This window comes from Vibrio rhizosphaerae (genome assembly GCF_024347095.1).
In the GTDB taxonomy this organism is placed as follows: domain Bacteria; phylum Pseudomonadota; class Gammaproteobacteria; order Enterobacterales; family Vibrionaceae; genus Vibrio; species Vibrio rhizosphaerae.
Genome location: NZ_AP024903.1, coordinates 1730147 through 1787817, shown reverse-complemented (window position 1 = coordinate 1787817; position 57671 = coordinate 1730147). Strand labels below are relative to the sequence as shown.

At 46.4% G+C, this 57671-nt stretch carries 49 protein-coding genes and 1 riboswitch (1 of these 50 cut by a window edge); of the genes, 23 read left to right on the top strand and 26 right to left on the bottom strand.

The features are described 5' to 3' along the window. Window positions 1-120: 120 nt before the first annotated feature. Window positions 121-1107, top strand: coding sequence for a zinc dependent phospholipase C family protein (locus OCV37_RS07620; protein ID WP_051680401.1), 987 nt, complete (start codon window positions 121-123; stop codon window positions 1105-1107). Between the two features lie 46 nt (window positions 1108-1153). On the opposite strand, the gene OCV37_RS07615 is transcribed toward OCV37_RS07620, so the two are convergent. Beyond that, window positions 1154-2521, bottom strand: a complete 1368-nt coding sequence (locus tag OCV37_RS07615) for an alanine/glycine:cation symporter family protein (RefSeq protein WP_038179282.1) — start codon at window positions 2519-2521, stop codon at window positions 1154-1156. 109 nt (window positions 2522-2630) lie between these two features. Continuing rightward, a riboswitch (glycine riboswitch) is annotated at window positions 2631-2724 on the bottom strand. Between the two features lie 477 nt (window positions 2725-3201). On the opposite strand from OCV37_RS07615, the gene OCV37_RS07610 reads away from it, so the two are divergent. Next, on the top strand, window positions 3202-3948 hold the full coding sequence (locus tag OCV37_RS07610; protein WP_038179286.1) for a hypothetical protein: 747 nt from the start codon (window positions 3202-3204) through the stop codon (window positions 3946-3948). A 455-nt stretch (window positions 3949-4403) separates the two neighbouring features. Here OCV37_RS07610 and OCV37_RS07605 read toward each other — a convergent pair whose 3' ends face one another. Further along, window positions 4404-5078, bottom strand: a complete 675-nt coding sequence (locus tag OCV37_RS07605) for a hypothetical protein (RefSeq protein ID WP_157634900.1) — start codon at window positions 5076-5078, stop codon at window positions 4404-4406. A 621-nt stretch (window positions 5079-5699) separates the two neighbouring features. After that, a complete protein-coding gene (locus tag OCV37_RS07600) occupies window positions 5700-6434 on the bottom strand; it encodes a glycerophosphodiester phosphodiesterase family protein (RefSeq protein WP_038179290.1) in 735 nt (244 codons plus the stop codon). Between the two features lie 168 nt (window positions 6435-6602). On the opposite strand from OCV37_RS07600, the gene OCV37_RS07595 reads away from it, so the two are divergent. The 7 genes from OCV37_RS07595 to OCV37_RS07565 all read left to right on the top strand — a co-directional run bounded on the left by OCV37_RS07595 (window position 6603) and on the right by OCV37_RS07565 (window position 12498). Then, window positions 6603-7370 carry a DUF3450 domain-containing protein gene (locus tag OCV37_RS07595; RefSeq protein WP_038179292.1) on the top strand — a complete coding sequence of 256 codons (768 nt, stop codon included), beginning with the start codon at window positions 6603-6605 and terminating at the stop codon, window positions 7368-7370. Window position 7371: 1 nt separating this feature from the next. Further along, window positions 7372-8733, top strand: coding sequence for a MotA/TolQ/ExbB proton channel family protein (locus OCV37_RS07590; protein WP_038179295.1), 1362 nt, complete (start codon window positions 7372-7374; stop codon window positions 8731-8733). Then, window positions 8733-9272, top strand: coding sequence for a MotA/TolQ/ExbB proton channel family protein (locus OCV37_RS07585; protein ID WP_038179297.1), 540 nt, complete (start codon window positions 8733-8735; stop codon window positions 9270-9272). The genes OCV37_RS07590 and OCV37_RS07585 overlap by 1 nt, the downstream gene beginning before the upstream one ends. Continuing rightward, a complete protein-coding gene (locus OCV37_RS07580; RefSeq protein WP_038179299.1) occupies window positions 9269-9673 on the top strand; it encodes an ExbD/TolR family protein in 405 nt (134 codons plus the stop codon). Before OCV37_RS07585 ends, OCV37_RS07580 begins: the two co-directional genes overlap by 4 nt. After that, the gene (locus OCV37_RS07575) at window positions 9673-10299 is read left to right on the top strand and encodes an energy transducer TonB (protein ID WP_038179301.1); all 627 of its coding nucleotides are present in this window, start codon (window positions 9673-9675) and stop codon (window positions 10297-10299) included. The genes OCV37_RS07580 and OCV37_RS07575 overlap by 1 nt, the downstream gene beginning before the upstream one ends. Before the next feature lie 2 nt (window positions 10300-10301). Further along, the gene (locus tag OCV37_RS07570) at window positions 10302-11483 is read left to right on the top strand and encodes a tetratricopeptide repeat protein (protein ID WP_245609109.1); all 1182 of its coding nucleotides are present in this window, start codon (window positions 10302-10304) and stop codon (window positions 11481-11483) included. A gap of 160 nt (window positions 11484-11643) precedes the next feature. Next, on the top strand, window positions 11644-12498 hold the full coding sequence (locus tag OCV37_RS07565; RefSeq protein ID WP_038179305.1) for a DNA ligase: 855 nt from the start codon (window positions 11644-11646) through the stop codon (window positions 12496-12498). A gap of 200 nt (window positions 12499-12698) precedes the next feature. On the opposite strand, the gene OCV37_RS07560 is transcribed toward OCV37_RS07565, so the two are convergent. From OCV37_RS07560 to OCV37_RS07550, 3 genes are all read right to left on the bottom strand, one after another. Continuing rightward, window positions 12699-14069 carry an MATE family efflux transporter gene (locus OCV37_RS07560; protein ID WP_038179421.1) on the bottom strand — a complete coding sequence of 457 codons (1371 nt, stop codon included), beginning with the start codon at window positions 14067-14069 and terminating at the stop codon, window positions 12699-12701. Between the two features lie 404 nt (window positions 14070-14473). After that, the gene (locus tag OCV37_RS07555; protein ID WP_038179307.1) at window positions 14474-15199 is read right to left on the bottom strand and encodes a riboflavin synthase; all 726 of its coding nucleotides are present in this window, start codon (window positions 15197-15199) and stop codon (window positions 14474-14476) included. Window positions 15200-15302: 103 nt separating this feature from the next. Further along, window positions 15303-16172: a fructosamine kinase family protein gene (locus OCV37_RS07550; protein WP_038179309.1), complete on the bottom strand. Its 870-nt coding sequence runs from the start codon at window positions 16170-16172 to the stop codon at window positions 15303-15305. Between the two features lie 297 nt (window positions 16173-16469). On the opposite strand from OCV37_RS07550, the gene OCV37_RS07545 reads away from it, so the two are divergent. The 3 genes from OCV37_RS07545 (at window position 16470) to nagK (ending at window position 20184) form a co-directional block, all read left to right on the top strand. Continuing rightward, complete coding sequence (locus OCV37_RS07545; RefSeq protein WP_038179311.1) at window positions 16470-16811, top strand: DUF3802 family protein; 342 nt, start codon at window positions 16470-16472, stop codon at window positions 16809-16811. A gap of 138 nt (window positions 16812-16949) precedes the next feature. After that, window positions 16950-19016, top strand: a complete 2067-nt coding sequence (locus tag OCV37_RS07540; RefSeq protein WP_038179313.1) for a methyl-accepting chemotaxis protein — start codon at window positions 16950-16952, stop codon at window positions 19014-19016. Between the two features lie 256 nt (window positions 19017-19272). Continuing rightward, a complete protein-coding gene (gene nagK / locus OCV37_RS07535) occupies window positions 19273-20184 on the top strand; it encodes an N-acetylglucosamine kinase (RefSeq protein ID WP_038179315.1) in 912 nt (303 codons plus the stop codon). Window positions 20185-20244: 60 nt separating this feature from the next. Here nagK and mobB read toward each other — a convergent pair whose 3' ends face one another. Beyond that, entirely contained in the window at window positions 20245-20778 is a 534-nt protein-coding gene (gene mobB, locus OCV37_RS07530) for a molybdopterin-guanine dinucleotide biosynthesis protein B (protein ID WP_038179317.1), read from the bottom strand. A gap of 33 nt (window positions 20779-20811) precedes the next feature. After that, window positions 20812-21402 carry a molybdenum cofactor guanylyltransferase MobA gene (gene mobA / locus OCV37_RS07525; protein ID WP_038179319.1) on the bottom strand — a complete coding sequence of 197 codons (591 nt, stop codon included), beginning with the start codon at window positions 21400-21402 and terminating at the stop codon, window positions 20812-20814. A 291-nt stretch (window positions 21403-21693) separates the two neighbouring features. Here mobA and OCV37_RS07520 point away from each other — a divergent pair, with 291 nt between their 5' ends. The 5 genes from OCV37_RS07520 to cobB all read left to right on the top strand — a co-directional run bounded on the left by OCV37_RS07520 (window position 21694) and on the right by cobB (window position 27696). Further along, entirely contained in the window at window positions 21694-23067 is a 1374-nt protein-coding gene (locus tag OCV37_RS07520; RefSeq protein WP_038179321.1) for a sigma-54-dependent transcriptional regulator, read from the top strand. A gap of 240 nt (window positions 23068-23307) precedes the next feature. Beyond that, on the top strand, window positions 23308-23691 hold the full coding sequence (locus tag OCV37_RS07515) for a DUF3305 domain-containing protein (protein WP_084717431.1): 384 nt from the start codon (window positions 23308-23310) through the stop codon (window positions 23689-23691). 320 nt (window positions 23692-24011) lie between these two features. Then, complete coding sequence (locus tag OCV37_RS07510; RefSeq protein WP_038179322.1) at window positions 24012-25232, top strand: ammonium transporter; 1221 nt, start codon at window positions 24012-24014, stop codon at window positions 25230-25232. 296 nt (window positions 25233-25528) lie between these two features. Further along, entirely contained in the window at window positions 25529-26782 is a 1254-nt protein-coding gene (locus OCV37_RS07505; protein WP_038179323.1) for an aromatic amino acid transport family protein, read from the top strand. A gap of 197 nt (window positions 26783-26979) precedes the next feature. Further along, window positions 26980-27696 carry a Sir2 family NAD+-dependent deacetylase gene (gene cobB, locus OCV37_RS07500; RefSeq protein WP_038179324.1) on the top strand — a complete coding sequence of 239 codons (717 nt, stop codon included), beginning with the start codon at window positions 26980-26982 and terminating at the stop codon, window positions 27694-27696. A gap of 121 nt (window positions 27697-27817) precedes the next feature. Here cobB and OCV37_RS07495 read toward each other — a convergent pair whose 3' ends face one another. The 4 genes from OCV37_RS07495 to potA form a co-directional block, all read right to left on the bottom strand. After that, window positions 27818-28870 carry an extracellular solute-binding protein gene (locus OCV37_RS07495; RefSeq protein WP_038179325.1) on the bottom strand — a complete coding sequence of 351 codons (1053 nt, stop codon included), beginning with the start codon at window positions 28868-28870 and terminating at the stop codon, window positions 27818-27820. A 159-nt stretch (window positions 28871-29029) separates the two neighbouring features. Next, window positions 29030-29812: a spermidine/putrescine ABC transporter permease PotC gene (potC, locus tag OCV37_RS07490; protein WP_038179326.1), complete on the bottom strand. Its 783-nt coding sequence runs from the start codon at window positions 29810-29812 to the stop codon at window positions 29030-29032. 3 nt (window positions 29813-29815) lie between these two features. Beyond that, window positions 29816-30673, bottom strand: coding sequence for a spermidine/putrescine ABC transporter permease PotB (potB, locus tag OCV37_RS07485; protein ID WP_038179327.1), 858 nt, complete (start codon window positions 30671-30673; stop codon window positions 29816-29818). Next, a complete protein-coding gene (gene potA / locus OCV37_RS07480; RefSeq protein WP_038179328.1) occupies window positions 30654-31778 on the bottom strand; it encodes a spermidine/putrescine ABC transporter ATP-binding protein PotA in 1125 nt (374 codons plus the stop codon). Before potA ends, potB begins: the two co-directional genes overlap by 20 nt. Window positions 31779-32085: 307 nt before the next feature. Between potA and OCV37_RS07475 the strand changes: the two genes are divergently transcribed. The 3 genes from OCV37_RS07475 to ttcA all read left to right on the top strand — a co-directional run bounded on the left by OCV37_RS07475 (window position 32086) and on the right by ttcA (window position 34750). Further along, on the top strand, window positions 32086-32871 hold the full coding sequence (locus OCV37_RS07475) for a hypothetical protein (protein ID WP_038179329.1): 786 nt from the start codon (window positions 32086-32088) through the stop codon (window positions 32869-32871). Beyond that, window positions 32864-33685: a glucosaminidase domain-containing protein gene (locus tag OCV37_RS07470; RefSeq protein WP_038179330.1), complete on the top strand. Its 822-nt coding sequence runs from the start codon at window positions 32864-32866 to the stop codon at window positions 33683-33685. Before OCV37_RS07475 ends, OCV37_RS07470 begins: the two co-directional genes overlap by 8 nt. A gap of 171 nt (window positions 33686-33856) precedes the next feature. Further along, complete coding sequence (gene ttcA, locus OCV37_RS07465; protein ID WP_038179331.1) at window positions 33857-34750, top strand: tRNA 2-thiocytidine(32) synthetase TtcA; 894 nt, start codon at window positions 33857-33859, stop codon at window positions 34748-34750. 115 nt (window positions 34751-34865) lie between these two features. Here the strand turns inward: ttcA and uspE are convergent, their stop codons facing one another. Together uspE and OCV37_RS07455 are read right to left on the bottom strand one after the other, a co-directional pair. After that, a complete protein-coding gene (uspE, locus tag OCV37_RS07460; protein WP_038179333.1) occupies window positions 34866-35813 on the bottom strand; it encodes a universal stress protein UspE in 948 nt (315 codons plus the stop codon). A 130-nt stretch (window positions 35814-35943) separates the two neighbouring features. Beyond that, a complete protein-coding gene (locus OCV37_RS07455) occupies window positions 35944-36693 on the bottom strand; it encodes an FNR family transcription factor (RefSeq protein WP_038179334.1) in 750 nt (249 codons plus the stop codon). A gap of 321 nt (window positions 36694-37014) precedes the next feature. Between OCV37_RS07455 and OCV37_RS07450 the strand changes: the two genes are divergently transcribed. The 3 genes from OCV37_RS07450 to OCV37_RS07440 all read left to right on the top strand — a co-directional run bounded on the left by OCV37_RS07450 (window position 37015) and on the right by OCV37_RS07440 (window position 40388). Then, complete coding sequence (locus OCV37_RS07450; protein WP_038179336.1) at window positions 37015-37374, top strand: hypothetical protein; 360 nt, start codon at window positions 37015-37017, stop codon at window positions 37372-37374. A gap of 111 nt (window positions 37375-37485) precedes the next feature. After that, complete coding sequence (locus tag OCV37_RS07445; RefSeq protein WP_084717432.1) at window positions 37486-38649, top strand: FIST signal transduction protein; 1164 nt, start codon at window positions 37486-37488, stop codon at window positions 38647-38649. Next, window positions 38649-40388, top strand: coding sequence for an ATP-binding protein (locus tag OCV37_RS07440; RefSeq protein ID WP_038179338.1), 1740 nt, complete (start codon window positions 38649-38651; stop codon window positions 40386-40388). Before OCV37_RS07445 ends, OCV37_RS07440 begins: the two co-directional genes overlap by 1 nt. 171 nt (window positions 40389-40559) lie before the next feature. On the opposite strand, the gene OCV37_RS07435 is transcribed toward OCV37_RS07440, so the two are convergent. From OCV37_RS07435 to OCV37_RS07380, 12 genes are all read right to left on the bottom strand, one after another. After that, window positions 40560-41288, bottom strand: coding sequence for a DUF1295 domain-containing protein (locus tag OCV37_RS07435; protein ID WP_038179340.1), 729 nt, complete (start codon window positions 41286-41288; stop codon window positions 40560-40562). Between the two features lie 53 nt (window positions 41289-41341). Continuing rightward, entirely contained in the window at window positions 41342-42391 is a 1050-nt protein-coding gene (locus tag OCV37_RS07430; protein WP_051680403.1) for a hypothetical protein, read from the bottom strand. 2 nt (window positions 42392-42393) lie between these two features. After that, window positions 42394-43143 carry a 4'-phosphopantetheinyl transferase family protein gene (locus OCV37_RS07425; protein ID WP_051680405.1) on the bottom strand — a complete coding sequence of 250 codons (750 nt, stop codon included), beginning with the start codon at window positions 43141-43143 and terminating at the stop codon, window positions 42394-42396. Continuing rightward, the gene (locus tag OCV37_RS07420; protein WP_038179342.1) at window positions 43127-43441 is read right to left on the bottom strand and encodes a RedY; all 315 of its coding nucleotides are present in this window, start codon (window positions 43439-43441) and stop codon (window positions 43127-43129) included. Before OCV37_RS07420 ends, OCV37_RS07425 begins: the two co-directional genes overlap by 17 nt. Before the next feature lie 46 nt (window positions 43442-43487). Further along, window positions 43488-45854 carry a polyketide synthase gene (locus OCV37_RS07415; protein WP_038179345.1) on the bottom strand — a complete coding sequence of 789 codons (2367 nt, stop codon included), beginning with the start codon at window positions 45852-45854 and terminating at the stop codon, window positions 43488-43490. Then, on the bottom strand, window positions 45851-47317 hold the full coding sequence (locus OCV37_RS07410) for an AMP-binding protein (protein ID WP_038179347.1): 1467 nt from the start codon (window positions 47315-47317) through the stop codon (window positions 45851-45853). Before OCV37_RS07410 ends, OCV37_RS07415 begins: the two co-directional genes overlap by 4 nt. A 3-nt stretch (window positions 47318-47320) precedes the next feature. Then, window positions 47321-49261 (bottom strand): aminotransferase class I/II-fold pyridoxal phosphate-dependent enzyme, encoded by a 1941-nt coding sequence (locus OCV37_RS07405; RefSeq protein ID WP_038179349.1) that lies wholly within the window; start codon window positions 49259-49261, stop codon window positions 47321-47323. Next, complete coding sequence (locus OCV37_RS07400) at window positions 49258-49524, bottom strand: acyl carrier protein (protein WP_261888138.1); 267 nt, start codon at window positions 49522-49524, stop codon at window positions 49258-49260. The genes OCV37_RS07405 and OCV37_RS07400 overlap by 4 nt, the downstream gene beginning before the upstream one ends. Before the next feature lie 7 nt (window positions 49525-49531). Further along, a complete protein-coding gene (locus tag OCV37_RS07395) occupies window positions 49532-50566 on the bottom strand; it encodes a methyltransferase (RefSeq protein ID WP_038179351.1) in 1035 nt (344 codons plus the stop codon). Between the two features lie 64 nt (window positions 50567-50630). Further along, the gene (locus OCV37_RS07390; protein WP_038179352.1) at window positions 50631-53186 is read right to left on the bottom strand and encodes an aminotransferase class III-fold pyridoxal phosphate-dependent enzyme; all 2556 of its coding nucleotides are present in this window, start codon (window positions 53184-53186) and stop codon (window positions 50631-50633) included. Next, entirely contained in the window at window positions 53183-55771 is a 2589-nt protein-coding gene (locus OCV37_RS07385; protein WP_051680407.1) for a biosynthesis protein PigD, read from the bottom strand. The genes OCV37_RS07390 and OCV37_RS07385 overlap by 4 nt, the downstream gene beginning before the upstream one ends. Before the next feature lie 217 nt (window positions 55772-55988). Then, window positions 55989-57671, bottom strand: the 3' portion of a protein-coding gene (locus OCV37_RS07380) for a PEP/pyruvate-binding domain-containing protein (protein WP_038179356.1). Its footprint extends 978 nt past the window's final position; 1683 of the gene's 2661 nt are visible here — the last part of the coding sequence; its start codon lies beyond the right edge, outside the window; the stop codon is at window positions 55989-55991.

Sequence of the window (57671 nt, the reverse complement as noted above, 5' to 3'; positions counted from 1 at the left end):
GCATTTGCGGTCAGGAGAAGCATAATCATCAAAGCAAGACATTATTCAATGGTGTCTCATTACTTTTTATGCAAGATAAATGTCATAAAAGTCACGTAAGTTGTTATCAGTAGACAAGCAATGGTGAAGGTGATTATGCCGGGTGCATTTGCTCACATTACCGCAGTCAATCAGGCATTCATGCAAGGTGATGCGCTGGACTCTTTACCCAGCCGAATGCAGCGTATTTTACTCGTGAACCAGCGTTATGTGGAAATGGGCGCGGTTTCTCCTGATTTTCCTTATCTGAAAATTACGGACTCTCTGCAAGCGGCGTGGGCTGACCGGATGCACTATCACTCGGTCGGTGACTTATTGCGCTGTATGATCGGACATGTCCGTCGCTTACAAGGGGAGCAGCAGGATCGCGCATTTGCCTGGCTGAGTGGATTTCTTGCCCATGTCATTACCGATATCAGTATCCACCCGGTGATTGAAATCAAAGTCGGGGACTACGACCAGAACAAACAACTGCATCGTGAGTGTGAAATGCATCAGGATGCATTTATCTGGCAACGCATGGGGCTAGGGGATATCGGTTATGTGGAGCGCTTGTCCCGTCATTTGCTGCATTGTGCTGAAATTCAGTCACCCAATCAGATTGACCATGTGATTGAGACGGTATGGCGAGAATCGATTGTGGAGACGTACGGTCAGCAATTCGGTACGCCGGATATTCATGGGTGGTATGTTGCGTTTATTCGTGTGATGGCATTGGTTGAAGATCAATATCGGCTCTTTCCGTTTTCCCGTCATGTTGCGGCTTTTCTCGGTTTAGTCTATCCCCAGATTTCAGCTATTGATCCTCAGTATATTGAACATCTCGAGACCCCTTATGGTTACTGGCATTATGATCAGGTCTTTGATTTCACAGTCGAAAATATCATCCGGTATCAGTGTTTGCTGGGGGAGAGTGTTTATGAAAATGGTGCGACGGACTGGCTGAAAAACTGGAATCTGGATACAGGGCGGTGTGAGCAGGGCAATTTAACGCTCTGGTCTCAGACTGGTCTCCGGGCCTGCCAATGGGATCAGTCACTGACATTGAAAGAAGCAGCGCGCCTGTGATATGTCACACGACGCGCTCAAGGAAGGGTTAAATCTCCAACAGACGTCAGACTTCGGCAGGGGCCGATTTCATCAGACCGTGGCGGAAGAATAACGTGGTTTCTTCAATCACCACGTTTCTCAACATCAGCAAGCCAATCAGGTTCGGAATCGCCATCAGACCATTGACGATATCTGCAATAATCCAGATTAAATCCAGATGCAAAAATGCACCGGAGGCAATCAGCGCGATAAAAATCAGCTTGTAGGGCAGGATGCCTTTGGTGCCGAATAAGAACACCACACAACGCTCGCCGTAGTAGTTCCAGCCAAGAATGGTGGTAAATGCAAAGAAGATTAATCCAATCGAGACCAGCACCGGGCCGACGGTTGCGGAATCAAGGCCGACGGCAAACGCATGGGTGGTCATGGCTGCACCGGCCAAATCACCCTGCCATGCATTGGTGATGATTAAAGCCAAGCCTGTCATGGTACAGATCAGAATCGTATCAAAGAATGTCCCCGTCATGGAGATCAACCCTTGTCGTACACAGGAGTCCGTCTTTGCGGCAGCAGCGGCCATCGGTGCGCTTCCCAAACCGGATTCGTTGGAGAATACGCCCCGGGCAACCCCGGCCTGAATCGCTAACATTATGGTTGCACCGGCAAAACCACCGGTTGCGGCAGTCGAGGTGAAAGCGGACTGAATGACCAGCAGAACCGCAGGCACAAACTGGTCCGCTTGCATGATTAAGATTGACAGACAGGCCAGAATGTAAAACAGCGCCATGGTTGGGACGACTTTACTGGCAACCTTGGAAATTGACTGGATACCACCGATGGTGACAACGGCGACCAGCAGCGTCAGGATACCGGCAGCCAGCTCTCTGGAAACCCCGAAGGAGAGTTGCGATGCATCGACGATCGCGTTGACTTGCGGAAATGTCCCAATACCAAAGAATGCTACACCAATCGCAAACACGGCAAAGGCGGTCGCCAATAATTTCGAGCCGACGCCGTACTGGAGAAAATACATCGGCCCGCCAACCATCTGGCCTTTTTCATCGGTTTTGCGATATTTGACAGCCAGCAGGCACTCCGCATATTTAGTCGCCATACCAAATAAGGCAGCAAACCACATCCAGAACAGTGCGCCGGGCCCGCCAAGTTTAATGGCGGTTGCCACACCGACAATGTTGCCGGTACCGATGGTTGCCGATAGTGCGGTACATAGTGCCGCGAAACTGGAAACGTCACCGGTTTTACCTTGGGGTGAACGACCAAACACCAGTTTTAACGCAGTGGGTAAGTGGCGGAATTGCAGCAGTCCGAGACTGAACGTGAAATAGATACCGGTTCCGACCAGTAAAATGAGTAATGGCGGTCCCCAAATAAAACTATCGATAGCACTGAATATAGATTGCAGGTCTTGCATGATTTCCCCTTAAAATAAGTACAGATAAGGAGAAGAGGAAAGGTTGATTATAAAGTGATCGTCCTGAAATAACGGACGACGCGTCGAATAAATTTCAAAAAAATGGGCCTTTCACTCCTCTGTCCTTTTGCCTGAGAGTTTCATCCCGGATGGGACTTGCTCCTTCGGCGATCGATTCAACGATTCTCTCCAGAGGTTCCTCCAACTACAGTCCTCGCAATTCTTCATGGGGGAAGAATAAAGCACCTGAAAGATTCACTTCTTCGGCGGGTATGTTCACCTAATGTGTTAAAAATAGGTTAACAACCTCTCTCCTGTAGTCTTCACTGGAACAATCATCTAGATGATGATTTACGCGGTGATGTTAATCCAAAAATTTTGTGATGTCACTTACAGAATTTAGGTAAATCTATAAAAAATGATGACTTGATGTATTATCGACTTTCCTCTGACCTTAAATAAAAGAATCATGATATAAATCCCAAATGAGTAAGGCGGAATAATTATGGTTAGACTCATTGCAATTCTTGTTTTGATTGCGCTTGCATATGTTTTGGTTCGATACGACACTCGAGAAAACATCCAGAAAGGCATTATTGTCGTCCTGTGCAGCGCCTTTGCAATTTACCTGATCGCCGTTGTTGTAAGTGAACTAATGCGTTAAAGCAGATGGAGTTATTGTGAATAAACAATCTGACAGTTTGGATGATGGAGATGAAGACGTTGTTGTTATTGAGCAGAGAGACAAACGCACGTATATCTACATTGGTATCGCCGCTGTGATAGGGATTGCCGCAGGCGGGTTGATTGGTGCTTTGCTCTCGGGACAACGTTGGCAAGAGGCTTATCAGGTGCTGGAAACACGTTATCATCAGCTTGAACAAGCCAATCAGAAAACATTGGTCGACTCAGATCAACAGACACATTTAAAAGTTCAGCAGCTGAGTAAAGAGTTTGACCAAAAGTTAGCGGACGAAAAAAGTGCTTACCAAAAGCAGGTCGATGCGCTGAATAGCAAAGTCGAGCAGTTGGCTCAGGAAAAAGCTGAGCTGGCAAAGCAGTTATCTACAGAGAAGTCGAAGATCACTCAGGTCAACAAAGTCAATAACCGGCTGAATCATCAGGCTGATCTTCAGGCGACGATGTTTGAGCGGTCTCGTGAACTGTTCCAGAAAGAGCTGAAAGTGAAGCAGTCACTTGAGTCGCTGGAAAAAGAGCGGGAAACCTTACAGCAGAAGAAGAAAGAGCTGAAGAAAGAGTGTGATCTTTATCTGCAAGGCACCTCGTGGGATGCACATTCCGATGCCTGTGATCAACAGGATGCTGCCAATGAGCGTTTGGGTAAGGTCAATCAGCTGATCAAAGTCAATCAGATGGATTTGAAAGAAATTCAGGCGCTGGCCAAAGATCTGGGGATTGATGAGTAATGATGTGTCAATGAACCGGGACTTGGCGTTCCGGTTTATTGGTATATCTGTATTCGTTCCGGCTCGATCTGACAGTTTTGATTATGCCGTGTGACTTCATCGTACACCTACATTCTGCATCCTACAGGGCATTGTTGGGCAGAAATCGTTTAGTGGGATTACTCTATGTAATTTCCTACAGATTAGAAAAAGTATCTTGAAACCCTAAACACTTGTTTACGCATTTCAAGGGATAGCATCATAGCTGTATCCACCCGCTTCGACCGTTACCCCTTTAAATAAATTCTTTCCAAGCTTTGAGTTGTCTCTCATAGTACTTAGAACCAACTTTTAAGTGTTGCATTAAGTGATGAGCAACGCCTGCCATCCAATCTAATCCATTGTGTCGTAAACACTAAAACTGATTCAAACCAAAAATACCGGGCGTTGGAAATCCGTCTTGAATGCTTGTATGTTTATGCTTCGTACAGACACCAAAGGTAGTTCCACCAATATAGAATTAAATCGACTTTATCAACTAGCGTAAGCACAGTGGCTATAGCAAGTACAAATGTCAACCAAGCAACAGTTCTCTGGGTAACTGTTTGCGATTTTTGTAACTTAAGTAGTTGTACATCTTTCTTGTAGGCTTCTTTCGCTTCTGTATAAAAGTTTATACCTAAACCAGTTACCTTAACTCTCTCATTCGGACGGTATTTATTTATCGAGGCAAGCTCACCAGATTCAATCGCTGAGTCTATAAGAAGCTTCACAGAGTTGGAAATAATCGTTCTTGGAATGACACCTTTATACTCCTTTTTAGGATAAAGGAGATCTATTAAATCTGATTGATTAAATACACCACTTTTTACAAAATCTTTGCTCTCAAAAATAGCTTGGAATAATTCATATTTTGACTTAACTACATCGAGCGGTCTTAAACGATGAAAAATTCTATTCTTTAGCCAGCTTATCTTTTCCCATGCTATTGCTAAGTAGAAAAAAGCTAATTTTCTATATAGGTAGTATTTGAATAATGTAAAGGTTGAATATGTATTCGTAGAATCTGACCATCTATTTTGTTCAACATGAATAAAAACTTTCATATGAGCTAAATAATCATACGATAAATAGCACTGCTGTTCGCTCATGGATCCAGAATCGATGCCCGATAAAACTCTTAGTTTTTTGCTATATACCTTTTGAGGTTTAAATCTCAGCTTGACTCTAGAGTACATTACTAGGTCTTTACTAGCTCTCTTTCCTTCCTTGATATGTGTGTTTTCCGCTATGAATAGTTCAATATCATAGCGAGGTAAGAAAACAAATTGATCATGTTCTTTGCTAAGGTACTTAACAAAGTACGATATCAGATAAAACCGTACCAGCGCTCTTAAGTTATAGTAAATTTGAAAGACCAACTACTTCATATCCTCTTATAAACATAACGCCTATTAGACGACAAATTGTCGTCTTTCATCTTTCCATAATGCGACATTTTTCATATTAGCTCAACAGGTAATCAATACGTCACGCCACATGAAGGAAAACTAGGTCGCAAATGTCGTGTATTAAGGGGAATGCTAATTTATCAACTCAATCGGATAAATTTAAGTAAGGCAAACTCAGGTTAGCAAGACATGAATGAGTAAAAGCACTAACAATAAATGAGGCAAAACTAATTCAGAGTAACCAGTAAGATCCAGTCATATCAGGGAAACGAAGCTGATAGATTGCATTCAGACTATCAGCTTATATTAAACACTTCTGCATCAGGCTTCTGTTTTTTGGGCCGTTGCCGGTGCTAAAAATCGTTGCGGAAAATCACTGAAAATCCCATCAACGGCAGACAGGTGTCGGAAACGCGGGTTGTTGACCGTATAACACCAAATCTCAACTGACTTTTCGCGTAGCTTTTTAATCTGTTTCTTGGTCAGCCAGCGTGCGTTGAGATGGCAACTGAAAGCGGATGTTTCATCCAACAGACGGATAATTTTTTTGTTCAGTCTTTCGGCTAAAACACCGAGACGAAATTCAGGCAGCTGACGACTCATTTCCCGCATCACATCATGATGGAAGCTGGATAACAAAATCAAATCGGGTGAGACATCACTGGTCTCTAGTTCTTTCTTGAGTGAAGCAATCACCGGGCCGGTTGCCTCATGATCGAGTTTCACTTCGAGATTGACATGGATACCCGTTGCTTTCACAACTCTAAGCAGTTCTTGCAAAGTCAGAATGGTTTCTCCGGCAAAGCTTGGTGCAAACCAACTGCCGAAGTCGAACTGTTGAAGTTCCTCAACGGTTAGTTCATCAATGCGTCCCTTGCCATTACTACAACGATTGATTTTATAATCGTGACAGACCACCAGAACCTGATCTTTGGTGGGCTGAATATCCACTTCGATCCATTCAAGGCCAAGGTCTATCGCGGCCATGATACTGGCCATGGTATTTTCCGGGTAGTTTCCGGCGACACCGCGGTGTCCGACAATTCGGGGCTGCATGATTGACTCCTTGCGGGGAAATGTCCTGAATCATATACCGAAGTGATTGAGAACGATAGCGTTGTATGTCTGGCCGAATGCTATCCATCCTTCAATTGATTTATTGGTTGATAATGAGAGTTTTTCTCATTAAGATGAAATCAATTTGACGCAACCCAATTTATCTCTATGAATCGTTTCAGATACAGTGCATTCGCTTTGGCTGCATTGGCAGCATTTCCGACACTCGCAACACAAATCGATCAAGCCCACGCCATTCAGGAAAAAACCAATCAAACTTCGGCACGTAGTCAGAAGGTGATTGATAAGAGTGCTTCTGAATCGCTTGAATTAAAAGCATCCATCGAAAGGCTGAGAGAAGAGGTGAATAATTTACAAGTCTATCGCCATCATCTGAAGACCTTGATTGACAGCCAAAACCAAGAAATGACCAGTCTGTCGCAGCAAATCGGGGATATCAAAGAAACCCGACAGGGGATTGTGCCGTTGATGTATCACATGATTGACGGACTGAAACAGATCATTGCACAAGATAAACCGATCAAGCTTGCACAGCGCAAAGAACGTGTTGAGAAATTGACTGCGTTGATGGGGCGGGCCGATGTCAGTGAAGCGGAAAAATATCGTCGTATCTTAGAGGCTTACCAAATCGAAATGGACTACGGCAATAAGATCGCAACCTATCAGGATGATATTACCACCCCGGATAAGGTAACCCGTGAGGTGGATATCCTTTATGTGGGGCGTCTGAGTCTCATCGCGAGAAGTTTAAATCATCAGTCATTTTGGGTGTGGGACATGCAGTCACATCAGTGGATCAATGGCGATACTGCGTTGTTGACGCAGATTAATCAGGCGTTTGATCTCGCCAACCAACGTATTGCTCCGACTTTGTTAAATGTGCCTGTTTCTCTTTCTGTCGCGGAGGCCAAATAAGATGAAATTGAAAGTATGCCTCAGCCTTTGCTTGTTGAGTCTGACCACGCCAGTGATGGCTGATGACACTCACGGTCAAACATCTTTAGTCAATCAAGCGCAAACCGCACAACAGCAAGAGCAACAACATAACCGTCAAAGGGAAGCGGGGTTTCAAGAAACCGAGCAAACGCTGCGTGAGACTGCGGCGCGTTTACAAAAAACCAAAGCCGGGCTGCAAAAAGAGATTGACTCTCTGACCGCCCAATTCAGTAAAAATGAAAGTGTTTTGGCGAAGCAGGAAGAAAAACTGCGGCTGGAAACGGGCTCGTTGGGGGAAATTTTCGGTGTGGTTCGGCAAAACGCCAAATCCCTCAAATCAGATTTATCTCATTCGATCACGCAAATTGATCGACAAGCTTATACACCGGTTGTCGATGATATTGTTGCCGCGAAATCTCTGCCTTCCCTGAAGCAACTCAACGGGCTGTGGCAGAGTATGAACGAACAAATCCGGGCGAGCGGTGAAGTCGCTCAGGTGAAGATTCCTTATATTAATGCTGCGGGAATTAAACAGACGGAGCCGGCTGCTCGTCTGGGGGCATTTGGTTTGGTTACTGAGCAAGGTTACATGAACTGGGATCACAACAAGCAAGTGGCGATTCCTTATCTCAAACAGCCGGATGACGGGCCGACGCTGAATAGTATTGCCCCATTACTGGCAGGTCAGACCCAGCCGATGATTGTGGATCCGTCAAAAGGAACGCTGCTGACTCAGCTGGCCAACGCGCCGACGTTGCTGGATCGGCTTAAAGCGGGTGGCATTGTCGGGAATATTATTCTCGGTCTGCTTGCCATTGGCCTCATTATCGGTCTCTTCCGGGGCATTTCACTGGCAACCATCAAGCGAAAAATTAAGGTTCAGCTGAAAACGCCTGAGCAACCGGGGAATAATCCGTTAGGCCGGGTGCTGAGTGTTTATGATAAAGAAAAGCACCGGAGTGTCGAAGCGTTAGAGCTGCGTCTGCTGGAGGTCGTGGTTGATGAACAAAGCCATCTCGAAAAAGGATTGTCGATGCTCAAACTCCTTGCCGCGTTAGCACCGATGCTCGGGTTACTCGGAACCGTGACAGGGATGATTGAAACATTTCAGGTGATTACCCAGTTCGGAAACGGCGATCCGAAAGTCATGGCCGGGGGAATCTCGATGGCACTGGTCACGACCGTGCTCGGGTTAGTGGCGGCGATGCCGATGCTGCTGGCTCACAATATTCTTTCTTCTCAGGCTGAAAGTATTCGGATCATCCTTGAAAAACAAGGCATTGGTTTGGTCGCGGCACAAGCCGAACAGGATCAGAACGATGATTTGGAGCAGGCTGCGTAATGGAAAGTTTGTTCATGCCGCTTCACCAACTGTGGCTGCCGCTGAACCATTTTATGGCGCAAGGGGGCTCGGTGTTATGGTGGCTGGCGGCTGTGGTGTGTTTGAACTGGTTGCTGGTTATTGAACGCCTGATCTATTTGGTTTTCCATTTCCCCAAGCAAAGACAGCGCTGGATTGAAGCATGGACTGAGCGCGATGATCAAAGTTCATGGTATGCGCGTTCAATCCGGGAAAGCTGGCTGGGGCAGGCCCACGATGCTTTGTATCAAAATCTGAATTTTATCAAAGTGCTGGTCAGTATCTGCCCGATGTTGGGGTTACTCGGGACGGTGACGGGCATGATCTCCGTTTTTGATGTGATGGCGAATCAGGGCAGTAGTCAGCCGAAGCTGATGGCTTCGGGAATTTCTCTGGCGACACTACCGACGATGGCCGGTATGGTCGCGGCATTGGTGGGCATGTTTATCTATGCCCGGTTGTATAAAAAATGTCAGTGGCTCGAAATGAAGCTTGAAAAATCACTGAGGAGCCGTTTATGAGACTGGGAAGACGCTCAGTAAAACAGGATGAAGCGCAGGTCGATCTGACCTCAATGCTGGATATTGTCTTTATCATGCTGATCTTTTTTATTGTGACCAGTTCGTTTGTGCGTGAATCCGGTGTTGAAGTCAACCGGCCAAAGGCATCACATGCGGTCAGTCAGAAACAGGCGGGCGTATTCGTGGCGATAACGGCGGCGAACGACATTTATATTGATAAACGGCGTGTCGATGTTGAACGGGTACAGGCCACACTAGAACAGATGCTAATGGACAAACCTGATGCTTCTTTGGTAATCCAAGCCGATGAGCATGCGTATAACGGTACGGTGGTTGAAGTCATGGATGCGGCGAAAAGTGCCGGTGTCAAACAAATCGCGTTGGCGGCGGAGAAGCGGTAATGATGCGCTGGTTATTGGCGCTGCCGGTTGCGCTGGTTTTTTCTGTCGGTCTGTTTAGTTTTATGGCCTGGATGGTGGATAACGGCTCGCACCGGAAACCGGAAGAGCAGCCTGCTTTGCAGTTCAATATGTTGATGACCGAACCGGATGATGAAGTCCAACGCCGGCAGAGAAGTGTGCCTGAACAGCCCAAGCCACCGGTCGCCCCGCAAATGACCCAGGCCGCACAGCAACAGTCTCAGGTCAATCATGTGCCGAAAATGACCGCTGTCCCGGCATTGGGTCTGTCGACCGCGCTGGAAGGCGTTGCTATTCAGGCTCCGTCGTTTGATATCAATGCGATTGGCGGCAGTCAGCAGGCGATTCCGCTTTATCAGGTGAAGCCTGATTATCCACCCAAAGCGATGCGACGGGAGATTGAAGGCTCAGTGACACTGCAGTTTGATATTGATGAAACCGGACGGGCGGTCAATGTTCAAGTGATCGACAGCCAGCCCAAACGGATTTTTGACCGCTCGGCCCGACGTGCGATCAAGCAGTGGAAATTTCAGCCCCGGATTGTGAACGGTAAGGCAGAAAAACAGGTGGGAATGACTCAGATCATTAAGTTTGAGATAGATAAATGAAGATGAAATATATTTTTATCAGTTTGTTATGGCTCTATGCAAGTGCTGTCTCTGCGGTAGAACTGAGTCGTCATGTTGCTGCCCAAGTGATGCAAGCCCAGAAACATGCCGAACAACAGCAACTGGACAAAGCGATTCAGACATTGCGTGCAGTCACCGCTGAACAACCACAGGATAAGGCTTATGTCGCTTTACTTTTAGCCAACTACTATTGGCAGAATGGACAGAGTCAGTCCGCGATTGAACAAGCACGTTACGCGGTCACATCAAATCAACTCAAAGAAGCGATGGGGTGGCGAGCCAAACGGATGCTGGCCGATCTGTTAGCGAATGATCATCAGTATCAGGAAGCTGTGACGTACTACCGACAACTGGTAGAGCACGCGCCGGTGAAGAAGGATGTTCCTCAGCTCTGGTTACGCATCGGTCAAATTCATTATCAACTGGCTCAGTGGCAACAGACATTAGATGCCATTGCCCAATATGAACGTTTTCAATTGCCGGATGCGGTGATGCCGCTTTCGATTCAATTGGGGGCACAAATCCAGCTCACCCGTTATCAGGCTGCGATTCCGACCATTAAACGCCTACTGGCACTTGAGCCGGATCAGCGTAACTGGTGGTTACAGTTGGTGAATATGGAGATCAAAACGAAACAGTACCGCGCAGCGTTAGCTTCACTGGAATTAGCGCGGTTGAAAGGGGTAGAACTTTCGGATCAAAATTTGAAATTGCTGGCAAATCTTTATGCCCAGAATGGGATTCCTGAAAGAGCCGCCCGGGTGATGGCATCGCTGGCGGCACAATCACCATCGGTACTGACACTCGATGATATCACTCAAATGGCTTACTACTGGCAGCAGGCCAAAGAGTGGGATCAAGCGATTGAAAACTGGCGTATCGCAGCACAGCAAGATAAAAAATATTATCGGGATGTGGCCCGTTTGCAGTTACAGCAAGGTGATTATCAGGAGGCGCTGGAGACTTTGGCTTTATTGCAAGGGCATGATAAAGCTGCTGACATCGCACTATTACGCACTCAGGCGTTGTACAAACTGAACCAACTGGATCAAGCGCTGCATCAGGCAAAGAAAGCCGACAGCCTTGAACCATCGCGGGAAGCCAAAAGCTGGATAAAATATCTGACTCAGCTGCATCAATACCGCCAAAACCGAGAATCTTAACGGGAATATATCGAGGCATATCACTGAATTCATGAATTGTGATGTGACTGACGAATGAGAAAAACAAAGCTCACTCGAATCAGCGGGTGAGATGGGATGACACCGTTTCCACGTTCAGTCATGTTACCCGACAGCTTCACCGAACATAGGAATTGCTGTCGTGAAAATTAAAATGACCTGTCTTTCACTCCTGCTACTGAACTACGGTTCAGTGACCGAGGCGACGCCTCAATTGCCCGAATCCGTCATGCTGGCGAACACCTATCCCCCCGACAATCACCCCCTTGATTTCAGTCATTATCGAGTCAGTGAAAAACTGGATGGGATTCGCGGGGTTTGGGATGGCCGACAGTTACGGACTCGCAACGGTACGCCAATCCATGCCCCGCAGTGGTTTTTAAGTCAGTTGCCATCATTCCCGGTTGAGGGGGAACTCTGGGCCGGGAGAGGGTTGTTTCATGTGGTTCAGCAGACGATTCTCGATCAGCGTCCCGATCCAAAAGGCTGGCAACAAATCTCGTTCATGTTATTCGATATCCCTTTCGGTCATGGCCCTTACCATCAGCGCTATCATAAAATTGAGTCATGGTTAGACCGGCAGTCTGATATCCCCAATCTCAAGTTGATTCGGCAATTTCCGGTAACTTCTCAACACACACTGGATCAGTTGATGCAGCATATCGTCCAAGCCAATGGTGAAGGGATTATGTTGCGTGACTGGTATGCGGCTTATCATGCCGGACGTAGTGAAACCTTGCTCAAGATGAAACCCTATCTGGATGATGAGGCTCAGGTGATTGGTTACAAAAGCGGGAAAGGGAAGTATCACAATCAGGTTGGAGCGCTGCTGGTCAGAAACCGCAGCGGCATCGAATTTTATATCGGAAGCGGGCTGACCGATCAGCAAAGAGCAGCACCGCCGCCTGTCGGCAGTTGGATTACGTATCGTTATGATCGGATGACCGTCAAAGGAAAGCCGCGTTTTGCGCGTTTTCTCCGCGAGCGGCTGCCCTGAATTCAAATCGTTTTGCGGTCGGTTTGTGATGCAAAATGCTATGGCTGTAGTTTATGGTTGTCGTTGGTCGGCTATCAGCCTGACTGAGTCATGCGTATAGCTGATATGGCTGAAATGAAAGATGGAAATAGGAAGGATGGAAATCATAAGGGGATGCATGATGGCATCCCCTTATTCAAACCAGTTCGGTGATTCTCTGCTTATGACGAAGCCACGTTTAGTTTAGGAATCGTATGTTGTTTGAAGATCCAGCCGAGTCGAGTTCCTAACATGAGTGCGGCAGAAGAGAGCCCTATGATGAATCCAACCCAGAATCCGGCAACCCCCATCGGTTCGACTATCCAGTTCGTCAAGGCCAGAATACAGCCAAAAGGCAGCCCAAATAACCAGTAAGCAACAAAGGTGATGTAGAAAAGGGCCTTCATGTCTTTATAGCCTCTCAAAGCACCGGCAGAGACAACCTGAATCGAATCGGTACATTGATAAATCGCGGCAATAAACAGCAAATGAGCCGCCAAAGCAATAACTTCAAGATTGTCGGTATACATCCAGGCCAGTTGCTCACGGAACAGAATGGTTAATGCCGCGGTAATGACCGCAGTACTCAGACCCAGACCAATGCCGACTTTTGAGGCGATGATTGATCCTTCAAAATCATTTTCACCTAACGTGTGCCCAACCCGGATACTGACCGCGGCACCGATACTCATCGGCAGCATAAATATCATCGATGAGAAGTTCACGGCAATCTGATGCGCCGCCACAACGGTCGCACCGAATTTGGCAACCAGCAGAGCAACGACCGCAAAGAGTGAGACTTCAAAGAAGATCGCAGCCGAAACAGGCAGCCCTAAACTGAAAATCCGGATCTGCTCTTTCTTATTGATGCGTGTCAGCGACTTAAAGGGAGAAATGGGTTCCAGCCGCTTAGAGGTAACAACATAGAAGCAGAGCATGAAGAACATCAGCCAGTAGACAATTGCGGTTGCAACCCCACAACCAACACCACCCAATGCTGGCGCGCCGAACTTACCGTAGACAAAAATCCAGTTCAATGGAATGTTGATCAATAGGCCAAGAAAACCAATGACCATCGCAGGTTTGGTCAGCGACATCCCATCAGTGAAATTTCTCAGAGCCTGAAAGAGTAAGAAGGCCGGGGCACCGAACATCATGGCATACATGTAGTTGCTGGTCTTTGCTGCCAGAGGCGCATCAATGTCCATCCACACCATAATTTGATTGGTCTGGAATAAAATCAGAATCGTCGGAATGGTCAGCAAAAGGGCTGTGTAGATACCTTGCTGAACTTCGTAAGGAATGCTGTTCCGTTTGCCTGCGCCATTTAACTGAGCAATCACTGGCACTAAGGCCATCAGGATCCCCATCCCAAACAGAATGGTTGGCATCCAGATACTACCGGCGACAGCAACCGCGGCCATGTCGACAGCACTGGCACCACCCGCCATTACCGTGTCAACAAATCCCATGCCCGTTTGCGCAACTGAGGCGATTAAAACGGGCATAGCGAGGTTAAATAATTTTTTTGTTTCTGCTTTATAAAGGTGCACAAAATTACCCAATGAGACAAAAAATAAAACGTAATTTACTGCTATTCATACATACCAGATATTCTAAGACGTCAGGGATCGTATTTGATCACTGACGTCTCATTTGGTATGCAACTGCAGCCCGATAGCCTGAGCCCTGCTTGAGATGAGCTGGATAAATCCGGGTCATCTCATTGTGCCGATCCCTGCACTGACGATATTCAATGAAACTATTCGATGAGCATCATATGGGTGTCGTCTGAATATATTCTATCACTGTCATACTCAGGAGGCAGCAATAATGTATACAGGAATGACTGAAAGTTGTGTAAAAGTTAGTTGTAAAGAACAAGAAAGATTGTTTTTATTCAACCGGTTGCACCTGACTGACTGGGCCAGAGTCGGCCCCTGACTCATGATGTCAGTTATTCAGTGCGATCTAATTTAGAGAGAGCCTGTTGGGCGGCTTGACCGATAGACGCGACATCTGTGTTATTTTCGGCCAAAAAACGCTCAAACAATGGCATTAAAGCGCCCATTTTCTCATCAATGGCATCACGTACCGTATCTACAACCACTTGTGTCCCACGCTCAATTTCGACATTGATGTTTGAACCGCTTTGTTTTGCTTCGAAAGTTGTCATTCTGCGGGTTTCAGGGATCAACCAGACATCGAACCAGCCTTCAGTTTTGTTGACCTCAGAAACGGTTAAGCTTGCGCCATTCAAAGCAATATAACCTTTCGGGAAAATATACTTTAGCCATTCGCGTGGTGCTGAAATGCGGATACGATAGTTGTCATCGATTTGTTGTACGTCAAGCACTGGTGTTTTGAAATCGATATGTCCTGAGAGAGGGTGACCACCGATTTCTGCCCCGTCTTTTGCAGCGCGTTCGACATTGACGCGTTGGTTCTGCCGGTATTCACTCAGTGTGGTAATCTCCAGACTTTTCAGCATGACGTCAAACTTCACTCTTGTGGCTGTCACTATTTCAGTCACGGTTAAGCAAACTCCGTCAACCGCGACACTGGCGCCAATTTCGAGATCGTTGCAGAAACCAGGTTCAAACTCAATGTGAAACGTTCTGATCCCCTGATGGTCATGGATCGATGAGATAAGACCGACAGACTGAATTATACCTGTGAACATTGTTGTTTCTCCTGTGATACCCGAATGAAAGTGTCGTCGTTAGTATTCTGAACCAGTTGGCTCTGAATTCCTAGCGTCTTCTCTCATGGCAATCGCGCTAATATTATGATTCTTCTAATATATCGCAGATCATGTGCTGGGCATCATCGAGATAATGGCCACCGAAGCAATTACAGTGGTTGAGAATGTGATAAAGATTATAGATGTGTTTCCGTTCCTGATAAGCCAGTTCTAAGGGCAAAATACTTTCATATCCTTGATAAAACTCTGGTTCAAAGCCACCAAATAGCTCTGTCATGGCAATATCGCATTCTCGATCCCCCCAATAACTCGCGGGGTCAAAACAGAAGGGGATCTCGCCATTGTCAGCAACATTACCATGCCATAAATCCCCATGGAGTAATGATGGTGTCGGTTGATGAGCGCCAAGTCGGTGGGCGATAACTTCGACAAATTTGTCGATATCAACAAACACGATGCCTTTTTCATACAGCAATTGTAACTGCCAGCCGATTCGTTGTTCTGCAAAAAAACGATGCCATTTTTTATTCCATGAATTGGGCTGAATCGTGACACCGATATAGTTGTCCTGATCAAAACCATACTCTCTTTGCTCTTCCCACTGATGGAGACGTGCGAGCTGTTCACCAAAGCGGTAGCTTCGCTCGCCGCTTTCTAACGGTTTTAAATGGATATAATCCAAGACAAGAAAAGCATGGGTCTTTGAACTGCCGACTAATCGTACCTTAGGCAGGTTCACACAATGGCTCCGAGCAAGAGCCTTGAGGTTATCCTGTTCGCAAATTAACTGTGAGAGTGCTTCTTTCTCGGTGACTTTGACGAAATATTTTTCGTGCCCGTCACCGATGACATAGCAGGCATTGATATCACCGCCATGAATCCTTTGTCTCTCATGAATTTGAAACTCTCTGCCTAATGTTAGTGATAATTGTTCTAATATACCTTGCCACATAACGATTACCTCGCAATTACGCCTCCGTAAGTCTAGGTGAGAGTCAATTATTTTTCCTATTCTTTATAATTCATAGTGACTTGGATAGGATACATCCCTTGAATAATGTGACTCAATGCATACTCTACTGCTCTGATTTGAACATTCAGATCTTGAAATTCGCTACAAATTGTCTATAGACTGTGCTAAACGTTCAAAAACAATAATTTTCTGAACTGCGCTAGTGTAAAAATTGCGTTCTATAATTAGAATAGAAGTAATCGCTGGCTTAGACATGAATCATCGTGGAGTACAAAAGTGGTTGTAGAAACCGAAGGCTATCTGGCATTGATCGAGCATCTCTCATTAAATCTCGACGTGTTCATGCACGAAGGCGATATAGGTCAGGAGAGCGTTGAGGACGTGGTAACGGATCTGGTTGCTAGTAATATTATGGATATTTTTCAGCAGAACCCCGAGCTTCACTCAAGTGTCCGTTTTCAACTGCTGAAAGAAGCAGATATGGTTGCCGAAGACTTGGAAGAAGTATTGGCTGGATGCTGGAAGAAAAAAGCAACCAATGAACAGATTAGTTTTCTGGATGAGTTTATCTCGCTGATGAAGAATCTGTTTGATACTGCTGTTGCAAAGTATGATTGAGTATGAATAATCCTCGTTTTTCATGTTAGATTTTAGTGATATGTCTATCATCGTCATAAATTTGTCATATAACTGTTACGTGACTGAAATTTTTTATTCTTAGCATCAACGCAGGTATTCACCAGATGATCAATGCAGATGCTACATATTTTCAAATTCTTTTCCTCATCTTCTCTTATCAGAATTATCAGCGCTTGTTTCGTGGCGTTTATTCTGTTTGTTGTATTGCTTTCCTATCAAGGGCTGCGCGGGCTCCATTCTGTCGCCGGGCAGTTTGATCATCTATCCAACCGGGCATTTCCTCTGGCCATTACCAATGCCCAGCTCGTGCAAGCGATTCTCGAAAATACCAAGCTGATGAGTGCCGGTATTCGGACGGCACAACAAGATCAACTGACTCAAATTCGTGGCGGTATTGCCCAAAAAATCAATGCGACCCAAACCTTATTAGAACAGCTCAAGCAAGAGGCTGATCATTCGGATCAGCAGGGCAGTCTGACCAAGGCACAACTGGATACGATTATTCATGATGTGGATGCATTTATCGCTCTCAGTCGTTCATTGATGTCGATACAAGCTGAAAAATTAAAGGATCAAGCTCAGTTAAAAGATGCCGCAGAGACCTTTCGCTATGGCGTCAGTTCTATCGGGCCGGAAATGAACCGTATCGCCAACATGCTGGCTTATGAAAATCCTGAAGCAATGGATGCTGCCAATCGCTTTGTCGCGAATGCAGCAAAAATGGAAAGTCTGTTTTTGATGCTGATGATGGAGAAAGACGAAGCCGCGGCCCAAAAATTTTATAAAACGTTGCGTACCCGGGAGTCGGCTGTGTCACTGGCTTTCGATGATTTTCGGGAAATGTATCCCGAAGTGTCTGAATTCGCCAGTCTGACGGCCCCTTATGAATTGATGGAGAAGGGGTTTGCTGAACACGGGGTTATCAAGCAGGTACTGGCACAGATTGATTTGATTCACAAGCAGGATGAACAACTCAATCAAGCGATCAGTATTGCAACCGGCACGATTCAGAAACTGGATCAGATTTCACAGAATGCCAGTCAGCAGATTAAGGAGAATCAGTCTCTCGTGAAAGAGACGTTGAGCCTGACAACGACAGCTCAGGTGTGGTTCATGGTGATTGCGATCATTGTTCTGATCATCGTTTGGTTTCTGCTACGCCGCTGGGTTCTCCATAGTTTGCGGCATATTTTGACAGAATTACATTCTCTCGCACAAAAAGACTTTTCGGATAATCTGATTGAATCCGGGCCGTCGGAATTGAGAAATGTGGCCAGAAATCTCAATGAGGTGATCGATGCGATTCGGTTATCACTCAATCAGGTCACGGAAACGTCCTCATCACTCTATCAGGCATCTGAAATCAGCCATCAAGCTTCAGAAAGTAGTCAGCGACGTTTGACCCGGCAGAATGAAGCGCTGGCAGGCATGAGTACCACTATGACCGAAATTGAAGCATCGATTAGTGAGATTGCATCCATTACCGGGGATACTTATCAGGAAAGTCAGGTTTCCGTGTCTCATGCTCAGAAAGGACTCGAAGTGTTGCTGCAGAATCAGGATGCGTTGAAATCTCTCAATGCGCGTCTGGATAGTAGTGATGATGCCATGAATGAATTAGTGAACCGGGTGGATCAGATTCAGGGGATGGTCAATTTGATTAGCGGTATTGCTGAGAATACCAATCTGTTGGCCTTAAATGCGGCGATTGAAGCAGCAAGAGCCGGCGAGCAGGGCCGCGGTTTTGCTGTTGTTGCAGATGAAGTCAGAAAGCTGGCAAGTGGTACCTCTGAGCAGACAACCAACATTCGTCAATTGATGTCAGAGCTGGTCTCATCCGCGAATCGCTCTCGTCAGGCGGTGAATGATTCGCGTCAGCAGATGTCACTGGCGTTAGCATCCGGGGAAGAGGTCAAATCGTCATTCACCTCAATTGAATTGTCGGTACAAGGCATTTGTGCGCGTGTTGAACAGATTTCTGTCGCAGCAGAGCAGCAAGAAAAAGCAACAGCCGAAGTCAATCATTCCATTGCCTTAATTGCTGAACAAGGACAACATACGGCGTTAAGTTTACAGGAAGTCGTCGGGAGTGCCGGACAAGTCTCCGACATTGCCAATCAGCAGCAAGCCATGTTGTCACAATATCAATTATCAGCGACGTCAACAGCCGCTGCATCTGCGTAATCCTCCGTTTATTCCGGCGCCAAACATCAGGTTTGGCGCAACTCATTTCTGAATATATCATCGCTGCACTGGATTCATTCAACGCTATATTATGGTGAGGGCTATATTATCGTGAGGATAGTATGGCGTGGCTGTATGATGTCCGAATGTGTATGATTCCGATAGACAAGTAGCCTCTGGATACGGTGGTATCCCATCAGGGGCCTCACCTGAAACAGACACAATATTAAAACAAAGGATGATGGAGGGGCGCGCCATGTATTATGGCTTTGACGTCGGTGGCACGAAAATTGAGTTTGGTGCATTCGATAAAACATTAACGAGAGTCGCAACCGAGCGATTGGCAACACCGTTACAGCATTATGATCAGTTTATTGCGGTGATCGCAGAGCAGGTTGAAAAATATGATGAAATTTTGAATTGTGTGGGGCAGGTCGGTCTGGGATTACCCGGCACGGAACGGGTTGATGACGGCACACTGATGGTGGCCAATATCCCGGGTCTCAACGGTCGTCGCTTGCGTCAGGATTTGGAAACGCGATTACAACGGCCGGTCAGGCTGGAAAACGATGCGAACTGTTTTATCTTGTCGGAAGCATGGGATGATTCGTTACGGGACAGTCCTTCGGTGATGGGGCTTATCTTAGGAACCGGATTTGGTGGTGGATTGGTCTATCGTGGCGAAGTCTTTTCCGGCAGAAATCATGTCGCGGGAGAAATCGGCCATATGCGCATGCCAGTTGATGCATGGTTTTGGTTAGGAGACAATCCCCCCTTATTTCAATGCGGCTGTGGTCAGCAGGGGTGTCTGGAGAGCTATATTTCCGGGCGTGGATTTGAGGCGTTGTATCAGCATCGGCACGGACAATTCAAACCGGCTGTCGAGATCATTGAGCATTTCTACGCCGGGGATACGACAGTCATCGAGTTTGTTGAATTTTTCATCGAACTTCTGGCGATATGTCTCGGGAATATCTTTACCGCCCATGATCCGCATACGGTGGTGCTTGGCGGCGGGTTATCCAATTTTGAACGGCTCTATCAGGCGTTGCCTCAGCGAATTACACGCTATTTGTTACCCATCGCACAATGTCCGGAAATCAGAAAAGCAAAATATGGTGCGACCGGTGGTGTCCGGGGGGCTGCATTTTTAAATCTCCAGCCCTGAGCGGAAACATCAACATATGGTTTTATTCATGTGACAGCCTGATTCATTCGGGCTGGATATCTATGATGCTGTGTCTTGAACGTATCGGATGACAAATTCCGCTATCTGGGCCGCGTTATTCAAATCAAGGCAGGGCAGAGGACAATCGATGTTGCGATCTGTTGCAACGGCGATAATATCCGGATCATCAGGATAGAGCCATGGCTTGTCTAAATCGTGACGGTGTAACTCTATTTTTGTAAAACGCTTTTCTTTACACCCTTCAACCAAAATCAAATCCAGATTTTCTGTGTCGAACTGCCGGAGTAAATGATAAAAATCGGGAGATGCATTTGAATATTCCGTCGTCAGAATGGCGCGTTCCGGTGTGGCAAGTAAGGTTTGCAAGGCACCGGCCTGACGCAACCGAAAGCTATCTTTACCGGGTTTATCTTGTTCAATCACATGGTGAGAATGTTTGTAAACACCGACACGGAGACCTCGCGCAATGAGTAAAGGGATCAGCGATTCGAGTAGGGTGGTTTTTCCGGTTCCGGAAAAAGCAGCGAAGCCGAGTACCGCAATATTGGGGCGTTTATCGGAAAAACGGGTCATGTTAATGATCTATCTCCGCAGGTTGTTGGGGATTCAAGTTATCGGTTGAGGTTGCAGATTTAACAGTTGTTCCGGGGTATTCACATTCATGAACATCGACTGAATATCTTGACAATCAACGGGGCGGGCACCGACTTGTTCAAAAAAACGCATCACTTTTCGTTCGCCCTGTTCCAGAAAATGTTCAAGCGGAGCGAGTATCGTGCGGTGAGCCAGTGCATAAACCGGTTGATATTTCTCACCATCATGAGCGACATAGACTTTTCCGTTGTTGTCACTTACCTGACAGAAACGCTGCACTAAATCATGGCTGACTTGAGGTCCGTCACAGGGAAGAATACCGACCCATTCCGTTTGTGCATGTTTTAAGGCGCTGTGCAGTCCCGCTAATGGCCCCGGATAATCCGGGTAAAGATCTTCAATCACAGGGGCGTACTGCCGGTAAGCGGCTTGATTGCGATTTGCACAGATCCAAAGCAAGGACGCCTGAGGTTGTAATGCTTCAATAACCCGCTGGATTAAGGGTTGTCCCTGATAAACCAACAGGCCTTTATCGTGACCGCCCATCCGGGAGGATTGACCTCCGGCGAGAATCACCCAAGTGATTTGTTGTTCTTCGAGCATATTATATTTACTTCATACCGAAAGAGGCATTCACTTTATCTCAACCACAATTAATCTCAACTACAATCTGTATGAACGAATATTCGTTTCGCGGCCGTGAATATGACGAAAGATCTGATCGATTTACTTTTGAAATAAGATCACGAAACGATTGAAGAAATGACATGGATTTGATGAATCATCAGATGAAATGATGACAATAGTATCAGGGTGAGAGACAATATTCCGTACATCATCCTGAATAATATTTTTTCCTGAAAAGGGTTGATCATCGAGCCGAGAATCATACTTGTGAAATTACTGAACGAACGACAATTTCTGACCTTTTCTGTATTGATCATTAGCCGGCAGCCAGATGTTCAAGTACAGTTTGTTCAGGCTTTATCTGGTTTGGTTTCCGGATTAGATACGGCCTGTCATCTGGAGGATAAGCGCAAATTACTGGCGCTTTATGATCTGGTTATTCTCGATGTCAACGCATGTCAACCGCATGAAATCACGCAAATCACGTCATACTTTGAGGGGGAAGTCTTACTACTGCTGAGTGACAATGAACTCAAATCAGAGCTGATCCAAGGCCACTATTATCTCTCACCGCCATTCAGCCGGTATCAGATTCAGCATGCGGCTAAGTGTGCCTTACAACGATTGATTGAAAACCAAAAATATACGGCACTGACACAGGCATTAAAGCCGCATCATCAGACAACAATTGTTGGAAATTCGGAACAAACCAAGTCTCTCAGACAACAAATCATGCAGTATGCACCGTCAAAAGCACCGGTCCTGATCGAAGGGGAAGCGGGTACGGGGAAAGCGTTGGCGGCACGCGCGATTCATGAGGCAAGTGGTCGAATCGGGCCTTTTGTGGTGGTTCATTGTGCGGATATACAGTCGAATGCCGTGGCGACAGAACAATTGTTTCATCATGGTGGTCCATTGCGTCTTGCCAATCATGGCACTCTGTATTTGGATGGTATTGAAAATATTTCGGCTGACTTTCAACATATTTTGGTGCAGTTACTGGAGGGGAGAACCGTCCAGTCGTATGGCGGAAGTTCATCGTATTTAATTGATGTCCGTTTAATATCTGCAAGTTCTCAGGGAATGCTCAATATTGTCAGAGACAATCGGTTTTGCAAAGAATTATATGACCGGTTGTCGATATTAAAAATGAATATTTCACCACTACGGGAACGATTGAGTGATTTAAGAGAGTTATTCCCTTATTTAACCCGACGGCTATGTAAGCAATTATCAGTTCCCATTCCAACATGGTTAAATGAATATGACTTTTATCAAGGTAAATATAACTGGCCGGGTAATATAAGAGAAGTTATTAACCTGATTGAGCGGTGCCTGATTATAAACAAATCTCCTAATGATTATTGGTATGAATATATGATGCAGCCATCACAATATGCATCCAAAGTAATGGTTACCGTTTCTCATCATAGTGAAATTCCTGAACTTCATCGCACAACATCACAAACGCTGATGCGTGGGTACCCAAGTGATTGGAGTCTAAAAGAAATAGAGTGGTCCCATATACAAAAGGTGGTTGAATTTTATGATGGTAATAAATCAGCTGCAGCCCGACAACTCGGTATTTCACGAAAGACACTGGATAGAAAATATAAAGAATGGCAATCAGAATCTGATTAAGGTCACTAAAATGTGTCATATCCCATTTTTTACAATAAAATTTTCTACCAATACTTCACTCTGCTCTAAAAAATGAGACATCTGCTTATTTATTGATACGCTATTCTATCCTGATATTCGGATATTAAACCTTCTTTTTATCTTGGCATCATGATGTCTGTTATACAGAACATTGTAACAAATAAAAATTGGGATGACCGAATATTTAATGCTTGCTATTAAAAAATAAGAGCGATAAATATGTCATATTTAAAAAAACCTACAAAGTCAGAAATTACATGGCTAATTGAATGTCAGTTTATTGAGCATCAGATCACAGCCGGAGCATGGATCACGATCCAAAAACAGTTAGTCGGTTTTAAACTGATTCCCGATCCCACCTCGGAAAACCTCGGTATGCTTCAACTTCACCGCCGTGAAAAGAAAGACTACCGAAGAAATCTAAAATCTAAAGAGCCCAAACTTTATGCAATATTGAACACGACCCCTCAACGAGATATTCGAATGTTGACGGCGTCTCCCCGAATCGCCCGACAATATATGGACCAAGAATATTTGGTGCTATCGAATCGGATGCCAGATGAGGTCAAAGCATGGGTTGCCTCTTATGTAGATAAGCGCTAGCGCTGCTATCGAGCATTGCTTGATTCAATGGGTGCCCAATATTGATGCATAAAATCAATATTGGTGCACTCTTTTGGGTTACAGTCATGTTGGTTAATGTTAAATAAATAAAATAGTATTTATTATTCAATTAATTATGAGCATTTTATCAATGCTCATTTTTTCTTTATAACTTGGCATAAATACTGCTTAACTCGCTGCAAACAATTATTCTCCCCAAAATGGGGATTTTTCATTTTTATTAGCACTAAGTTAGAGCGCCTGATGAGATGTCGCTTTTTTAAGCGCTTGGTGCGGTTGAATTGATGGAGAGAACGCGAATGGAGCACAACTTAAGCCAAGTTCAGGGAGCGGTCCAGACCCTGACTCAAAGTTCAGATACACTGTTTTTACTGTTAGGTGCCATCATGGTTTTTTTGATGCACGCTGGCTTTGCCTTTCTCGAAGTGGGGACGGTCCGGAAGAAGAATCAGGTCAATGCTTTGGTTAAAATACTAGTTGATTTCGGCGTATCAACCATTGCCTATTTCTTTATCGGATACTGGATTGCATACCATACGACTTTTTTCTCCAGTGCTGAAGTTCTGGCTGCCGGTAATGGTTATGCTTTGGTTAAGTTTTTCTTTTTACTGACTTTTGCCGCTGCGATTCCTGCAATTGTTTCTGGTGGTATTGCCGAAAGAGCCCGTTTTCATCCGATCATGATTGCTACTTTTTTTACCGTAGGGGTTATTTATCCGTTTTTCGAAGGCATCATCTGGAACGGTAATTTTCAGTTTCAAAATTGGCTTGAGCACTTGTTTGGTCATCCCTTCCATGACTTTGCCGGATCTGTGGTCGTTCATGCTGTAGGCGGATGGATTGCATTGGTTGCGGTGATTTTTTTGGGTATGAGAAAAGGGCGAATCCGGGCCGGAAAACATACCAACTTCGCACCATCAAATATTCCGTTTCTCGCTTTAGGGGCGTGGATTCTTAGTGTAGGGTGGTTTGGTTTTAATGTTATGTCGGCCCAAACACTCAATGGGATAAGCGGTCTGGTTGCAATGAATTCTCTGATGGCAATGGTCGGTGGAATCCTTGCTGCATTTATTGTCGGAAAAAATGACCCCGGCTTTATCCATAACGGGCCTTTGGCTGGTTTAGTTGCGGTGTGTGCCGGTTCTGACTTGATGCATCCTCTTGGTGCACTGATCACCGGGGCTATTGCGGGGGTCTTGTTTGTCTGGGTCTTTACCTGGCTACAAAATAAAACTCACATTGATGATGTACTGGGGGTTTGGCCTCTCCACGGTTTATGTGGCGCCTGGGGCGGTATTGCCGCCGGTATTTTTGGTCAGCAGTCTCTTGGTGGCATCGGTGGGGTGAGCTTTGCAGCACAGTTGTCGGGGACGATTGCCGGTATTGTGGTGGCACTTTTGGGAGCATTGATTGTTTATGGCTCACTTCAGAACATCATGGGCTTAAGACTTTCTGAGGAAGATGAATTCAATGGGGCAGATCTATCGATTCATAAAATTTCTACCATTAATGAAGAGTAATCGGTAGCGGACAAGGCACGGGGTGTATCCATGCATCCCCGTGCGTATTAGATAATGTAAAGATTGGTTTCATCTGAATAACATCTCGCCAACAACCTCATTTCGCATCATTTTTTCTTATTCATATGATTAAAAATAATCATGCATAGCACGTGGAATTCGTGACCCGGATTGAGTTTTGTCAAGCTTCTCTTCAAGTTCATACACTTCCGTATTCCCAAAACTTCTCATTGCTGGTCAAATATAACTGAAACTTATTTTTAGTATATTATTTTGCCAATGATGAGAAACTTTACATGAATACAACAATATTAGTACAAAATAACAAATATTCATCTGGTAAATGGACTTACAAAGATTTTACATGGTGCCTCTCTCTGTTTGGAACTGCAGTCGGCGCCGGCGTACTTTTCCTGCCGATTAAAGCAGGTGCGGGTGGTTTTTGGCCCTTAGTGATTCTTGCTCTGATTGCAGCACCGATGACATGGTTTGCCCATAAAAGTCTGGCGCGTTTTGTGTTATCAGCCAAGCATCCGGAATCCGATATTACCGATACGGTAGAAGAACATTTTGGCAAAACCGGAGCCAACCTGATTACATTTGCTTATTTTTTTGCAATCTATCCCATCGTATTAATTTATGGTGTGGGAATTACGAACACGGTTGATTCGTTTTTGGTGCATCAGCTTGCGTTACCATCGATTCCTCGCTGGTTACTCTCTGGCGTGTTAATTCTAACCATGACGGGTGGGGTGGTGTTTGGTAAAAACCTGATGCTGAAAGCAACCTCACTGATGGTCTACCCATTGGTTTTGATCTTACTCGCATTATCGGTGTATCTGATTCCTGACTGGAATACATCGATGATGGAAGTCAAACCAGATTGGTCGGGAATGCCGATGATTATTTGGTTGGCCATTCCGTTGATTGTATTTTCGTTTAATCACAGCCCGATTATTAGCCAATTTACCAAAGAACAACGTTTAACCTATGGTGATGATGCCGCCCAGAAGACGGATATGATTACCGGTGGTGCTGCATTTATGCTGATGGCATTTGTGATGTTTTTTGTATTCTCGGTTGTTCTGTCTCTGTCTCCGGCGCAACTCGCTGTTGCGAAAGCACAGAATATTTCTGTATTGTCTTATCTGGCGAATGAACATGATTCACCGTTGATCTCTTATTTAGGGCCGATTGTGGCGTTTGCTGCGATCACTTCCAGTTATTTTGGTCATTTTCTGGGGGCTCATGAAGGATTGGTCGGGCTGATTAAGTCTCGCAGCAACATGGCGGTGAAATCAATTGATCGATTGTCGCTGATTTTTATTGTATTCACGACGTGGATCGTTGCGATTATTAATCCGAGTATTTTAGGGATGATTGAAACCATGGGTGCACCGATGATTGCAGCGATTCTGTTTATCATGCCCGTTTACGCGATGAGACGAGTTGACGCGATGAAGATGCTCAGAACCTCGCTACCGGTACAAATCTTTACGGTGATCTGCGGGTTGGCAGCCATTACTTCCGTCATTTGTGGCGCTTTGTAAAGATCAACTGTTCCGAATCGTCTCTCATTAGACACCCCCATCGGGATAATCCCTGTGGGGGTGTGTTGATTTTGATTGAATAGAAAGTATCTTGCAGATGATTATGCGACTGAAGGCGAGGTATACCATTGTCTATTTTTTTCTGCAAAAAAGATCAGGTATATTAAAGTCAAAACATGAAAGCATAAGGATATGACATGCACTATCCATATCGTAATATTGTTATTCTTACGGGAGCCGGCATTTCTGCAGAATCAGGTATTCAAACGTTCAGAGCGCAGGATGGCCTGTGGGAAAACCACAGTATCGAGGATGTTGCGACTCCCGAAGGGTTTGAGCGTAATCCGGAACTGGTTCAGAATTTTTACAATCAACGGCGCCAAAAACTTCTCTCTGCATCGATTCAACCCAATCCTGCCCATCTCGCTTTAGGTCGACTCGAAGCTGAGCTTGACGGTCAGGTGACCGTCATTACACAAAACATCGATAATTTACATGAGCGCGGTGGCAGCATGAATGTGATTCATATGCACGGCGAATTGTTGAAAGCGCGGTGTTGTGAGTCTCAGCAAGTGATTGATCAAACCGATGATTTACATATGGGTGATCTTTGCCACTGCTGTCAGATCCCTTCTCAGCTACGTCCTCATATTGTCTGGTTTGGTGAAATGCCATTAAGAATGGGAGACATCTATACCGCACTTGAACAAGCCGATTTATTCGTTTCCATAGGAACGTCAGGGGTGGTTTATCCTGCGGCGGGGTTTGTTCATGACGCAAAAATGCATGGTGCCCATACGATAGAAATTAATCTTGAACCCAGTGCCGTTGAGAGTGAATTCGTTGAAAAACGTTATGGCAAGGCCAGTATTGAGGTTCCGAGACTGGTTGATGAACTGCTCTCGTCTGATTAAGTGGTCGGGCGGAGCAGGAGAGTCGTACCGTATCGATAACCACCGGCAATGAAAAAAGTGGCGTGAGCCACTTTTTTCGATAGCGATCATTTGTTTGTTCGCGACTGAACAAACGATGTCATTAGTTACTGACTTTTAGTTTTTGATAATACGCTTCGTACAAATGATTTGCCTCTCCGACTTCATCTTGCCAGACGCCGCTGTCCATAACGGATTGAGGCGGGAAGATATTCGGATCATTGGCAAATTTGCTTGGTAATAATGGATAGGCAGCTTTAACCGGGGTCGGATAACCAATCTCCAGTGCAATTTTGGCGGCATTTTCCGGACGAAGCAGGAAATCGATCATTTTATGAGCCGCTTTCACATGTTTCGCTCCGGAAGGGATGGCCAGACTATCCATCCAGAAAATAGTGCCTTTTTCCGGCCAGACAATCTCAATCGGTGCACCTTCTTGCCGTGCCATATAAGCGGAACCATTCCACAGCATACCCAGAGAAACTTCGCCGGCAATATATGGATTGGCCGGAAAATCTGAATTAAAAACCAGCACATTCGGTATGAGCGATTTCAATGCTTCATAAGCCGCTTTGATTTCATCAGGATTAGTGGTATTCGGAGAGTAGCCCAGTTTTGACAGTGCGATATGGAATACTTCACGCGCGTCATCCATCAGCAAGATTTGGCTTTTCCATTTCGGATCCCACAAATCGTCCCAGCGATGGAGCGTTGATTTATCAACCAGATCGGTGTTGACCCCGATGCCTGTCGCTCCCCAGATATAAGGAATTGAATAGTTGTTATTCGGATCAAACGATTTATTCAGATAATTAGAGTCTAATCCGTCAAAGTGAGGTAGCAGAGATTTGTCAATCGGTTGCAACATCCCTTCTTTGCGCATTTTGGAGACAAAGTAAGTTGACGGTACAACTAAGTCATAGCCCGATCCTTGAGTTTTCAACTTTGCGTACATCGTTTCATTCGATTCGTAAGTTGAATAGATCACTTTAATCCCGGTTTCTTTGGTAAACTCCTGAAGGATTTCATTGGGAATATATTCTGACCAGTTATAGAAATAGAGCGTTTGATCGTCTGTCGCACTATCGTTTGCCATACTATAGCCGGAAAATAACGCGGCTGTAGCCAAAATACCTGCAAAGAATTTATTTTTCATTGTTGCTGTGGGTCCCTGTTAACCATGGAAAATTTAAATCACACGAAAGAGATGGTGCCGTCCGTCAGTGTGAATTCTGGAATTCAAAACAATTCATGATCGCAAATGAAGCTTATATCAAAATTCAAAGATAAATCGTTTGTGATCTGTGTGACCATTTTATTTTAGATGGCGTTGTAACTTGTCTCTCCCAATATAGTGAGAAATCGCAACCAGTGTAAATGAAATCAGTAACATGACGGTTGCCAGCGCATTGACTTCCGGAGAGATACCGACTTTTACCATCGAGTAAATTTTTAAAGGGAGTATTTCGTAGCTCGGGCCGGTCACGAAGGAGCTGATAATGACATCGTCCAGTGAGAGGGTAAAGCTAATCAGCCAGCCGGAGGCCACGGCCGGTTTGGCTAATGGAAAAATAATCTTAGACAGAATGACCCATTCACTGGCACCCAGATCCCGCGCAGCTTCCAGCATTTTGACATCAAACCCATTCAGACGCGTATAGACAGCGACAACGACAAAAGGCAGACAAAATGTAATATGGGAAAAGAATAATGTGAAGAACCCAAGATGGACACCGAGGACAAGAAAAAGAGCCAACAGAGAAATTGCCATGACGATATCCGGTGACATCATCACAACAAACAACATGCCATTGACAAGGGGTTTTCCACGAAAGCGATACCGAAATAGGGCGACTGCGGTCAAACTCCCGATGATAGTTGCTGTCGTAGCAGAAAACACAGCAACATTCAAAGAGTGCCATGCTGCTTGCATTAAACTGTCATTCCCGATGAGCGCGTGATACCACTTTGTGGAGAAACCATCCCACCGCATGCCAAATTTATTGGCATTGAATGAATTCACGATCAAAACAAAAATCGGTAGATACAGAAAACTATAGACGGCCGTCATCAAACTAAAACGAAAGATTTTTGTCATGATTTACAGTTCCATTTTTCTGTTTAACAGGCGACCGGTCTTATAGTAGACAAACAGTAACAGTGCCATGACCAATGTCAGCGCAATACTGGTTGCTGCCCCGGCAGGCCAGTCTCGTGCGTTGAGTATCTGACTCTTAATAATATTACCGATCAGTGGATTTTTCGCGCCACCTAATAAATCAGAAATATAGAACATGCCAAGTGCCGGTAATAAGACCAATAAACAACCGCCGATAATTCCCGGCATCGTCAGGGGAATAATAATTTTGATTAAGGTCTGAAACTTATTCGCACCGAGATCTTGGGCAGCTTCGACATAAGCGTGATCCAGTTTTTCAAATGCAGAGTAAAGCGGCAAAATCATAAAAGGCAGTAAAATATAGACGAGCCCGATCATGACAGCAATTTCGGTATACATGACTCGAAATGGGGTATCAATCACGCCTAAACTAAGCAGAAACTTATTCAGGATGCCATTGGTGCCCATGACGATTTTCAACCCATAGGTTCGAATCAGAGAGTTAGTCCAGAACGGCACGATTACCAGAAATAACAGAAAAGGACGGCGGGATTCCGGCATTTTTGCGATCATAAAGGCAAAGGGATAGCCGATGAACAAACAGAGTAAGGTTGCGATCCCCGCCATGTAAAATGAATGTCCCAGCACTTTGATATAAAGCGGGTCGATCAAACGAATATAATTTTCCCACGTGAGTGTAAAGTCGATCAGGCGAGTCTCATCTCTGGTGAGGAAGCTCGTTCCGATCACCATCAGGTTCGGGATGAAAACAAAAAGCAGTAACCAACTGACAATCAGGTAGATAATCGCTTGACGGAGACTAATTCGAGGCATTTTCATCCAGAACGACCTCCCAGCTTTCAACCCAAGTGAGGACAACTTTTTGACCGAGAGAGTGATCGACATCAGGATCATCTTCGTTGAAAAATTCACTGACCATAATGCGCAGGCCGGACGATAATTCCACCACTGAATCTAACGTCATTCCTTTGTAGGTCCGGTCAATGATATGTCCGGTAATTCCTTCGCTATCGGTTTCTTTTACTTCTTTCAGACGAATATCTTCAGGACGCAACAAAACCTGAAGCCGCTGACCGGCGGTTACCGGTTTATCGAAGTCAATCACCGCATTCGTGCCTTCAATTGACACAAGAATCCGTCGCTCATCTACTCTTTCGATTGTCACGGCTTCAAAGACATTGATTTCACCGATAAAGCGGGCAACGAAAAGGTTTTTCGGATCTTCATAAATGGCTTTCGGTGTCCCGTCTTGCTCAATATTGCCGTCTCTCATGACAATAATCCGATCCGACATTGATAAGGCTTCTTCCTGATCATGGGTCACGAAAATAAATGTGATTCCCAGCTGACGCTGAAGTTGTTTGAGTTCGACCTGCATCTGTTGACGCAGTTTGTAGTCGAGTGCGGATAATGACTCATCCAGCAAGAGAACTTTCGGTTTATTGACCATTGCCCGGGCAATGGCAACCCGTTGTTGCTGTCCACCTGACAGCTGATGCGGTTTGCGTCCGGCATAGTCGTCTAAGCGTACCATTTTCAGCACTTCGAAGACTCGGGTGTGAATCTCCGCTGCCGGTACTTTGCGCATTCTCAACCCAAAAGCAACATTGTCAAAGACGGTCATATGAGGGAAGAGGGCATAGCTTTGGAAAACGGTATTGACATTACGACGTTCTGCCGGGATAGCCGTCACATCCTGCCCGTCGAGAAAAATATGACCTTCATCGGCTGATTCAAATCCCGCAATCATTCTCAGAATGGTTGTTTTACCACATCCGGATGGCCCGAGAATGGTTAAAAACTCCCCGTGATTGACTTGCAATGAAAAATCATCAATGATTTTTTTTCCGTCGTAACTCTTGCTCATTCCTACCAGAGAAACTAGCGGAGATTCATGTGGTTGTGCTGCGTTCAATGTTTCCATTCTCCATTGAAAGGCTGAGACTGTCAGCGTCGATTAAGGGATGTCTCATGGCGATTCACGCTATCCGCTGCATCATAATATTCACTCATTTGAAGTCAATTCAATTTTCGGGACTTGACGATGAATTTTTATGATGACATCGGCAAACTGCTCATTTTGCGAGCGAAAATCGGCCGCTGCCACGGTGTTTCCATAAAATGAATAAAAAAAGTTACATCTATGCAATTTCGAGTTGAAATCAATTTCAGTATAATGCCCCCTTCGTTGTGGTTATGGTGGTCGGAGTTACAGCCATCCAAGAGGTAGCATGAGTCAGAAATTTGAAAAAGAGTTTAATTTAGGGGGAAGCTTAGAAAAAGCTTTGACTGGCGATTATCAACTGAAAGTCGGCGCAATTCTCAGGGAAGGCGCATCTTGCACGGCCAAGCATTTCTGGTCCTTTACCCCGGCGATATTTATTTTGCTCGCCGTACAACTCATCATTTTCTACATTGTTCTGAAACTCCAGCTACCAGATTTAGATAGTATTCTGGCGAGTGTACAGAATCCGGAACAGATCGATCCCCGTTTAGTTCAGGCCTTTTTTATTGCTGTATTTAGTTTTGAAGTCGTCAGCGCACCGATTTATGCGGGTGCGAGTCTCATGGCGATGAGTCATGCAGCCGGCTTAAAAACTCAGACCCGGCATATTACTAAAGGGTTGCAATTCACCGTCGCTGTGACATTGGCAACATTAATCATGCTGGTCACTCAGTCTGTCCTCGGGCAAATTTTCTGGATTCTTTCCATGTATGCCTCCGTTGCATTCAGCCACGCGATTCTGTTGATTTGTGAGAAACGGTTGCCGATCTTTAAAGCATTACTGATCTCTTTGAAAGCAACCAATAAAAAAATCCTGCCGCTGACCTGTATCTATTTTATTTTGATGATTTTGACCGGGTTTGCGATTCTTTTTTACGGCATTGGTTTCATTTTGGTTTTGCCGTTCTTCTTACATGTCAAAGGCATTCTATATCGAAACATGTTTGGCATTCGTTTAACCATTGTTTCGACATCAGACAGCGATCAGCAAAGTAAGGTTTTCAATGCGTAAACTGATTTATTTCTTTTTTTCTGTCGTCGTACTCGTTCTTGTCAGTTGTACTTATTATCAGCTGCATATTGAAGCAGGACGTTCGACGGTCGAAAGTAAACAACCACAAGGGATCCCCGTTGCAACCGCGCCAAATTTCAAGGCGTTTAAAACGGTAGAACAGAAAAAACATGCTTTCTTTCACTATCTCAGACCGGGGATTGAATATGAAAATCACAGAACCCAGAAAGAGCGAGATTTCCTGCTCAACAGTAAGGAGGACATTACCTCTGGCTCGCTGTCTCAGGCAGAAATTGAGCAACTGGCTGAACTCAGCTCACTTTATTCGGTTAAAATTCCTGTAGAAGGTCCCGACTTAGAATGGCTGGATAAAATGCTGCATAAAGTCGATGTCCTGCCGGAAGCATTGGTGCTGATCCAAGCTGCAAATGAGTCTGCCTGGGGAACATCCCGATTTGCCAAAGAAGGCAATAATTATTTTGGCCAGTGGTGTTATCAAAAAGGTTGTGGCTTAGTGCCGCTCGCCAGAGGCGAAGGCATGGCACATGAAGTGGCAAAATTTAAATCCGTGCAACAATCAATTCATCGGTATTTTATCAATGTGAATCGTAATTTGGCTTACCGTCAATTACGTGAAATCCGTTATCAGTTGCGTTCTGAAGGGCAAGATCTTCTCTCGACCGAAAGTGCAATGCAATTAACCAATGGATTGACAAAGTATTCTGAGCGTGGCGCGGCTTACGTGAAATCTCTTCAGACGATGATTCGTCATAACCAGCAATATTTACAAGACGATTCGGTTACCACAGAGTAATAACCAGCACCGGGCCGGAACTGAGGCCCGGTTTTCCCCGCTTTTGCAGCAGAGACATTCGCAGTGACAGATGTATTTCAACCCACGCGAAAAATCCGTATAATCCACGCCCTAAAAGAACCTAGCAGCAATCTACAGTCGTTAGAATAATCGACAGTGTGAGAAGTCGTCATGAATCAAAAAGATACCCGAAAAGAAACCCTTGAGTTCAACAAACTCCAGAAGCGTCTGCGCAGAAATGTTGGTAATGCCATCATCGATTACAACATGATCGAAGAAAATGATGTTGTGATGGCCTGTATCAGTGGCGGAAAAGATTCATTTGCAATGCTAGATATTCTGTTAAATCTGCAAAAAGCAGCGCCGGTGAAATTTGATGTGGTTGCTGTGAATCTCGATCAAAAACAACCCGGCTTTCCTGAGCATATCCTGCCTCAGTATTTTGAGAGTTTGAACATTCCTTATTATATTGTCGATAAAGATACCTATTCGGTCGTTAAAGAAAAAATACCGGAAGGGAAGACCACATGCGGACTGTGCTCCCGGCTACGTCGCGGAACGTTATATTCGTTTGCTGAAAAAATTGGTGCGACAAAAATCGCCCTTGGTCACCATCTGGATGATATTGTTGAAACCTTATTTCTGAATATGTTTCACGGGTCGCGGATGAAGGCGATGCCGCCGAAACTCCGTTCTGATGATGGTCGTAATATCGTGATTCGCCCATTAACTTATTGTCGGGAAAAAGATCTGATTAAATACGCCGAACATAAAGTATTTCCGATTATTCCTTGTAACTTGTGTGGCTCTCAGGAAAATTTACAGCGTCAGGCAATTAAGACGATGCTGTTGGAATGGGATAAGAAAACCCCCGGACGGGTCGAAAGTATTTTTAAATCTCTACAGAATGTCAGCCCAAGCCAACTGGCTGATAAATCCTTGTTTGATTTCACCGATTTGCCATTGGCGCGTGATGGTGACAGAGGAGAGTACGCATTCAGTGAAGCCGTTGTGTCTTCAACAAATATTGACGAATCAATGTTTATTGATGTCACAAACGTGTAGGGGTGATGACTGGCTCAGCCAGACAGAGCATTCGGCCTAAAGAGATCTATCCGACCAATCAGTAAAAAACCTTGCACCGTTGGCGCAAGGTTTTTTTTCGGCTATTTAGCTTTCGCTATAAATTCTGATTGGGGTCTAGCGGGCTAATATAGCCTTCCGGTTTAATCGCCAGAACGTCACAGTCAATTTTATCAATGACATGTTCAGCGGTGTTGCCGATAAAAATTGAAGAAAGTCCGGTTCTGCCGGTGGTCCCAATAATCACCATCGCAACATCCAGTTGCTTCGCTTGTTTCGGAATTATATCTTCAGGCAAACCTTCTTCGACGATGGCTTGTTCATCATCAATGCCAAAAGACTGGCGTAACTCTTTCATTGACGTCAGACAGTGGGAACGCACTGCATCCCGATAAGCTGTGATATCAAATTCAGGCAATTCAAGTGTGATATTGCTTGGTGTGATCGGATAAGAACTTACCAAATAAGGGGTTGCATCAAGGTGCTCGGCGATACTCAGTAACTGTTCGGTTAGTTTGACATTCAGGGAATGATGGACCTCATTTTCAGAGCCGACATGCACAGAAGCCATCACATTGGATTGTTTTTTCCACTCAGCATTTTTGACCAATAATACCGGCACTGGGCATTTACGCATCAAATGCCAGTCAGTCGGTGTAAAGATCACCGACTCAAGAAAGTCATGCTTACGGGTGGCTTTAATTAAGATATCGTATTGCCCGGAGAAGACCTCAGCGATAATGGCTTCATAGGGGCGATGGTACCAAACGACTTTGACCGAAAAATCGACGGAGTCATCGATGTAAGGTTTTGCGACATTTCGCAGCCAGGTTTCTCGCTGATGAATGACGCCACGGCGCATCGCTTCTCGTTCATCAGCTGAAAGCATGGATGTCATGTCATAAGAAAAATCATAGATAGAGAGGAACAACGTGATGTGACTAATATCTTTACTCTTTTTGGCCAGCAGCATTGCTCTCGCAAGGGCTGGTTGCTCATCGTGGTTAACATCGGCGATCACAAGAATATTATTGTAAATACTCATTATATCTCCCTCATATCATGGGGTTTCAATACAACTTTAGCTTAAAAGGGGGCAGAAGATGAGAAAAATTGTCGGGGAGTCAATAGAATTTTGATACAGCTCATTCATTGAATGAGCTGTATCATCATGGTTAGCTGTCAGCTGAGACACCAGCCAGTTCCATGAGAGAATCGTGATCTAATATCGTGATATATTTACCTTTTACACTCAAGATCTCCGATTTTTGGAATCGGCCTAATAAACGGCTGATCGTTTCCACGGTCAGGCCTAAATAGTTGCCGATATCCCCGCGGGTCATCGTCAGGCGGAATTCTCGCGGACTAAAGCCACGTTGCGCAAAACGAGTCGACAGGTTGAAGAGAAAAGCGGCTAAACGTTCTTCCGCATTTTTCTTAGATAACAACAGAATCATTTCCTGATCGCCTTTAATTTCATTACTCATCAGGCGCATGATTTGCTGTCTTAATTTTGGCATTTTCCCTGACAGGTCATCTAAGATTTCGTAAGGAATCTCACAAACCATGGAGGTTTCTAATGCTTGAGCGAAGCTTGGATGACTATCTCCGGTAATCGCATCGAAACCCACTAAATCACCGGCCAGATGAAAAGCAGTAATCTGTTCATCACCTTGTTCAGTAATCGTGTAACTTTTGATGGTTCCGGACCGGATCGCATACAGAGATCGAAGATCATCTCCGGCTTTGAATAGTTCCTGTCCTTTTTGGATAGGCTTCTTTCGTTCAATAATTTGATCGAGCTGATCTAACTCAGACTCATTCAAAGTAAAAGGAATGCAAAGTTGGCTAATACTGCAATCCTGGCAGTGAATCGCACACCCTCCAGATTGAATCCGTTTCGTACCTGGCTTATCTGAAATCATAATAACCTTTCACTATCTTGATATACATCAATATTTTACCATTCCTTGATCATAAAGAATAGTCAAAAAAAGAGTACAGGAATCAGGCGATTATATAGAAATCTTGCAAAATTAACAGATAAACTTTACCTGATAGATGCCTGTATTCTTGTCACATATCCGGGCTCAAGATGATGAGCTGATACTTTAATTGTAACACGCCACTTGTGGCATACAAATCATTCGAAGCGCATTTCCTCCGTTTAAACATCAGTGGTACACTGAGCGCTTTTCAACGGTCCCGGTAGACTGTTTGTCTGAAATTGAGAAGATAAAGTAACTATGCCAGCAGAAAAACTCACCAAACAGCGATTGATACATATTATTGTGATTTTAACGATTTTAAGTGCTGCATTTTTTTGGCGGACGTATCGCTACTCAGCGCCAGAGCAACTGTCTTGTGATGCGCCGTGTCAGGTATCTATTGAAGGGCAAAACACTCAGATTACAAGTGGTGAAGCGGCTGACTCGATTTCACTTTTTCCGGCGCAAAAAAGTTGGTCGATTATCGGACACTCAGCACAAATTGAAAAAAATCAAGATGGTCAGACGAAGCTGACCTTTACACCTGAGAATCGTGACCAATTTACGTTAATTACCGGTACGCATAAAAAATATATCATTCATCTAAAAAACAGATAGAAAGACTACCGGGTTGATTGTATCTCATATAATTATTGTTAAAATGCCCAACAAATTGAAAGAATCATGAACGGTGGCAAGGTGCAGTTTTTAACTCAAGTTTCTCAGATGATGGATCCTGTTGCGGCTGTATCTTCACTTGTTGCTTCGTTAGAGCGCTCTCAGTTACGCGGTATATTTTTCTATTATACCGAAGAGTATTCCCCGGAAATTTTATGGCAAGAGTTGACTCGTCAACTGCCGAATGTCGCGATTGTCGGGTGTTCGTCCTATCAGGGCATCATGACAGAAAAAGGCTACTTTCACGGTCCGGCTGTTGCATTAATGGCCGTTCATCATGATACCTGTACTTTTGGCACGGGATTCGCTGAATTTGCGAATTACGCCACCATCAATGATGCGGTTCAACAAGCGATTCACCAAGCTCTCCAGCACGCACAGCGGTGTGGCGAAGTGCCTGATTTGATCGTGTTACACGCGATTCCCGGCTATGAAGAAGAAATTATTGCTGCGATCGATGATGTTTTTGGTATGTCCGTGCCGATTATTGGTGGTAGCGCTGCGGATAACTTTATTCAGCAACGCTGGTCGGTGATGACCGATAAAGGCTGGTCCGGCAATGCGATCGCCGTGCAACTCTGTTTTCCCCTCAGCACCGTGGCAACCGGGTTCTGTGCCGGTTATTCTCCGACTGAATGTGTCGGTACTATCACCAAATCTCGCGGTCGCCTTCTGGAAGAAATTGACCATGAACCGGCAATTGATGTTTATAAGGCTTGGATCAGTGACCATGCCAACCAGATGATTTCTGATGAATATTTCCATCAGCATATGACGAGTTTTCCACTTGGTCGTATCGCCGGGCAAATCTATGAGCAACCTTATTATAAGCTAACCCATCCGAGACAAATGACGGAGCAGGGCGGCCTGGAGTTATTTGCCAATGTTGAAGTCGGTCAAGAGGTGACCCTGATGACGGGCTCCCGGGAGCAGTTGGTGAATCGGGCGGCTCGAGTTTTGAAAGAGGCAAGTGCTAAAAATTATACCCATTCAGAGATCCTCGGTGCCATCTCAATTTTTTGTGCGGGGGCGATGGCCCGACTGGGAAGTGATATTCAGCGTGTACATAAACAGATGTGTGAGCAGTTAAACGGTAAGCCTTTTATCTGCCCGTTTACCTACGGCGAACAAGGGCAGTTTGTTGGGGGTGAAAATGCACATGGTAATTTGATGATTTCATCTGCCATTTTGTATCAGCCGGAGTCTTTCTCGTGATGAAAAACTTTGAGCATATAGAAGAAGAGCTGAATGAAACCTTACTGGAATTGAGACGATGCCGGGAGCGGGAAATCAGTCTGGCTGAAGAAAATCGAACCATTCTAGCGACATTGTCTGCATTAAGTAACTCAGAAAACAAATATCAGATATTTGATGAGCTCCAGAAAGTGCTGGGACAATACATCAATTTCAGCGATTTTATCGTCATATCCAAACAAAAATCAGAACAACTCTTTACGACATTTCTGACAACCAATAGTGCGTTTAAAGACAGGCAGTGGCGCTATGGGGATAAGTTCCAACGCGTGCTTGAAGGCGAGTGTATTTTACTTTTTCAGCCGGATTCACTGACTGAGTTTAGCTTTCTGACTGAAGTGCTCAGGCAAAGTATCGGGATGGCACTGATGATTGGTATCCGGGCACAAGCCAGCGATTCAGTGTTATTGTTATTGGGTTCAGAGAGTGGTCAATTCAACACGCATACTAAATCAACGTTTCTCCGCTTTCGGCCACTGATCGAACGTGCTATCAGTGAAATTGAGCATAAAGAAGCACTACAACATATCGTTGAACAACGCACCAAAGAGTTACAAGAAGCCCGGCAGATTGCAGAACAAGCCAATGAAACCAAATCTCAGTTTCTTGCGATGATGAGCCATGAACTGAGGACACCACTCAACGCGGTGATCGGTATCATTGATATCTTGCAGCAAGACTCAGATGACTATCAAAGTGATTTGTTAACCCGTATGGGACATTCCGCAGAGTTACTACAAGTGATTATTGGGGATATTCTGGATGTCAGTCAGATTGAGTCAGGCCACTTTAAATTACATCGCCAGTGGACCAACTTACATGCGCGTCTGCTTGGCTCTCTGGAACATTATCAAGAGAATGCCAAACAGAAACATCTGGCATTTCGCATCTCAGCTCAGGTTTCAGATCAGTATGAATATTTCGTTGACCCGGTCCGACTCATGCAGATTATTTTTAATCTGGTGGGGAATGCGATTAAATTCACCGACGAAGGCGAAGTTAAGGTTGAGCTCAATACCGCGGATGATCAACTGACGATTATTGTTACCGATACGGGCATTGGGATTAAACCGGAGAAACTCCATTATTTATTTACACCATTTATTCAGGCAGATAGTACCAAAACCAGAAACTATGGCGGAAGCGGGCTTGGTTTAGCGATTACGAAGCATCTTGTTGATCTCATGGGAGGACAGATTCACGTTGAAAGTCGACTGGGGAAAGGAACAACTTTTCATGTCAACTTACCGTTGCATCTGAAAAAAACGTATCAGGCCTCTCAATCATCTGCCGTGTCTTCGTGTTTATCGCCTTCACACAAAGCGACCACAGAAAAAAATATTTTGGTGGTTGAGGATACGAAAACCAACCAGATGGTTATCCAGATTCTGCTAGAACAATTGGGTTACAGTGTCACTATAGCTGGGCACGGGCAAGAATGTCTGGATATCATCGCAAAACATCCCGATTTTGATTTGATTCTGATGGATATTTCTATGCCGGTGATGGATGGGATCGAGGCAACCCAAAGGTTACGTCATCATAATATTCTTACGCCGGTTATTGCCTTAACAGCCCACTCAACACCGGAAGATCGGGAGGAATGTCTTCTGGCGGGAATGGACGACTTTATCGTCAAACCATTCAGAAAGCATCAAATTCAGGCGATGGTCAATAAGTACCTCAACGAGAACCGCTAACATATTGATTCTGGAGATGCTCGGGGTGACCAAGCATCTCCGGTGCAACATTTGCACTGAGATCAGGATGTTGTAGTAGGCCACATATGACCAAAAAAATAACCAGCCCGAATTGGGATGGTTATTTTTGTCAGAACGATGTTGTCGGCAATGCTTTGTCTGTACTGTGAATTACACGACAAACGGAATAAAACACTTCACTTTCCGTTTATAATTTTCCCATTGTTCGCCATAACGTTCACCAGACATTTTTTCGCTTTTCGGAATGGCATCCCCATAATATTGTCCGATATTGGTAAGTGGTGCGATGAGCCCAATCCAATGATTCGCAAGCAGACCAAAACTGACAAAAATCAGGAAGTCGCCAAAATAATTCGGATGACGGGAGGTCCCCCAAAAACCAGTGTTTAACAGCTTGCCACGATTGTTAGGGTTCTGTTTGAAACGACGTTTTTGATAGTCACTGCCGAAGTGATAGATGGTGCCGATAATATAAACAATAATGGCTAACCATTGCATCGCGCCGAACGGCCCTTGAATATCGGCAGCCCAGTAAAACGGTAAACAGTAGAGCCAGCCGAAAATGTTGACCATCATGATGGCCAGCATCGGCTGTTGCTGTTCGGGGATGACGCCACCGAGTTTCGCTGCGGCAGTATTCACATACCAACGCGTCAATACAATATTCATTCGCAATAAATAAATGCCAACAAATACAATAATTAACGCTTTATGACCAAAATCACCGCTTCCCCAATAACAATAGGCAAGGGCAACCGGAGCCATGGTATTAAATCCCCAGATGAACATAGGGCGAGTATCCTGTGCTTTCCGCGTAGCCCGATAAGCCAGCCCGGATAAAACCAACATAATGACAATTAACGTGATCCAAATTTCCATAATAACTCCTTCTTGCGAGGACAATTTATATTTTCCCTCTTGTCGCTGAGGGCTTAATCGATAGTTAAAATACTGTCTAAATGACGTCGGGGTGAAATATCTGCTGCTATTTTAATTTGCCCGAATCGGGCAAAAAATATCGGTAGATGTGTCATTCCCAGCGTCTTTGCCAGTGTTGCTTTGGGTAAATCGTGTTGAACGAGTACACTGAGCGGATGAATGCCCCAGCCCCATTGCTGAAGTAACAACCATAATCGGGCCAGCATTCTTCCTGCCAGAAACAGATTATGCTGATTGGGCTCGGGCAGACTCAGAGCCAAATATTGCGGCCCTTGTCCGGTCAGCTTCGAAAACTCACGGGCCATAAACTGAGGTAACCGCAGCAAGCGAGTGAATGGATTCAGTTTCGGATGAAAACCGATACGGAATAACCATTCTGCATAAGCAGGGATCTTGCCAAATAGATGATGAAGGTAGAACCCGTCCTCCGCCGGTTTATTCTTATCAAAATGAATAAAACTATAGGTTTCCTGCCAAGCTTGTTTGTCGGCAAAATCCAGTGCTGCATATTGATAGACCAAATCAGCAACGTGTTTGCGGCTGACTTGGTCTTGCCACATATTTAACTGAACCGGGGAGTCGCTGAAAATTTCCTGCAACCGGAACTGTTGTAGCGCGGAGAGTGTTGTCGTTTCATAAGGCATCCGGTTGGTGTGACGTTGTTGAATCTGCTCAGCCAGATAAAAATAAGCCTCTGAATTTGCCACTTGCAAATCCCCCGGAGAGAAACAGATGAGACCATCTTGATCGTTGGGCAGTGGCGATGACGTATCTGAGTCATCAAACCATGTCCATTGTAGCGGTGTTCCGGCATAGCGCATTAATGTCTCAATATGCTGAAAGAAAATCCCACAGCTCATCAGCATTTCATTTTCTAAGGACGGCAGGCCTTTCAAAGCCCGGCGACGGTCAATGGCCAGATAGCCCTTTCGGGATAAAGGGGAATAGTGGACCGCCCACGGCTGGCAGTTATGAGACGAGGGGGCCGAGCGAGCAATATCAATCGCACCGGCCAGATTGTGTTCAAACGATGTCGTAAACATAATTATATGCTCCTGCCGGATGAAACAGTGAATGGGACCGAGGTAGACAACGTCGTTATATCCAATTCCGGACGCTCATATTCTGGGGCATCGCTTTCCGGGCCATAACAGATCGCACAGACCCAATATAAGCCATGAATCAGCCAGAACAGACGTTCACTCAAGTTTGCCGTCGGATCGGATACTCGTTGTTGTTGCCAGTCGATGTCAATGGTTCGCAATACATGAGGCAACCCGGTCCCATGACTTTTCAAAAAGGCTTCCCGTACCGCCCAAGCGGCACACAGGAACGTCATGGATTGGGTACATTCTTCCGCTGTGAAAGCCCATTGCCGGGCTGACGCGCCAAAATGCCGGTAGCATTGGAGATCAATCCCCAATGTCCGTTGTGGTGCGGTGGCAATGGCATACCAAATACCACTGTGGCTGACTGACACACCACACGGACCGATATCGGGATGAAAACCGAACGGCTGACCTTGCTGAGTATATATGATATTGAATTCAAAGCACTTGGTTTTCTGTGCAACCTTGTCTTCTCTTTGGCAACTGAACGGTAAACCGGCAGTATGCCATACCTGATTCAGCCACTGTCTGGTGTGCTTGCGCGCTTGCTGTCTGACTTGCGAGCGCATGTCAGCCATCGTTGCATGTGGCTCAAACCGCGCTGGCGCAATCATCAAACGGGGCACCGATGTGCCCGCTGCAGAGAGAGGGAAGCTATGAACATGGTTTTCACTGTTGATAGCCATTACCAATTCTTTCTCCGGAAATTTCTTCAATGACTTCAGCCATCTGTTCAAAGCGTGCAACCAGATTTTGGAAGACCGGTGTTTGCATATCACGGTCGAATGCTTCCAGAGAACTGAGACGAATGATCTCGATGAAGTGGAATTGAGCATCGGCAGACTGACTGACATCAATCACATCAAATGCCAGCACAGAATCAAGCTGATGACAGGCTTGGTAGTCGGTGTGGACTACCCAGTCACGGAACTCATGGTATAGGGTGATGTCTTTCAGGCGAATCTTATGCACAATGGTTTTCATTTTTTTGTCCTTTTTTCATCTAGGGTTCGGTGGGGTAAAATATCCGTTATTGATTGTGTTCCGCGGTTGCGCCACGCTGTTCGAGAATCAGATGGTAATTAATGCCGCCCGTACCAAACGAGTTGATAGCAGCGATACGTCCTCCCGAATCAGGATAAGACCAGGGGATCGTCTGCTGAGGAATCTCAGCCGGCAGATCGGCCAGCATCAGCTGAGGATTCAGCTGCCCGTGAATCGGCGTCGGAGGTATTTGTTCATGTTCAAATGCACTGAGTACCTTGCACACACTCAAAGCTGCGGCACCGGCAAAGCAGTGACCGAAATTGTATTTGACTGAACCGATATACAACGGTGCGGATGGCGGTTCCATTTCTATTGTGTCCGCTGTGCGTTGATAATGTTGCCGAATCGCGCTGATTTCCGAGACATCCCCCAGAGCGGTGCCAGTACCATGAGCCTCAATGTATTGAATCTGTGTGGGGGTGACGTCAGTGAGTGCCAGTGTTTTTTCGATTGCGAGCGCTTGTCCTTCCGGATCCGGTGCGGTCATCGACCGGCTGTCACATGAACCGGAAATCGCACGAATGGTCGCAATTGATTCTGAGTCGTCGGGTTGACGGCAAAGGATAAAGATCCCCCCGCCATCTCCGGGCGTAAATCCGTCATTGTTATCGGCAAACGGACGAATCCGAGAGGTTGAGAGCATCATCTGAGCACTGCACAACACTAAATCGCGTTCTGTGGTTGCCATTTCAATTCCTGCGACGATGACCTGATCATAACGTCCCGATTGCAACGATCTCACCGCATCATGAAGCGCCGCCATAGCGCTGGCACATGCCGCCTCAACCGCATAACAATCCGCGTCCAGTCCTAACTGTTGGGCGAGTAACATCGCAGAGCCGATACCGCTGGCGCCATACCAGTTCCACCGGTTTTGTGGCAGAGGCTGAGGACGGGGGAGCCTGATTGTCTGAGGTAATTGATCCCATAAGTGGCGTACCGTACGTATCCGGTCGGGGGTCAGCGACAGATTCGTTGCGACAATAATCGCCGTCCGACGACTGGCAGCATCTGAGGGCAGCGATAAACATGTACTGCCATTGAGCAGGTATTGTTGGGTGACATCCAGCCGGTGTTGTTTTGCCGGCATCATCGGTTTCTCGGGAGTCACATCCTGAATGTGATGACTGGGAAAGCCCATCGCCTGACGAATATAGGTACTGAGTTTCTGGGGATTCGGGCGAAATAATGCCACTTGATGCAGCTGTTCGGCAGATAATGGCTGAAGGGTATCTTCCCCTTGTGTCAAGGTTTGCCAGAAGGGCAACTTATCATGACCAAGCGCGGTCAGCGGACAGTAATCCAGAATCTGGATTGGTGATTGTGGATGCGGGATCGCTGGATTGACCGATGTCGGGCTGATTTGCCATCCGCGCCCTGTAAATGAATGCCCGAAACAGTGCTGCTTCTGCTGACGCAACATGTCGAGTAACTGGCAAAACACCTGATTTGCCCCGGCAAAATAGTCACAATGCCCGGCTGTGTCATCAGTCGATGAGAGGGTATGAATATCCCCCAATTCTGCCAGAACCGGCCATTGATTTTCCTGAGCAACATGTACCGGGCAAACCAACAGACTAATCGCACCTTCCAGCCAGGTTTGACTGGCAGAAACGCCTTGTTCCAGTAATAGATTGGCTTGTTCCGGATGGTGAAAACATTGGACCGATGTCAAGAGGGCGATCCGGCTGTCTTGGCAACGAAAGCTATCCTGCGCCAGTTGCAGCAGCCGTATCCCGCCCAAATCCGCACCATCAAGGGTCTGGCATTTACCGCGGGTCTGAGCAAAGTGGGCAATCCGGGCAGGGATGCTGGAGGCCATTTCTCCGACGCGATCATGGGAAGAGGCACCTAAACATTGTACGAGTTGTTGCTTATATGCATCAATCTGTTGTGCTGTTTCTTGAGGAGAATAGCCCTGTTCGGTCAGTTGATCTCCCAGTAGGCGTAATACCTGAACTTTTGCGGCATTGCGATAGGCGGCATCACTCCCCAGATGGACGGCACAGAATTGATCACAGTGATCCCGCAGGCTTTCCGGGATGGTTATCTGTTGCAAAACCTCATCAGCAGCTAACAGCGCTAAGCGGGTTTCTTTACTGACTGCTTTACGAAACAGCGGTGGTATGGCGAACTTTCTGTAATCAAAGTCCGGATCACTGACTTGGCCGATAGACAGCGCGACCTTGGTCTTCAGTTCTGGATCTGAATTTTGCCACGGGGAGGCATAATGCTGCTGGATCAGTTGTTGCCACGCTTGTGGCTCCGCCAGCTGACGAAAATCACGCTGACCGGGAAAGACACATCCAATACTGACAATGGCGAGGTGATTTGATGGATCGACACTCATCTTGGCATGACCTCCGCTAAACGTCTGCGGTCGACTTTACCATTGGCATTCATCGGTAACTGATCGGTGATGACCAGCTTCTGCGGCAACATATAAGCGGGGAGTTTTTCCCGCAGAAACTGTTTAATCGCAAGCAGACTTAATTTGGTTTCAGGGGTTTTAAGCACAGTGACCATCACCAACTGCTGGCTGAGTTCACCGAGTTCAACAAACAGCGCCACCTGTTGAATCGCCGGATGTTGGTATAAAGCGGACTCTATTTCGCCCAGTTCTACCCGATAACCATTGATCTTGACCATATCGTCGATCCGGCCACGATAGATGAGGCCATCTTGCGTCAGTTCAACGCGGTCACCGGTCGCATGGCAATGCTTGGCATGCAGACTGGTTTGGCGTGACTGAGGCGCATTCAGATAGCCCGGCGTCACACAAGGTCCTGAAATCAGTAACTCACCACTGACACCGATACAATCCGGGAGCGGGTAGCGTTGGCCGGTATCATCTTCAATTTCACCCAGAAGACCCGGGAGCGGATAACCAATCGGGATATGATCCTGCTCAGACAAACGGTCACGGTCAATGGTATAGGCAGTACACACATTGGTTTCTGTCGGGCCATACCAGTTGCTGGCTTGGCAGTAGCGGGGGAGATGCTCAAGCAGTTGACGAAATGCTGCAATCGGGTAGGCCTCACCAGCAAAAATAACGCGTCTCAGTGACGCTGTCACATTCTGATTCAGTAAGCCACTTTTCTCCATCATCGCCAGAATCGAAGGGACGCTGTACCACACGGTGACTTGGTGTTGCATGATGCCTTCAATCAATGCCGGACAATTTTTTTGCTCGGATTCCTGAATAATCCAGACACAAGCGCCGACGGACGCGGCAGCAAACAGGTCAAAGGTACTCAGGTCAAAAGCAAAGCTGGCATGATTCGACAGGGTATCTTCCGCTTGCAGCCCAATATCCTCAATTGCCCATTCAATAAAAAAGCTGAGCATCGTATGCGTGAGCCGGACACCTTTGGGTTGGCCGGTGGAACCCGAAGTATATAACACCGCCGCGAGCGAGTGACTGAAGACCTGAAAATCCGCGACTGTTGTTCCGGACACCGTTTGATCATCAAGCGTGTCTAGCCAATCCTGATCAATGACCAGTGCCGGCCGGGCGATATCGATAATGCGCTGAATTCTTGATTCCGGCTGGCTGAAATCAACCGGAATGTAATGATTATCCGTCAACCACACGGCGTAGATGGCTGCAACGGTATCCGGGCATTTGGGAAGATTGAGTAAAATCCCCTGATGTGATAATTCCATCTGCCGGAGTGCTGCAGCAATGTGCAGCACCCGTTGGCCCAGTTGCGCATAAGTCCAGTGCTGCGTTCCACAACGCAGCGCTGACCGATCCGGCGCATGACGAATATGAGATAACAAACGGTTTAAAATCGTTGATATCGCCATTGTTTATGCCTCCGCGATGGCAACTTTTTCCCGGTTCCGTGCCGTGTCAGCCACAGGCACGCCGACCTCAAGGGCTGAATCAACCAGAATTTGGTAAGCCTCATCGAGATCCTGCCGGGTATGTTCGCTGGTGACACTGATCCGTAACCGGGCGTCGCCGACACTGACGCCGGGGAAGACGACAGTCTGGCAGTACATTCCCCGTTTTCTGACCGCGCGGCCAAATAACAAGGTTTTCGCATCATCACCGACCACAACCGGGATAATCGCTGAATCGGAATTTTCCAGATCAAATCCGGCATTGAGCAGACGTGTCCGGAAATAGTAAATGTTATCCCACAGGCGAGTCAGCCGCTCGGGTTCGCGCAGCATGATATCGATGGATGCAATCACACCCGCAGCCACATGGGCAGGGATGGTTGCAGCAAAGACATAAGAGTTGGAATAAAAACGGAGATACTCGACCACGTCTCCATCGGCACACACGTATCCGCCAAGGCCGGAAAGGGATTTACTCATGGTGCCCAGTTCGAGATCAACCTGACCTTTCATATTGAAGTGTTCGGAAGTACCAGAGCCGGTTTTCCCTAACACGCCGGTTGAGTGAGCATCGTCAACCAGCACTTTCGCCCCGTAACGCTCAGCCAGTTTAACCAGACGCGGCAGATCGACGATATCCCCGTGCATACTGAACACCCCGTCGGTAACAATCAGTTTTCCGCCCGGATGATCGGCATATTTCGCCAACGATTTTTCCAGACTGGTCAGCGAGTGATCGTAAATTTTGCGCTGAGCGCCCGCCAGTTTACAGCCATCCTGAATACTCATATGGTTAATCGAGTCGGTAAACACCAGATCATGTTTACTGGTCAGGGCAGAAATACAACCGAGGTTGGCTGAATAACCGGACGGATAAACGATACAGTCATCCCGGCCTTTCAGTTTTGCCAGTTTACGTTCCAGCTCCAAGTGCAACATGTTACTACCGGCAATAATCCGACAGCCGGTATTGGTGGCACCGTATAGACCGGCGGCATCCTGAATGGCTTGAATGACTTCCGGATGACTGGATAATCCCAGATAGCTGTTTGAGCCAAACATCAGAAACTCGCGGCTTTTCCCGGTTGTTTCATCAAAAATCACTGCGCGGTTTTTACACGGTGTTTCTAGCGGCATCCCATACCAGTAAAGCTGATTATCCCGTTTTTCATGGTAGAACTTACGGAATTCTCGGGCTTTGTGAAATAAATCCGGGTGTTGAATTCCGACGAAATCGCGCATGGTTCGCGGGTCACCGATTTGTTGACGATCAGCGGCTGAAGACAGCGCAAGGTGCGCGTATGGATCGTCTTCGTCACAGGTTGGGGTCGCTTCTGCTGTTACGCTCACCGGGGGTTGATAGCCTTCACCATTGTGCGGAAGTTGACTGACAAGTGCTGCTTTCATCGCTGCCAGTGTTTCGGCTTTGGGTAAGGTGAGTTTCGGATCGAGTCCCAGCATGGTCAGCAGTTCACTCTGAACCTCAAGCACATTGATTGAATCAATCCCTAAATCATTTTCGATCTGAGCGCTCATCGTCAGAGAGTCCGCCGGATAACCACTATGGCTTGCGAAAACCTGACAAATCATGTCATCCAGCCAATGTGTGTCTGAAGTTGGTTTGGCCGCAGACGTTGCCGTCGGTAACTGATATGTCGTGGATGCAATCGCAGCGACAATATCTGCAAGCGTATCCAGCTTATCTGTCGCCAGAGGTGTTGCAAGCTGAAGTTGTTTGGTCAGTGTGGTGGCAATATCCGCTAAAGCAATTGAATCAACCCCTAAATCATTTTCCAGGTGACTCGTTAATGGCAAGGCATCCACCGGATATTCGGTGATGGTGGAAAAGGTTTGCAGAATGAATTGCTGTAGTGCCTCAGATGCTGCTTGGTTATGTTCGGTCATACGTTTTCTCCTTCAGTTTGATTCGCCTTTAACCGTTCGACCAGCGCAACCATCGCGGCAACGGATGCAAAGTTTTCCGGGTAGATATCTTGCATTTTGATCTCGACCTGAGCTTGATTCTTTAAAAAATCGACCAGATCAAAAATTGCGGCAGAATCAACAATATTCAGCTCAAATAATGGCGTTTCGCTGTCTAAGCCATCAGTCTCTCCGTCAAGAAACTGTTGGGCGATATGCTGGATTAATTGGTTCGTTAACATCATGCGCTCCTTACTGATGGGTTGATTGAGGCTTATCACCACAGATGAGAGTCCGGGGGCCAGACAGTTCGATAATCCGAACATTTTCGAAACCGACGGTCCGGAAGCGTTCCAGATATTCCTCGGTACTGCTTTCAATGCCGCCATCGGTTGAAACCAGCATATTGAGTGAGAGCAGGGCGGTAAATTCAGGCCCTGACTTCTCATCATTCAGTGGGGTTTCAGATGCCATGAAGCGTCCGCCGGCTGGCATTGCGTCATAAATGTTTTGCAGGATAGTCAGCTGAATTTCCGGGGCGTAGTCATGAAGCATCCAGCCTAAATGAATCAAATCGTGATCCTGTAACGCCAGTTTCCCGGAAATCACATTACCTTCAATCACGTTGATTCTGTCGCCATAACCTTGGACGGCTAAGCGATCGCGCAAAAAAGCACACGCCTGAGGCAGCTCGCAAATTGTCAGATTAATGTCGGGATAACTCTCGGCGACAGCAATTGGCAATGTGCCGATACCACTGCCGATATCGAGAAATGAATGGTGTTGAGCAAAATCGTAGCCTTGGATAAATCCTTCAATGAATGGTGCGGCAAACTTTCCCAGAAACTCCTGGAAGTCAGTGACATCATCCGGATTTTGATAGAGGATATCGAACCAGCTCCGGTTATCGCCAAATACTGCCTGACGTTGATTGCTATCACTGATGACTGCGGTTTTTAGTTCTCCCCACAATGGGTATAAGAAGGTATCGATATGACGGCCTAACCATCCCAGCCACATTGGCTCACTGCTGACCAGAAATGAAGCGTGTTCCTGTGGCAAGTGGTAGCTCTCGCCCTGTTTTTCCAAATAGCCCATCGCACGTAGTGCGATCAGCATCTGTTCGACGGAGCGCAGCGGACTATTAAGTTTGTCAGCAACCATCTGAGCGCTCAAATCTTGATGATGTAAATGATCGAATAATTTTAAATCTAGAGCGGCTGTCAGTGTTTTCGCCTGAAAAAAGCCCATCATCTGATTAACGGCATCTTGTTTCGTGAGTGTCATGAAAAATTCCTTTATCGGTGTTCAGTTAATTTCAACGCTCGAATTCCATCGGGGAATTCAGCGCTCAGTTCATAAATGTCGAGAGTTCTTCACAGACATCTGCAAACGCAGCCACAAACCGTTCCATCTCTTCCTGCTCAATGATCAACGGCGGTTGAATACGAATGACGGTTGAGCTGTTCGCGGTGATAAATGTCAGAATGTTGTGATCCAGACACAACTTGGTGACAAACTTCATACAGAACATTTCACCCAGTGATTGCTCCATACGTGTCATCGCGATCTGGAGATGTTCACGGACCGGATCCGGTAAGAACTTCCATGTGGTGTGCCAGTCTCCGGGGAGGCGTGTCGCAAACTCACGCGCCGATGCAGCAACCGCGCCGGCAAAAGATTGCTCGAACTGAATGCCCAGCATCAGTCCACGCCCGCGAATTTCTTTGATAAACGGATATTGGGCCGCGATCTCTTCCAAAGCTTGTTTGAGATATTGACCGGACTTGGCCGCTCGCGTCGGCAGATCTTGTGCAACCAGCTCCCGCAGCGCATTGAGGGCAACCACAGAAGCGACGTTACCGCCACCGAATGTTGAGCTGTGAACCAAGAAACGATCAGCGGTGCCATAAGCGCGTTGCCACAGCTCTGCACGGCACAAGGTTGCGCCAATCGGTACCAGTCCGCCGGAAAGGGATTTCGAGAGCATCAGAACATCCGGTTCCAGATTGTCCCACTCACAGGCAAATAATTTGCCGGTGCGGGCAAGCCCGGTCTGAACTTCATCGACCATCAACAGCGTTCCGGTTTCCCGACAGAGTGCCTGAGCTCGTTGCAGATATCCTTCCGGGAACAGGTGCACGCCACCTTCGCCCTGAATCGGCTCAAGAATCAGCGCACCGACATCATCACGTCGGATTGCGGCTTCTAATGCGTCGAGGTCGGCGAAGGGGACTTCCACCATATTTTCTAACAGGGGTTTAAAATAGCGGCGGTGTTTGTCACGGCCGGTAAGTGACAGGGCGCCAAGGGTTTTACCGTGATAACTGTTGTTGATATACGCAATGCCCGGTTTACCCGTTGATGCTTTAGCAATTTTGATCGCCGCTTCAACGGCTTCCGTACCTGAGTTGCTGAAAAAGACGCGCCCCATGTTGCCGGGAGCGAGATAACAGAGCAGCTCAGCCAGTTTGGCAGTCTGTTCTGGAATCGAAATATACTGAATAAAGTTTGGTCCTTGTGCATCGAGGTAGTCTTTCAATGCCTTCACCAGTGGTTGCGGGTTGTGACCGAGGCTCAGACAGCCATATCCGGCGACCATATCCAGAAACTGGGTTCCGTCTGCTGTCCATAATGTGGTCCCGGATGCCCGTTGGAACACATTGTCACAATGCTGTAACCGGAGAAAATCAACCATCATGGGATTGATGTACTGACGATAACGATCCAGCGTGTCTTCACGTTCAGCAGTTTGATTCATTAATCCATCAATAAAGGCTAATTGTGCCGAGGACGAGTTATTAGCCGTCTGTTCGTAAATGTCGTGGTGGTAATAGCGTTTGAGATTGGTGACTTGCTGCCGTTCGAGACGTTCACCAAAGGACGCGAGCGGATAGGCATAAAATCCGTGTTTTTCGGCAATTTCACCGATCTCGAGTACTTTTTCCGGTGGCAGATAGCGACCGAGTGAGAATTTTTCCCGGCGTCCTTCCAAAGCCAATACAATGGTTTCGGCCATACAGCCGTTTAACTGTTGCTTGATGGTCACGTTTAATGATTCACCACCGAGTTTGACGGCATCGGTCGCGGTGACACAACCGCCGTCGATGATCAGAATGTCTTCCCGCTGCGGGCGGACATCGGTATCAACGTCCCGGGGCAGAGCGATATCAATAAATATCGAACCGGGCTGGAGACGAGCCGTTTCGATAATACCGCCGGAAGAGGTGGCACCGGCAAATAAACGGCATGACTGATAAAGCGTCTCCGGATCACCGGTCAGTGTGACACGGTGGTGATATTGTTCCGGTAAGTGACTGAGTAACTCGGCCTGATCTTTGTGACTGGCACGGTGAAGCAGATAGAGTGAATAACCTTCAGCCAACAATAACCGACTCAAAGCCAGACAGATTGATCCCGGGTAGCCAACAATAGCAATCGGCTCTTTCTCCGGGTTGATATCCAGCCATTCGGTAATCTGACGGAGGGCCCGATAACCGGCATACGTTGTCAATGAATTCCCTGAGGTCACCGGAACCGGTGATTTTTCCGCCGTAGCTTCGCCGCGTCGGCCAACAATTGACGTGAATCCGCCCAGACCGACCAGCTCTGCACCATCTTCTACCAGCTCTTCAATACCTTGTAGTACCCGTTGGGCAATCACGCGTGGCTCTGCCAACATTTCGTCGGCAACCAACGGCATATAGCGAATTATCCCTTCACAAGTCGCCCCGGTTGCAGAAGTGATCCGGGCAAAGTTCATAAATGGCACGAGGTTTTCTTTATGCCATAACGCTCGGTTGTAACCACTGTGGAGCTCATTGGAACTACGCTGCAGCAGATCCAGCATTTTGACGTAACGTTTTAAACCAACCGATGTTGGATGAGCAATGAACCCGAACTTCATGATGTGACTTCCTTTGCTTGAATTTGGTCGAATGATTGACTGGCAGACTCAGATGGACTGGCAGCCGCTGTACGTTGTTGTAATGTTTCTTTATCGCAGGGATCGCGCTGCCAGCCTTTGGCGGTCGCCAGTGAGATACCATCCCCTTCATTGTTATGGCCGAGTACCACAGAAAATAAGTTGAGTCGCTTCGGACTCGTCAGCGCATCACGGATGACCGTTTCATCAAAATGAGTCAGGGTTTGATTTTTGATCTGAAAGTCATTGATGGTCTGTTCGAATGCCGGTTGATCGAGATTCATCAGGCGCATCTGTCGGGATGTCCGGTTAAAGAGAATACGTTCCTGATAGGTATTAATGACGGATAATCCACCGTTGCATAAATAGAACACGGTAATGCTTTTATTCAGCGAATCCGGATGAGTAAGAATATTGTCGATAAATGCCGGCAACATATCAGGCACAATGCCTTTCGCCCCGTCACCAATGAAGGCAATCACATGGGTCGGACTGGTGTGCGCCAGATAGTTGGTTGCCATTAATGCATCGCCCATCAGCGCCCGGCCGTACCAGCCGGAAAATCCGCGGCGGGTTCTGGCGACATTTCTGACCGCAGAAATGCCACACCGACCCACATCATAAACGCCGGTATAGTCGTATGACTGAGTCGTAATTAAGTCTTCAATCACCCGATTGAGTTGCGAGAAGAAATAGTTTGGTGACATCGGCAGTGTTGGTAAACGACTGACCACGTCTGACGGCGAGTCCAGATAAGCACGAATCAGTGCCTGACGTTTTTCCCGCAGGCTGTCACTGACATTGAGGTTCGCTTTGACCGCCTTGAGGAAAGTCAAACAGTCCATATGAAGATGGAGGTTGGCATAAGGCGATAAATGACGTTCATCATGGGTTAATTGCACAAGATGAACCTTGTTTTCTAAGCGACCATCGGAGAAGGGCGTGGTAATTTGTGCGACACGGCTTTTGATCATGAACAGACTCTGTTCATGGAGTGGATTGATCTTATCGTTGGTATGCATGAAGTTATAGACGCGCGGACTATAACCGTAGATTGCCAGTGTGCCGAGATAGTGGGGGTTTAATTTCCCCTGATAGTATTTCGGTGCCGTACCGGGGTGTGCTAATGAATCAACCAACGCGATCCCAGCCTCGTCAGCGATCTCATGAATCAAGGCGTATTCATCATCAGTCACCGGCCCTAATTGCCAGATCAGTTTTTCCGGCCCGGCGTTGATCAGTTGCATCGCTTGATCAAATGCTTCACCGGATACCAACGCGGTATCTGAGGATTGAATCGGCAGGGTGGAGACATCACTGACCACATGATCCAAGGGCAGGCTGGACTCCAGTACATTCTGAGTGGCGAGTAACACCACCGGCCCCTGATTAAGATGATAAAGCCGGAAGACTTCCGTCAGTCCTTCCGTCATCTGACTGACATCATGAATGTAAACATGTGGGATTCGCCGGGCTTGCAGGACTTCCCGCATGTCTTCTGTCGGCGTCAGCGTCCCCTGAAAACTGTACCACTGGTTCGTCCGGTTTTCGGCAACGACCAAAATACCTTTGGCTGCCGTTTCCCGCAGATTGGCTAAGGTTCCTTTGAATTCATCCATCATGCCGGACGTCACGACACCGAGAAATGGCATCCGATAAAGTTGCCAGTTGGCGATGGCGCCACAGGCGATGGCATGTTCATTCGGACCTCGCAGGGTTAAGGCACCATGCGCCTGTGCATGTTTATCCAGATAACCAATCAGATTGGAAACGATTGAACCGGTGTAGTAGGAGAACAGCCACCGATCCGGGGTTACATCCTCGAAGAATCGGATCAGTTGATCCGCCAGAGTATTGTGGAGTGCCGCGGCACCTTCAGGTTTTACCCGGCGATTGGCGTAGTTCATTTCAAAGAAATCCATCCACAGACAAAGAAGCTCGGTCTGGAAAACTTGCGGATCCTGAGAACGTACAATCTCCCGGTATTGCTGTGGCAGATAACGACAAGGGGAACGCAGACTACGAATAAATGTCACCGTAGAAAACGTGGTATAAAACGCAGGAATCCCCGTTTTTTGCATGGCGCAATAGAATGCATCCAGATCCCGGTCGATTTTCTCGATCTGATCATCGCTTTGCCCTAAAGAGGCTTGATCGTAAAACAGCATTCCCACCTGAAATGCCGATTGTTCTTCCAGTGCATGGGAATACACGATTTTTCCGGTAGCTTCAGCCAGACTGCTGCACTGAATAACCTGAATATTGATGGCTTTTTTCTGCTCTTTGAGAAAATGAATGGCTTTACCACGCGTCTCCAGATAGAGCTCATCATATGATAAGTCGAGTAGCTGCAAAGGCAGGTCTGACTGGATGTGGACCTGATTAAATGAATAATCCCGGATATCATTCAATACACTCAGGCCAGTCTGAAAAAAGGCAGGATCTTGAGTGACGACAATCACACCGACAGTAATCGTATCCAGTTTTCTCTGAGACTGTTCTTCGTGACTGGCTTGCCAAAACTGCTCATATAAGGCGCCGGAAGCGTTTGTTGCTTGTCCTATCATGGATCGGTTCCTTGTTTTCGCTGAAATCATGGGAGTCATCCAACTCGCATGTGTACATGTTTGTAGGGGGCGATCTGTAGGCAAAAATACCGCCGTTGCCCGGTTAAAAAACGTAGCAATCCCCGTCGAGTCATCAGTGATGATTCGATGTTATGTGTTGAATCATGTTGTGGACGGTGACAGGCGTGCTGTCACCGGAGTCGTTGATTCGTTTGTCTTATGATTCCTGACGCTGGATCCTGACGTGTCCGTTATCACCATCAATAATCAGCGTGTCGCCACTCTGAATCTGTTGCGTTGCCGTTTTCAGATTTACCACTGCCGGAATTCCGAATTCACGCGCCACAATACAGCTATGGGAGAGGGCAGAGCCGATATCGGTGACCACACCACCGGCTAACGCAAAGAGCGGAGTCCAACTGGCGTCAGTAAATTTTGCGACCAAAATTTCACCGGGCTGCAATTCTCCGGCTTGGGTCTGCAAGTCGGTAATAACCCGGGCTTTGGCAACAACCTGTCCCGGACTGGCGGCTAAACCTTTTAATTGATCCGGATTATCGTCCGTATCTGACACTTTGATCTGTGGCGTGTATCCTCCGATGATTGCCATTGGGGGCTCATCCGCATGGAGATTCAATAAGTGTTGATGACGATTTTGATTGAGTAATTCGGGATCAAATGCTTCATCGGCAGATATCCGGCCGGCGACATAATCCCGAAAACGCTGAAAGTCGATATAAGGTAGATCCTCACGGCGCACGATGTTCTGTGCTTCCAGGCGTCCCAGCACTTCAAGAATGATTCGGCGATAGAACCATGTTTCAGTGATAAATGTCGGACGCGTTGCTTCGCGTCGTTCCGCCATCACACCATAGAGTTTCATCAGCATTTTCAGCTTGAATCGTCCCATTCGGGGCAACCCGCTCAGTAGTTGTTCACTGTCCTGATGACGGAGACTTTCCGTCTCTTGTAATTTCTTCTGTAAATCAACCGGATGCTGGAGATACATCTTCATCACTTGTAGTAAGTAACTTGGGTCATCACGCCAGCGTGGAATGCTGAGTTCAAACTCTTGTCTTCCCCGGGAGCCGAATTCAAATAAAAATGCTTCAAACGGCCCATGCCAGAAAGCTTGACCGTCAGGATCTTTCTGTAGGTGTTCAACCAGTTCATTCGCTTCATAGCGGTCAAACAGTTGCTTTAACTTCGGTTGTTGATTGATGGTATCAACCAGTTTGAGGATACCAAGCGTGACTTCAATCGTCCGTAGATTATTCATCGACGCTTTAATCCGATTTTGCAGGCCATTACCTTTATCGCCCAAATACGTCTCACAGGTTTCCGTTAATGCATCGTACAGCGCAAAAGATTGCAGGAAGAAGGGCATATAAGCGGCACAACTCTCCAGAAAATATTGATCGGCACGGTCCAATTCACGATTGAGATCGGCCAGCGTCATTTTACTGAAATCCAAGGCCAGAAAACGCTGTGTTTCTTGCTGACGCAGAGCAATCATTCGTTCAACAATTTTTGGAGCATGACGGACATTATGAATCTGCTGTTTGAGCCAATACCAGGCACTTTTGGCATAATCCCACCCTTGAACGCCGGGGCCATAAGGATTCTGATAGTGAGTAAAGTCAATATCGTCGGTCGCATAACGGGTGGTAAATTTCATCTCATCACGAGTCGGCGGACACTGTCTGAGCATATGGGCCGATCCGGAAATATTCAGATAGACGTGTCCCTGAATGTAGCCCATGTAGATGGTCCAGTCTGAAATATCTGCCATCCCCATTTTCTGAATGGCAGGACCGTGAATATGCTTTTGATAATATTCACAAAATGATAGGCCCAGTGGGGTCATCAGGCCGGTTACAATTTCACCGGTATCCATCCG

Bases quoted from the DNA above. Each gene is read 5' to 3' on its own strand.
- OCV37_RS07425 (WP_051680405.1), bottom strand. From the start codon at position 43,143: ATGGCTATCAACAGTGAAAACCATGTTCATAGCTTCCCTCTCTCTGCA.
- OCV37_RS07450 (WP_038179336.1), top strand. From the start codon at position 37,015: ATGCCAGCAGAAAAACTCACCAAACAGCGATTGATACATATTATTGTG.
- nagK (WP_038179315.1), top strand. From the start codon at position 19,273: ATGTATTATGGCTTTGACGTCGGTGGCACGAAAATTGAGTTTGGTGCA.
- OCV37_RS07495 (WP_038179325.1), bottom strand. From the start codon at position 28,870: ATGAAAAATAAATTCTTTGCAGGTATTTTGGCTACAGCCGCGTTATTT.
- OCV37_RS07510 (WP_038179322.1), top strand. From the start codon at position 24,012: ATGGAGCACAACTTAAGCCAAGTTCAGGGAGCGGTCCAGACCCTGACT.
- OCV37_RS07620 (WP_051680401.1), top strand. From the start codon at position 121: ATGGTGAAGGTGATTATGCCGGGTGCATTTGCTCACATTACCGCAGTC.
- OCV37_RS07410 (WP_038179347.1), bottom strand. From the start codon at position 47,317: ATGGCGATATCAACGATTTTAAACCGTTTGTTATCTCATATTCGTCAT.
- OCV37_RS07615 (WP_038179282.1), bottom strand. From the start codon at position 2,521: ATGCAAGACCTGCAATCTATATTCAGTGCTATCGATAGTTTTATTTGG.
- OCV37_RS07385 (WP_051680407.1), bottom strand. From the start codon at position 55,771: ATGATAGGACAAGCAACAAACGCTTCCGGCGCCTTATATGAGCAGTTT.
- potB (WP_038179327.1), bottom strand. From the start codon at position 30,673: ATGAAAATGCCTCGAATTAGTCTCCGTCAAGCGATTATCTACCTGATT.
- OCV37_RS07600 (WP_038179290.1), bottom strand. From the start codon at position 6,434: ATGCAGCCCCGAATTGTCGGACACCGCGGTGTCGCCGGAAACTACCCG.
- OCV37_RS07575 (WP_038179301.1), top strand. From the start codon at position 9,673: ATGATGCGCTGGTTATTGGCGCTGCCGGTTGCGCTGGTTTTTTCTGTC.
- OCV37_RS07405 (WP_038179349.1), bottom strand. From the start codon at position 49,261: ATGACCGAACATAACCAAGCAGCATCTGAGGCACTACAGCAATTCATT.
- OCV37_RS07595 (WP_038179292.1), top strand. From the start codon at position 6,603: ATGAATCGTTTCAGATACAGTGCATTCGCTTTGGCTGCATTGGCAGCA.
- potA (WP_038179328.1), bottom strand. From the start codon at position 31,778: ATGGAAACATTGAACGCAGCACAACCACATGAATCTCCGCTAGTTTCT.
- OCV37_RS07400 (WP_261888138.1), bottom strand. From the start codon at position 49,524: ATGATGTTAACGAACCAATTAATCCAGCATATCGCCCAACAGTTTCTT.
- OCV37_RS07390 (WP_038179352.1), bottom strand. From the start codon at position 53,186: ATGAAGTTCGGGTTCATTGCTCATCCAACATCGGTTGGTTTAAAACGT.
- potC (WP_038179326.1), bottom strand. From the start codon at position 29,812: ATGACAAAAATCTTTCGTTTTAGTTTGATGACGGCCGTCTATAGTTTT.
- OCV37_RS07395 (WP_038179351.1), bottom strand. From the start codon at position 50,566: ATGACACTCACGAAACAAGATGCCGTTAATCAGATGATGGGCTTTTTT.
- OCV37_RS07420 (WP_038179342.1), bottom strand. From the start codon at position 43,441: ATGAAAACCATTGTGCATAAGATTCGCCTGAAAGACATCACCCTATAC.
- OCV37_RS07435 (WP_038179340.1), bottom strand. From the start codon at position 41,288: ATGGAAATTTGGATCACGTTAATTGTCATTATGTTGGTTTTATCCGGG.
- OCV37_RS07505 (WP_038179323.1), top strand. From the start codon at position 25,529: ATGAATACAACAATATTAGTACAAAATAACAAATATTCATCTGGTAAA.
- OCV37_RS07555 (WP_038179307.1), bottom strand. From the start codon at position 15,199: ATGTTCACAGGTATAATTCAGTCTGTCGGTCTTATCTCATCGATCCAT.
- OCV37_RS07515 (WP_084717431.1), top strand. From the start codon at position 23,308: ATGTCATATTTAAAAAAACCTACAAAGTCAGAAATTACATGGCTAATT.
- cobB (WP_038179324.1), top strand. From the start codon at position 26,980: ATGCACTATCCATATCGTAATATTGTTATTCTTACGGGAGCCGGCATT.
- OCV37_RS07470 (WP_038179330.1), top strand. From the start codon at position 32,864: ATGCGTAAACTGATTTATTTCTTTTTTTCTGTCGTCGTACTCGTTCTT.
- OCV37_RS07540 (WP_038179313.1), top strand. From the start codon at position 16,950: ATGCTACATATTTTCAAATTCTTTTCCTCATCTTCTCTTATCAGAATT.
- OCV37_RS07605 (WP_157634900.1), bottom strand. From the start codon at position 5,078: ATGAGCGAACAGCAGTGCTATTTATCGTATGATTATTTAGCTCATATG.
- OCV37_RS07430 (WP_051680403.1), bottom strand. From the start codon at position 42,391: ATGTTTACGACATCGTTTGAACACAATCTGGCCGGTGCGATTGATATT.
- OCV37_RS07455 (WP_038179334.1), bottom strand. From the start codon at position 36,693: ATGATTTCAGATAAGCCAGGTACGAAACGGATTCAATCTGGAGGGTGT.
- mobB (WP_038179317.1), bottom strand. From the start codon at position 20,778: ATGACCCGTTTTTCCGATAAACGCCCCAATATTGCGGTACTCGGCTTC.
- OCV37_RS07570 (WP_245609109.1), top strand. From the start codon at position 10,302: ATGAAATATATTTTTATCAGTTTGTTATGGCTCTATGCAAGTGCTGTC.
- mobA (WP_038179319.1), bottom strand. From the start codon at position 21,402: ATGCTCGAAGAACAACAAATCACTTGGGTGATTCTCGCCGGAGGTCAA.
- OCV37_RS07580 (WP_038179299.1), top strand. From the start codon at position 9,269: ATGAGACTGGGAAGACGCTCAGTAAAACAGGATGAAGCGCAGGTCGAT.
- OCV37_RS07475 (WP_038179329.1), top strand. From the start codon at position 32,086: ATGAGTCAGAAATTTGAAAAAGAGTTTAATTTAGGGGGAAGCTTAGAA.
- OCV37_RS07445 (WP_084717432.1), top strand. From the start codon at position 37,486: ATGGATCCTGTTGCGGCTGTATCTTCACTTGTTGCTTCGTTAGAGCGC.
- ttcA (WP_038179331.1), top strand. From the start codon at position 33,857: ATGAATCAAAAAGATACCCGAAAAGAAACCCTTGAGTTCAACAAACTC.
- OCV37_RS07550 (WP_038179309.1), bottom strand. From the start codon at position 16,172: ATGTGGCAAGGTATATTAGAACAATTATCACTAACATTAGGCAGAGAG.
- OCV37_RS07415 (WP_038179345.1), bottom strand. From the start codon at position 45,854: ATGAGTGTCGATCCATCAAATCACCTCGCCATTGTCAGTATTGGATGT.
- OCV37_RS07590 (WP_038179295.1), top strand. From the start codon at position 7,372: ATGAAATTGAAAGTATGCCTCAGCCTTTGCTTGTTGAGTCTGACCACG.
- OCV37_RS07440 (WP_038179338.1), top strand. From the start codon at position 38,649: ATGAAAAACTTTGAGCATATAGAAGAAGAGCTGAATGAAACCTTACTG.
- OCV37_RS07585 (WP_038179297.1), top strand. From the start codon at position 8,733: ATGGAAAGTTTGTTCATGCCGCTTCACCAACTGTGGCTGCCGCTGAAC.
- uspE (WP_038179333.1), bottom strand. From the start codon at position 35,813: ATGAGTATTTACAATAATATTCTTGTGATCGCCGATGTTAACCACGAT.